Source organism: Alphaproteobacteria bacterium (assembly GCA_030740435.1).
In the GTDB taxonomy this organism is placed as follows: domain Bacteria; phylum Pseudomonadota; class Alphaproteobacteria; order UBA2966; family UBA2966.
Genome location: JASLXG010000079.1, coordinates 1 through 41,237, shown reverse-complemented (window position 1 = coordinate 41,237; position 41,237 = coordinate 1). Strand labels below are relative to the sequence as shown.

The 41,237-nt window shown below is 65.4% G+C and carries 34 protein-coding genes and 2 pseudogenes; 19 read left to right on the top strand and 17 right to left on the bottom strand.

The genetic code is table 11. The annotated features are described in order from the left end of the window. Positions 1-244 precede the first annotated feature (244 nt). Positions 245-1,409, top strand: a pseudogene (locus tag QGG75_09450) (acyl-CoA dehydrogenase family protein). Positions 1,410-1,557: 148 nt separating this feature from the next. On the opposite strand, the gene QGG75_09445 reads toward QGG75_09450, so the two are convergent. Genes QGG75_09445 through QGG75_09435 form a run of 3 tightly spaced genes read right to left on the bottom strand, consistent with a single transcriptional unit; the run spans position 1,558 to position 5,573 of the window. Further along, positions 1,558-3,126, bottom strand: coding sequence for a carboxyl transferase domain-containing protein (locus tag QGG75_09445; protein MDP6067461.1), 1,569 nt, complete (start codon positions 3,124-3,126; stop codon positions 1,558-1,560). Between the two features lie 16 nt (positions 3,127-3,142). Continuing rightward, entirely contained in the window at positions 3,143-4,744 is a 1,602-nt protein-coding gene (locus tag QGG75_09440; GenBank protein ID MDP6067460.1) for an AMP-binding protein, read from the bottom strand. Between the two features lie 34 nt (positions 4,745-4,778). Further along, positions 4,779-5,573 carry an enoyl-CoA hydratase gene (locus tag QGG75_09435; protein MDP6067459.1) on the bottom strand — a complete coding sequence of 265 codons (795 nt, stop codon included), beginning with the start codon at positions 5,571-5,573 and terminating at the stop codon, positions 4,779-4,781. Between the two features lie 74 nt (positions 5,574-5,647). On the opposite strand from QGG75_09435, the gene QGG75_09430 reads away from it, so the two are divergent. Next, a complete protein-coding gene (locus QGG75_09430; protein ID MDP6067458.1) occupies positions 5,648-6,856 on the top strand; it encodes a tetratricopeptide repeat protein in 1,209 nt (402 codons plus the stop codon). A gap of 1 nt (position 6,857) precedes the next feature. Here the strand turns inward: QGG75_09430 and QGG75_09425 are convergent, their stop codons facing one another. The 3 genes from QGG75_09425 to QGG75_09415 all read right to left on the bottom strand — a co-directional run bounded on the left by QGG75_09425 (position 6,858) and on the right by QGG75_09415 (position 10,088). After that, positions 6,858-7,781 carry a hypothetical protein gene (locus tag QGG75_09425; GenBank protein MDP6067457.1) on the bottom strand — a complete coding sequence of 308 codons (924 nt, stop codon included), beginning with the start codon at positions 7,779-7,781 and terminating at the stop codon, positions 6,858-6,860. A 554-nt stretch (positions 7,782-8,335) separates the two neighbouring features. Beyond that, positions 8,336-9,631: a tetratricopeptide repeat protein gene (locus QGG75_09420; protein MDP6067456.1), complete on the bottom strand. Its 1,296-nt coding sequence runs from the start codon at positions 9,629-9,631 to the stop codon at positions 8,336-8,338. Next, entirely contained in the window at positions 9,528-10,088 is a 561-nt protein-coding gene (locus QGG75_09415) for a tetratricopeptide repeat protein (protein MDP6067455.1), read from the bottom strand. Before QGG75_09415 ends, QGG75_09420 begins: the two co-directional genes overlap by 104 nt. Before the next feature lie 92 nt (positions 10,089-10,180). On the opposite strand from QGG75_09415, the gene QGG75_09410 reads away from it, so the two are divergent. The 3 genes from QGG75_09410 to QGG75_09400 are packed head-to-tail and all read left to right on the top strand — an operon-like array spanning position 10,181 to position 12,933. Further along, the gene (locus QGG75_09410) at positions 10,181-11,062 is read left to right on the top strand and encodes an SDR family oxidoreductase (protein ID MDP6067454.1); all 882 of its coding nucleotides are present in this window, start codon (positions 10,181-10,183) and stop codon (positions 11,060-11,062) included. Beyond that, on the top strand, positions 11,059-11,916 hold the full coding sequence (locus QGG75_09405) for an SDR family oxidoreductase (GenBank protein MDP6067453.1): 858 nt from the start codon (positions 11,059-11,061) through the stop codon (positions 11,914-11,916). Before QGG75_09410 ends, QGG75_09405 begins: the two co-directional genes overlap by 4 nt. A 15-nt stretch (positions 11,917-11,931) precedes the next feature. Continuing rightward, entirely contained in the window at positions 11,932-12,933 is a 1,002-nt protein-coding gene (locus QGG75_09400) for a methyltransferase (GenBank protein ID MDP6067452.1), read from the top strand. 94 nt (positions 12,934-13,027) lie between these two features. Here QGG75_09400 and QGG75_09395 read toward each other — a convergent pair whose 3' ends face one another. Further along, positions 13,028-14,413 carry an FAD-binding oxidoreductase gene (locus tag QGG75_09395; GenBank protein ID MDP6067451.1) on the bottom strand — a complete coding sequence of 462 codons (1,386 nt, stop codon included), beginning with the start codon at positions 14,411-14,413 and terminating at the stop codon, positions 13,028-13,030. Between the two features lie 117 nt (positions 14,414-14,530). On the opposite strand from QGG75_09395, the gene QGG75_09390 reads away from it, so the two are divergent. Continuing rightward, positions 14,531-15,433 (top strand): M23 family metallopeptidase, encoded by a 903-nt coding sequence (locus tag QGG75_09390; protein ID MDP6067450.1) that lies wholly within the window; start codon positions 14,531-14,533, stop codon positions 15,431-15,433. A gap of 57 nt (positions 15,434-15,490) precedes the next feature. Here QGG75_09390 and QGG75_09385 read toward each other — a convergent pair whose 3' ends face one another. The 4 genes from QGG75_09385 to QGG75_09370 form a co-directional block, all read right to left on the bottom strand. Beyond that, the gene (locus tag QGG75_09385; protein MDP6067449.1) at positions 15,491-15,730 is read right to left on the bottom strand and encodes a hypothetical protein; all 240 of its coding nucleotides are present in this window, start codon (positions 15,728-15,730) and stop codon (positions 15,491-15,493) included. 176 nt (positions 15,731-15,906) lie between these two features. After that, positions 15,907-16,458, bottom strand: a complete 552-nt coding sequence (locus QGG75_09380) for a polymer-forming cytoskeletal protein (protein ID MDP6067448.1) — start codon at positions 16,456-16,458, stop codon at positions 15,907-15,909. Next, entirely contained in the window at positions 16,442-17,773 is a 1,332-nt protein-coding gene (locus tag QGG75_09375) for a peptidoglycan DD-metalloendopeptidase family protein (GenBank protein ID MDP6067447.1), read from the bottom strand. Before QGG75_09375 ends, QGG75_09380 begins: the two co-directional genes overlap by 17 nt. 71 nt (positions 17,774-17,844) lie before the next feature. Further along, positions 17,845-20,811 carry a bifunctional [glutamine synthetase] adenylyltransferase/[glutamine synthetase]-adenylyl-L-tyrosine phosphorylase gene (locus QGG75_09370; GenBank protein ID MDP6067446.1) on the bottom strand — a complete coding sequence of 989 codons (2,967 nt, stop codon included), beginning with the start codon at positions 20,809-20,811 and terminating at the stop codon, positions 17,845-17,847. Positions 20,812-20,953: 142 nt separating this feature from the next. On the opposite strand from QGG75_09370, the gene QGG75_09365 reads away from it, so the two are divergent. Next, a complete protein-coding gene (locus QGG75_09365) occupies positions 20,954-24,076 on the top strand; it encodes an AsmA-like C-terminal domain-containing protein (protein MDP6067445.1) in 3,123 nt (1,040 codons plus the stop codon). Between the two features lies 1 nt (position 24,077). Here the strand turns inward: QGG75_09365 and tyrS are convergent, their stop codons facing one another. Next, positions 24,078-25,331, bottom strand: coding sequence for a tyrosine--tRNA ligase (tyrS, locus tag QGG75_09360; protein ID MDP6067444.1), 1,254 nt, complete (start codon positions 25,329-25,331; stop codon positions 24,078-24,080). Between the two features lie 90 nt (positions 25,332-25,421). On the opposite strand from tyrS, the gene QGG75_09355 reads away from it, so the two are divergent. After that, on the top strand, positions 25,422-26,510 hold the full coding sequence (locus tag QGG75_09355) for an anhydro-N-acetylmuramic acid kinase (GenBank protein ID MDP6067443.1): 1,089 nt from the start codon (positions 25,422-25,424) through the stop codon (positions 26,508-26,510). Between the two features lie 99 nt (positions 26,511-26,609). On the opposite strand, the pseudogene ugpC reads toward QGG75_09355, so the two are convergent. The 4 genes and pseudogenes from ugpC to QGG75_09335 all read right to left on the bottom strand — a co-directional run bounded on the left by ugpC (position 26,610) and on the right by QGG75_09335 (position 31,332). After that, positions 26,610-27,626, bottom strand: a pseudogene (gene ugpC, locus QGG75_09350) (sn-glycerol-3-phosphate ABC transporter ATP-binding protein UgpC). Positions 27,627-27,644: 18 nt separating this feature from the next. Next, complete coding sequence (locus QGG75_09345; GenBank protein ID MDP6067442.1) at positions 27,645-29,276, bottom strand: glycosyltransferase family 39 protein; 1,632 nt, start codon at positions 29,274-29,276, stop codon at positions 27,645-27,647. A 134-nt stretch (positions 29,277-29,410) separates the two neighbouring features. Next, positions 29,411-30,346, bottom strand: coding sequence for a sulfotransferase (locus tag QGG75_09340; protein ID MDP6067441.1), 936 nt, complete (start codon positions 30,344-30,346; stop codon positions 29,411-29,413). 158 nt (positions 30,347-30,504) lie between these two features. Continuing rightward, complete coding sequence (locus QGG75_09335; GenBank protein ID MDP6067440.1) at positions 30,505-31,332, bottom strand: substrate-binding domain-containing protein; 828 nt, start codon at positions 31,330-31,332, stop codon at positions 30,505-30,507. 210 nt (positions 31,333-31,542) lie between these two features. On the opposite strand from QGG75_09335, the gene QGG75_09330 reads away from it, so the two are divergent. Next, positions 31,543-32,268 carry a carbohydrate ABC transporter permease gene (locus QGG75_09330; protein ID MDP6067439.1) on the top strand — a complete coding sequence of 242 codons (726 nt, stop codon included), beginning with the start codon at positions 31,543-31,545 and terminating at the stop codon, positions 32,266-32,268. On the opposite strand, the gene QGG75_09325 is transcribed toward QGG75_09330, so the two are convergent. Next, entirely contained in the window at positions 32,265-32,936 is a 672-nt protein-coding gene (locus QGG75_09325; protein MDP6067438.1) for an alpha/beta hydrolase, read from the bottom strand. The genes QGG75_09330 and QGG75_09325 overlap by 4 nt on opposite strands. 276 nt (positions 32,937-33,212) lie before the next feature. Between QGG75_09325 and cysE the strand changes: the two genes are divergently transcribed. The 10 genes from cysE (at position 33,213) to iscX (ending at position 40,845) form a co-directional block, all read left to right on the top strand. Then, complete coding sequence (gene cysE, locus QGG75_09320) at positions 33,213-33,956, top strand: serine O-acetyltransferase (GenBank protein MDP6067437.1); 744 nt, start codon at positions 33,213-33,215, stop codon at positions 33,954-33,956. Between the two features lie 14 nt (positions 33,957-33,970). After that, positions 33,971-34,447: an Rrf2 family transcriptional regulator gene (locus tag QGG75_09315; GenBank protein MDP6067436.1), complete on the top strand. Its 477-nt coding sequence runs from the start codon at positions 33,971-33,973 to the stop codon at positions 34,445-34,447. Positions 34,448-34,462: 15 nt separating this feature from the next. Further along, a complete protein-coding gene (locus QGG75_09310; protein MDP6067435.1) occupies positions 34,463-35,599 on the top strand; it encodes a cysteine desulfurase family protein in 1,137 nt (378 codons plus the stop codon). Between the two features lie 19 nt (positions 35,600-35,618). Then, positions 35,619-36,860 (top strand): IscS subfamily cysteine desulfurase, encoded by a 1,242-nt coding sequence (locus QGG75_09305; protein ID MDP6067434.1) that lies wholly within the window; start codon positions 35,619-35,621, stop codon positions 36,858-36,860. A gap of 28 nt (positions 36,861-36,888) precedes the next feature. Further along, the gene (gene iscU, locus QGG75_09300; GenBank protein ID MDP6067433.1) at positions 36,889-37,311 is read left to right on the top strand and encodes a Fe-S cluster assembly scaffold IscU; all 423 of its coding nucleotides are present in this window, start codon (positions 36,889-36,891) and stop codon (positions 37,309-37,311) included. 35 nt (positions 37,312-37,346) lie between these two features. Then, positions 37,347-37,679, top strand: coding sequence for an iron-sulfur cluster assembly accessory protein (locus tag QGG75_09295; GenBank protein ID MDP6067432.1), 333 nt, complete (start codon positions 37,347-37,349; stop codon positions 37,677-37,679). 68 nt (positions 37,680-37,747) lie between these two features. Further along, the gene (gene hscB / locus QGG75_09290; protein ID MDP6067431.1) at positions 37,748-38,377 is read left to right on the top strand and encodes a Fe-S protein assembly co-chaperone HscB; all 630 of its coding nucleotides are present in this window, start codon (positions 37,748-37,750) and stop codon (positions 38,375-38,377) included. 10 nt (positions 38,378-38,387) lie between these two features. Continuing rightward, entirely contained in the window at positions 38,388-40,268 is a 1,881-nt protein-coding gene (gene hscA / locus QGG75_09285) for a Fe-S protein assembly chaperone HscA (protein MDP6067430.1), read from the top strand. Between the two features lie 32 nt (positions 40,269-40,300). Further along, positions 40,301-40,639, top strand: a complete 339-nt coding sequence (locus tag QGG75_09280) for a ferredoxin family 2Fe-2S iron-sulfur cluster binding protein (GenBank protein MDP6067429.1) — start codon at positions 40,301-40,303, stop codon at positions 40,637-40,639. Between the two features lie 8 nt (positions 40,640-40,647). Then, the gene (gene iscX, locus QGG75_09275) at positions 40,648-40,845 is read left to right on the top strand and encodes a Fe-S cluster assembly protein IscX (GenBank protein MDP6067428.1); all 198 of its coding nucleotides are present in this window, start codon (positions 40,648-40,650) and stop codon (positions 40,843-40,845) included. Positions 40,846-41,237 lie beyond the last annotated feature (392 nt).

The following is a 41,237-nucleotide window of genomic DNA, read 5'->3' as shown; positions in this document are numbered from 1 at the left end:
ATTTTGCCCTCCTTCAAGCCAACCCAATCCTAACATCCGGGCTGGACCAGTTTTCGGGGGGCAGGCCACACCAGGCTCGGCCCGAAATGCCGGCTGGCGCTGGTCGGCGAGGAAATCGTGAAGGACGAAGAGAGGGAGTGAGCGGGGCCTTTCGTCCGGCCCTATGTGCTACTAACTCACCTGTGTTGCATGTCGCCCGAATATTTGACCCCTTTCCCCCCAGCCAAACGAAAGCTTGCCTGCCATGAGTGCCATTCAGTCCTTTGATCCCGAATTCATCAGCATTGAGCACCGTCTGTTGCGCGACCAGGTGCGCCGCTTCGTGGATACCGAGGTGGTACCCGAAGGTGCGGCCTGGGAAGAAGCGGGCAAGGTACCGCGCGAAGTCTTCGTCAAGATGGGCGAGCTTGGCCTTCTTGGCATGCGTCATGCGGAGGAACACGGCGGCGCCGGGCTGGGAACGCTGAGTAGCATGGTGCTGGCCGAAGAGTTGGGACGTTCCACTTTCGGCGGCTTTTCGGCCGCCGTAACCGTGCACACGGACTGCTCGGCCACCCACATCAGCCGCCGCGGCACGGAGGCGCAAAAACAGAAATACCTGCCTGACCTCTGTGCCGGGCGAAAAGTCTGCGCCATCGCCGTGACCGAACCCGGCGCTGGCTCGGACGTGGCCGGGCTCAAGACGAAGGCCGTTCGCGAGGGTGACGAGTGGGTGCTCAATGGGGCAAAAATGTTCATCACCAACGGCGTCTACGGCGACATCATCATCGTCGCCGCCCGCACCGACGCGTCCGCCAAGGGCAGTCGCGGTATTTCGCTCTTTATCGTCGAGGCGGGAACGCCGGGCCTCAAGGTCAGCCGCAAGCTCGACAAGACCGGCTGGCTCTGTTCCGACACGGCCGAGCTTTCCTTCGATGATTGCCGCATCCCGGCCGAGAACCTGTTGGGCGAGGAAAACCGGGGCTTCTACGCCATCATGGACAACTTCCAGAACGAGCGCCTGGTCATGGGCGCCACCTGGCGCCGGGCAGTCGGCCAAGGCGCTGGAGTTGACGCTGGAGTGGGTCAAGCAGCGCCAGGCTTTCGGCGGCACGCTCTGGGACCAGCAGGTGGTGCGCCACAAGATTTCGCTGCTGGCGGCGGAGTTGGAAGCCGTGCGGCAGTTGATGTATCACGCCGCCTGGCTGGACGAACAGGGCATCGATTGCGTCAAGGAAACCTCGATGGTCAAGGTGCTGGCGGCCGAGCTCAACAATCGCGTCATGTACGACTGCGTGCAGCTCCACGGCGGCATGGGCTACATGCGCGAAAGCCCCATCGAACGCCTCTCGCGCGACGCCCGCATCATGTCCATCGGCGGCGGTGCCAGCGAGGTCATGATCGAGGAAATCGCCAAGCGGCTGGGGTAGGGGTTCGTTTGCTTGGTGTCATCCTCGCGAAAGCGGGGACCCAGGTTTGTTTGGGTTTTCCCGGTAGCGGTGGGCGGAAGATGGCAATAAACGGCACAAAACCTGGGTTCCCGCTTTCGCGAGAATGACAAAAATGGGGGCCGCGCCCCTAAATCGGCGAAATCGGCCGCACTCGCGGCGGGCCCGAGTCGCGCCGCCGCGGCGGGCACGATGCGAAGGTTTCGATCAAGATGCGGCGCGTGTCGCGGGGATCGATGACCTGGTCGATGCCGAAATCGCGGGCCGCCAGGGTGGCGCCGGTCTGGCTTTTGATGCGCTCGATCATGGCCTGGCGGGCGGCGGCGGGGTCGGCGGCGGCCTGGTAGTCGCGCTTGTAGGCCACGTCCACCGCGCCCTCTATCGACATGGCGCAGATCTCGGCCGTGGGCCAGGCGAAGGCGGCATCGGCGTCGAAGGCCCGGCCGCCGGCCATGGCGTAATAGCCGCCACCGTAGCCCTTGCGCAGCACGATCGAGACCAGCGGCACCGTGGCGATGCCCATCTCGAACATCAGCCGTCCGCTGCGCCGGCCGAGCCCGCTGAGTTCGGCCGGCGAGCCGATGGCGAAGCCCGGAATGTCGATCAGCGACACCAGCGGCAGGCCGAAGGCGTCGCATACGGCTATGAAGTGCGCCACTTTCTCCGACGCCGGTGAGTCCAAGATTCCGCCCTTGCGCAGGGGCTGGTTGGCCACGAATCCCACCGGCCGGCCGGCCAGCCGGGCGAAGCAGGTGACGATGTTGCGGGCGTATTTGGGTTTGATCTCGAAGACGCTGTCCCTGTCGGCGATGACCTCGATCACCTTGCGCACGTCGTAGACCTTGCGGCTGTCGGCCGGAACCAGGTCGAGGAGAATCTCGTCGCGGCGCTCCGCCGGGTCGTCGCAAGAGCGGATGGGCGGCGGCTGGGTGGCGTTTTGCGGCAGGTAGGAAAGAAAATTCCGGATCGCCGCGTAGCACTCCTCTTCCGTCTCGACGGCCAGATCGGCGATGCCCTGCTGGTCGGCCTGGCGCTTGGCGCCGCCGAGGTCTTCCTTGGAAATTTCCTCGCCCGTGCCGGCCTTGACCAGGGCCGGGCCGGCCATGCCCATGGTCGATTTGCCCCGGATCATGACCACGAAATCGGCCAGTGCGGCAAAGTTGGTGGGGCCGGCGAAGCCCTGGCCCATGATGGCGGCGACGTTCGGCACCCAGCCCGATAGCCGGGCCAGGTCGTTGAAGACCGGCGAGGCGGCGGCGAAATGGGCCGAGTTCATGCCGTCCTGGATGCGGTGCCCGCCGCCCTCCAGCAGCATCACCAGCGGCAGGCCGCGGTCGGCCGCCCAGTAAAGCAGCCGCCGCATCTTGCGGTCGCCGGCACCGCCGACGGAGCCGCCGTGGACGGTGTAGTCGTGGGCCACCAGGCAGGCCTCGCGGCCCTCCAGCATTCCCCTGCCGGTGATGGCGCCGTCGGCCGGGGCCACCAGGTCCCGGTTGAGCTCGTTGTCGCGGTCGGGCTCGACCAGGGAGCCGATCTCGCGAAAGCTGCCGGCATCCACCAAGCCGGCGATGCGTTCGCGGGCCGTGGCCAGGCCCTGGCTGCGGCGCTTGGCCACGGCCTCGGGCCGGGCCTCGTCCATGACCTGGGCCCTGGCCGCCTCAATTTTCTCCAGGAGATCGCGCGATGATGGCTCCGACACGGTATTTCCTCTCGCCTCAGGCGCCGATCTTTTCGCGCTTGACGGTGATCCCCGCCGCCTCGCGATCCCAGGTCTTGTTGGTCACGCCGCGCTCCTTCAAGAGGTGCTTTTGCACCTTCTGGGTCGGCGTCTTGGGCAATTCGTCGACGATGCGAACGAACCTAGGCAGCATGAAATGCGCCATGCGGGGCTCGAGGAAACGGAAGAGCTCGAGGGGATCGATTTCGCTGCCTTCGACCGGCGCCACCACCACCATGACCTCGTCCTCGCCCAATTCGCTGGGCACCGGTATGGCGGCGGCCTCGCGGACGGCGGCAAAGGCGGTGACCTCGTTCTCCACCTCGAACGACGAGATATTTTCGCCGCGGCGCCGGATGGCGTCCTTGATGCGGTCGACGAAATAGAAATACCCCTCGTCGTCGTAATAGAAGCCGTCGCCGGTGTGGAACCAGCCGTTGCGCCAGGCCCGCGCCGTGGCTTCGGGGTTCTTGTAATAGCCGTGGTTCATGGCCCAGGGGCGGTCGGTGCGCAGGATCAGCTCGCCGGTCTGGCCGGGTGCCACCTCGCAGTCGTTCTCGTCCACCACCCGGGCTTCGACGCCGGCCCGAACACGGCCGCAGGTGCCGCTTTGCGGGGGATAGGATTCCGATACCATGGAGGCCGAAATCTCCGTCATGTTGAAGGTGGTGCGCATGTCGATGCCGTGGCGTTTGCCCAGCGCCATGGCGTCCTCGTTCCAGGGCACGCAGAGCGCCTTTTTCATGGGATGGTCGAGGTCTTGGTTGCTGGGCGGCAATTTCAGTAGAAAGGGGATCATCGCCGCCACCAGGCAGCTCGCGGTGATCTCGTAGGTGCGAACCGTGTCCCAGAACTCTTCGGTCTTGAAATGGGTGTCGACGAAGCACGAGCCGCCGTTCCCAAGCGTCATCACCATGTAGATGGTGCCGCCAACGTGAAAGAGCGGCAGGTTGACCAATGAGCGGTCGCTTTCCTCGACGTAGGGGTGCGCCTCGGGCCCCATGGAATAGCCCTGAACGTAGGACGACAGCACCGCCTTCGAGGGCCCGGTCGTGCCCGACGTGAAGATGATGTACTGGGTGTCCCAGGGCTCGACCGGGTCAGGCATCTCGGCCAAGCCCTGTTTCGGCAGCAGCGCCGATTCGGGATGCACGGTGAGGTGCTCAAGTGCCGCCTCGCCGCCCGTGATGATGGCGTCGCTCAGCAGCCCCCTGCCGATGCTGTCGAGACGCGGCGCCAGATCGGCGTGAGAGACGATCAGGCTGGCGTCCGAGAGCTCCACCAGGTGCCGCAGCAGATTGCCTTTGTAGGCGGTGTTGATGGGCACGTAGACGGCGCCGAGATAGTTCAGGCCGAACCAGGTGAGAACCGCTTCGCGGTTGTTGGGCTGCCACGAGAGCACGTGTTCGCCCTTTTTCACCCCCATGTCCTGGAGGCCCTTGGCCGCCCGGCGGACCAGTTCCAGGGTCTCGCCCCAGGTCCAGGTTTCGCCGCCATGGAAGATGATGGCGGTTTGGTCTGGTTTCTCCCGGGCCCAGCGTTCCAGCTGATAGCCCAGAACACAGGCCTCGCGTTCCGGCATGCGGGGATCGAAGACCATGCTTCTTCTCCTCGCTCCCCGCTCTAAGCCGTTCTCATGAACCCTTGAATTCGGGTTTGCGTTTTTCGTTGAAGGCCGTGACGCCTTCGACCCAGTCGTCGGCCATGGCGCTGTCGGCGAAACCTTCGGCCTCGGCCTGCAGTTGGGCCTCCAGCGAGCGGTCGAAGGAATTGCGGATCAGGCGCTTGGTGTTGCCATAGGCCCGGGTCGGGCCCTGGGCCAGGCGGGCGGCCAGCTTGGCGGTCTCGTCGATCAGGTCGTCGGTGGCCACGACGCGGTTGATCAGCCCCATCTCCAGCGCCTCCTGGGCCGTGAAGCGGTCGCCCAAGAGGGCGATTTCCATGGCCTTCTTGGTGCCCACGGCACGCGGCAGGAAGTAGGTGGAGGAGCCATCGGGGCTGGTGCCGATGGCGCTGTAGGCCAGCGTGAAGAAAGCGTCCTCGCTGGCGATCACCATGTCGCACATGAGCGCGAAGGAGACGCCGGCCCCGGCCGCGGCGCCGCGCACGCTGGCGATGATGGGCTGGCTCATGCGCTGGATGGTGAACATGATGGTGTGCAGCTCATGTATCCGGGCCAGGAACATGGTGCGGCGCTCGTCGGCCGGCATGCGGGCGTAATCCATGAAGCTCTTGACGTCGCCGCCGGCCATGAAGTGCTCGCCCTCGCCGCGCATCACCACACAGCGGATGCTGGGATCGTGCTCGATGGCCATCAATTGGCGGTCGAGGTCCTGGCGCATCTCCATGCTCAAGGCGTTGCGCACCTGGGGGCGGTTCATGGTCAGGGTGGCGATGCCGTTTTCGTCGCTGCGCACTAGATCGCTCATGCTTTTGCTTCCTTTTTTCTCGGGCTGGACCACCGCCTGTGACCGGGGGCGGCGCTTTGCGATAGCATGGCGGCATGGCGGTTGTCGACAAGCGGGTGAAGAAGGCGCTGGGGCGTCATCGCCGGGGGGACGTGGCGGGAGCGGTCAAGCTGCTGGCCCGGGTGCTGGCCGACAACCCGGACGATTTCGACGGCAACAATCTTTTGGGCGCCTTCTATGCCGAGCTTGGCGAGCTGGACCAGGCGGAGCGCCACCTCGAACGGATTCGTGCCCGGGCCGCAAGTGGGGCCGTTGGGGTGGTGGCAACGGCTCAGGTGCTGACCAACCTGGGAAACGTCTGGCGTCTGCGGGGCGACATCGAGAGGGCCGCGGATTTCTTCGGCCAGGCCCTCGAAGCGTCGCCCGGCTTGCCCCAGCCGCGTTACAACCGGGTCCGGATCTGGGAGGACACGGGCCGGAACCTCGAAGCCGAGGCAGAATACCGGCGCATCCTGGCCGCCAAGGCCGACTTCCTGCCGGCCCGCCACGGTTTGGCGCGGACCCTGCAGCAGCTCGGCCGCCACGAAGAAGCGATCGCCGAGTACGATCGGCTGCTGCCGCAAGCCAAGGGCGCGCTGGCCGAGGTTGCGGTTTTCGCCCGGGCGGCACTGGCCGGTGAGACCGTGCCCCGGCCGCCGGCCAGCTACGTGGGCGAGCTTTTCGACAACTACGCCGGCTATTTCGAGGCGCACGTCGTCGAGCGCCTGGAATACAGCGCGCCGCGGCAATTGCGCGCCTCTTACCCCGACGACGCCCGCTTCGCCAATGCCCTCGACCTGGGCTGCGGCACGGGCCTGGCGGGGGCGGCTTTCGGCGATCTCTGTGGACGGCTGATCGGCATCGACCTGGCCCCCCGGATGATCGCCGAGGCCGGCCGGCGGGAGATCTACCATCACCTGGAATGTGCCGACATCGTTTCCTTTTTGCGCCGCGCCAGGGAACGTTTCGATCTTTTCTTGGCCACCGACGTGTTCACCTACGTGGGCGACCTGGAAGAGGTTTTCGCCGCCGTGGCCGGGGCCGCCGAGCCGGTGGGAGCGGAACTTGCCTTCAGCGTCGAAGAGTTCGCCGGCCCTGGCTTCGAGCTGCGCCCGAGCTGCCGTTACGGCCATTCCCAGGCCTATGTCGCCGAACTCGCCGGGCGCCACGCCATGACGATCGCGGAAAGCCGGGCCATCGACCTGCGCCACGAAAGCCAGGGCTGGATTCCCGGCCGCCTCTACCGCCTGGCCATTCCGGCGTAGCCTACCAGTCCGTTCGGAAACCGATCTTCGCTACCCCCGGCTTCATGGCCGGGCTGCTGCCGATTTTGCATTTTGAGGCATTCAAACCGCGTGCCCAGGCGGCGAAATCGAACAAGGGCTCCGGCCGCATGACGCAGGCCGGATTGCCGTAGGGGTGGGCCAACAGCAGCAGCATGTGGCCGATTTCATGGGCCAGGTATTTGCCGGCCAGGCGCACCGCCTGGGCGCGATCCGCGGTGCCGCCCATGCCTCGGGGCAAGGCTTGGTGTTCGCTGAAGGGAAAGGTGCTGAGAAAGGAAAAGGTCCGGTAGCGGCCCGATTTGTTGTAACTGGTGCCGCCCGCGCTGACGCCGCCGCGCAGTGACGAATTTATGGCGGCATCGTCATATTCGGCGCTGGCCACGAGCTGATTGGTGACGATGACGTCATAGGGCATACCGCTATAGCCGAGAAGGTCCCAGACGATCCATTCGTTGGCCCCGCTTGCGTCGATGACGCGTTCACCCGTGGCGCTACGCAAGCCGTGCCAGTGCCCCAGGCGCCGCAAATGGGTATCCACCAGGGTCTTTGCGAAAGCCGCGAAGGTCGGCTCCGTTAGCGGGGCCAAGAGATGGGGCCGGGCGTAGGCGATGCTTGCGCCGAGGTCGACAACCCTTTCCTCAAGGGTTCGCTCGAGACCTTGGATCAGGCGTGAGCGATCTCCCGTTCCCTTCTTGAAATCATAGATCTCGCCGCGGCGTGCCCGCAGGGCCTTTGCCGGAATGGCGGCCAGCAATTGCGCCACCGATACCTCCTCGGGTTCGGTGAATTTCAGATCGATGTGGAAATGCTTCCGAACCACCTGGCGCGCCTCGTCCAGCAGTGTCGCCAATTCGCTGCGCTCGAGCGCGGGCAGGCGCGGGTTGACGGCGTGGGCCAGCCGCAACTCGACGCTCCCGGACCCCAGTTGGGGAAGGGGAACCCAGGCGGATTTGGCGCTTGCCTGCGAGTTGACAATGGCTGCTGCCAGCAGAAAGCCGCCAGCCAGTGGAAGCAGTCCCTTCATTACTCAGCCTTTCGCCAGTTCACCCAGCTCAGCGGCGACGTCCTCCAGCACCCGCGGCCAGCCCTCGCCGATGGGCTTGAGGAATATGCGCACGCTGGGCAGCCAGGGAAAGCCGTCGGTGCCGAGCTGCAGCCAATCGCCGGGCTGGCTCATGACCCAGGTCGGTATGCCCTGGGCGCCAGCCAGCCAGGCGGTGGTCGAGAAGGGCGAGAGGATCAGGTCGAGGCCGGCCACCAGCGCCGTCGAATCGTCGATCTCGGCGGTCAGATCGAGGTCGGGGAAACTCTCGACCCGCGCCGCGAGGTCGGCATCGAGGCGGGCCAAGTCGGTCTCGCCGCCGCCATATTGCAGGTTGACGAAATGGATGCCGGGGAGCCGCAGAATCGGGCCCCAGTCGGCGATCTGGGAATAGTAGCGCTGGCGGTCGGCGGTGATCAGGGCGCTGCGCCACAGGATGCCAACCTTGAGGCCCGGGCCCAGCGCCGCCAGGTGCTCGAGCCAGCGAGCCCGGGCGCCGGCATCGGCCCGCAGATATTCCCGGTCCTGGGGGAAGGCCGCCAAGTCCGGGCGCAGCCAGCGCGGCAACGAGGCGATGGCGATCTGGTAATCGGTGCCACGGGCAGCCGTTTCCGGCGGATCGCTCTGCACCACCACCTCGAGGCCGGGGAAGGAGCGGGCGAACAGCGCCACCAGCCGGGGCTCGACCTCGAGCACCACGCGCCCGGCCCCCGGGCCGCCAACTCGGGCAGGCAGCAGGCGAACAGCACGACGTCGCCGAGGCCCTGTTCGCTCCATACCCGGATGCCGCGGCCGGCCAGGTCCTCGCCGGCCCATTCAGCCTGGCCCAGCGCCCGGCTTTCGATGCTGCGCCAGCGGTACTCCTGGGCGGCATAGCCGGCGGCGAAGTCCCCCAGCATGAGCAGCGGTGCCGAACGGTTGCAGAGCGCCTCGATGTCGTCGGGTGCGCCCCTCAAAATGCCGTCGTAGCTCGCCAGCGCCGCCTGGGCATCGCCCACCTGCATTTGTGCTGCCGCCAGCAGCGAGAGCAGCTGTCCGTCGCCGGGCGCCGCGGCCAGGGCTTCTTGATAACGCGCTATGGCCTGGTAGGGCCGGTCGGCACAGCGTTCTGCAATACCCAGGTTCTTGAGGATGGTGGCGTCGCCGGGCTTGAGCTCGAGCGCCCGGCCATAAGCGGCCAGCGCCTCGTCGAAACGCAGCGCTTCTTTCAGGGCATTGCCCAGGTTGTTGTGGGCGCCGGCGAAGTTCGGGTCGATCTCGATGGCGCGGTGGTAGGCAACGGTGGCGCCCTCGATGTCGCCCTCGGCCGAAAGCGCGTTGCCGAGTTCGTTGTGGGCCGGAGCGAAATCGGGGTTCTTCTCCAGCATGCGCCGGATCGAGGCGCGGGCCAATCCGGCATCGCCCCTTTCGGCCGCCAGGCGCAGCAGGTTGGCGTGGGCCTCGTCGAAGGCGGGGTCGAGTTCGACGGCACGCTGGTAGGCGGCGAGGGCGCCGTCGCCCTCGCCCGTGTCGCCCTTGAGGTTGCCCATTTCGTTGTGGGCCCGGGCCAGCCCGGGGTCGAGATCGAGGGCGCGCCCGAGTGCCGCGTGGGCGGAATCAAACTCGCCCTCAAGGCGCAGCAGCTTGCCCAAGTCGGCCTGCGCCAGGGCGTCGCCGGGTTGGATCGAGAGCAATTGTTGCAAGGTGACGATGGCGCCGGGCCCGGTCGCCACTTTCGGCCTGCACCGCAACCAGGTTGCGGTAGGCCGGCAGGTGGCCGGCCTCGGCGGCGATGGCCTGGCGGAAGCAGGCGATGGCTTCGTCCCTCCGGCCGCCGCCCTCCGACACCACCCCCAAATTCGTCAGGATCAGCGGGTTGCCGGGCATCAGCGCCAGGGCCTGGCGGAAGACCGCATCGGCCTCGCCGAGCCGGCCGGTGCTCTGCAGCACGCTGCCCAGGTTGCTCAGCGCCTCGGGAAATTCCGGACGGGCCGCGATGGCCTGGCGGTAGGCGGCTTCCGCGTCGGCCAGGCGGCCCAGCGCCCAGAGCCGGTTGCCCTCGTCGTAAAGCGCCGCGGCAGCGCTGGCGCCACCCCGTTTGGCGGCCTTCTTCTGGGCTTTGAGCTGGCGGCGGCGTTCGGCGCGGTTCACGGCGGTGGATTCCGAAAGATCCTGGGAGGCGGCCGTCATGGTAGCGGAAAACAAAGAATGCCGCTTCCTTCTGGACCGTCGGGCGCCTCCGGCCCATCATGCGGCGCGATCTGGATACGCTGAGGAAAAAAATGTCCGACGACACCCCCGACCATTACCAAGCCCTGACGGCGGCCGAACTGGCGGCGCTGCCCACCTCCTTTCACGATGATCTCTTCGCCGGCCAGGTGGTGCTGATCTCCGGCGGTGCCGGCGGCATCGGCCTGGCTACTTGCGTGCTCTTTGGGCGCTTGGGCGCGACCATCGTTTCCTGCGGCCGCACGGCCGAGAAGATGGCCGGGCTGGAGGCGGCGCTGGGCGAGTTGGGCATCGAATGCTTCACCCAGGCCATGACGATCCGCGAGGCCGATCAGGTGGACGACTTGATCGCGGCCACCTTCGAGCGCTATGGCCGTCTCGACGTGCTGATCAACAACGCCGGCGGCCAGTTCGCGGCCCCGGCGCTGGACATCAGCCCCAAGGGATGGCGGGCCGTGGTCGACACCAACCTGACCGGGGCTTGGCTGATGATGCAGGCGGCGGCGCGAGAGTGGGCCGAGCGCGACCAAGCCGCATCGATCGTCAACATGGTGACGGTGCCCGGCATGTGCAGCACCGGCATTCCCCACACCGTGGCCTCGCGGGCCGGCGAGATCGCGGTCAGCCGTTCCCTGGCCGTCGAATGGGGGCCGCTGGGCATCCGCGTCAACTGCGTCGCCATCGGCATCATCGCCAGCCCCGGCCTGGTCAATTATCCCCCGACCGCCAGGCCCAGCTTCGACCACAATCCCATGCGCCGGCTGGGCACGGTGCATGACATCGCCGAGGCCAGCGCCTATCTCTCGTCGCCCTCGGCCTCGTTCGTCAACGGCATCGTGTTGACCGTCGACGGCGGCGCCGACGTCTGGGGCGAGTACTGGCCGCTGGGCCGGCCGGACTATTTCGACGTCGATTACGGAGGCGCAAGGCCATGAGCGAGGAATTTCGCAAACCTCTATCGCCCGAGGAACTGGCGGCACTGCCCACGGTCTACCGCGACGATCTTTTCGCCGGCCAGGTGGTGCTGGTGACCGGCGGTGCCGGCGGCATCGGCCTGGCGACAAGCATCCTGTTCGGGCGCCTCGGCGCCACCATCGTTTCCTGCAGCCGTACGGCGGAGAAGATGCAGGGGCTGGAAGAAACCCTGGGTGAGCTGGGTATCGCCTGCTTCACCCGGCCCCTGTCGATCCGCGATCCGGAGGCCGTGGCCGATTTCACCCATGAGGTCTTCGAGCGCTTCGGCCGGCTCGACGTGCTGGTCAACAACGCCGGTGGCCAGTTCGCGGCGCCGGCACTCGACATCAGCCCGAACGGCTGGCAGTCGGTGGTCGACCTCAATCTCAACGGCACCTGGTACATGATGCAGGCGGCGGCCAAGGGCTGGGTCGAGCACGAAGAGGCCGGCAACATCGTCAACGTGGTCGCCATACCGCGCATGTGCATGCCCGGCATCGTGCACTCCATGGCGGCACGGGCTGGCCAAATACAGGCCACCCGGTCGCTCAGCGTCGAATGGGGACCGCACGGCATTCGCGTCAACGCCGTGGCGGTGGGTGCCGTGGCCAGTCCGGGCCTGGCCAACTATCCCGAAGAAGCGTTGCCCAGCATGGTGCACAATCCCCAGCGCCGTATCGGCTCGGTGCAGGATATTGCCGAGGCCTGCGTCTACCTGGCCGGACCTTCCGGCAACTTCGTCAACGGCGCCGTGCTCAACGTCGACGGCGGGGCCGAAAATTTCGGCGAGTTCTGGCCGCTGGGGCGGCCTGACTATTTTCGTTTCGACTATTAATCGAGGGGCGCAGACATGGCGAAAGCGGGCATCGATACGACGCGGCTGCAACGACTGGCCCGGGCCTATACCGAATCGGCGACTTTCTTCGCGGCGCTCGATTTCGAGCTTTTCACCCACGTCGAAGGCGGCGTGGGCAGCGTCGCCGAATTGGCCGGCGCCATGGACGTGCTGGAACTGGACGCCGAGCGCCTGGTCACCGCCTGCCTGGCAATGGGCCTGCTGGAATGGCGGGACGGGCGCTTGGTCAACGCGCCCGATGCCGCGCGTTTTCTGGTCAAGGGCGAGGCGCGCTACGCCGAACCCTGGATGACCTTCACCCGGCCCGGCGTGGGCGACTGGTTTCGTCTGAGCGAGATCATGGCCGCCAAACGCGAGCCCACGGTACTGGGCATGTACGCCGACTTGACCGTCGAGCAGGCCCGGGCCTACCACTCGGCCACCTATTCCATCGGCATGGGGGCAGGGCGCCTCTTTGCCCGCACCGTCGATCTCGCGGGGCGCAAGAAGCTGCTCGATCTCGGCGGCGGCTCGGGCGCCTACAGCATCAATGCCGTGCAGTCCTACCCGGGCCTCGAGGCGGTGGTCCTCGATTTGCCGCCGGTGGTCGAGGTGACCAAGGAATACCTGGCCGAGAATGGTGTCAGTGACCGCGTTTCGACACTCGCCGCCGACTTCACGGCCGACGATTTCCCCGCCGCCGACGTCGTCGTCATGGCGTCCAATCTCCCCATCTACGACGAGGCCGTGGTGGCCCAGGTGGTGGCCAAGGCCTTTGCGGCGCTGGAGCCCGGCGGCGAGATGCACCTGGTCGGCGAGATGGTCACGGACGACCGCACGGGTCCTTTGGATGCCGCCATGTGGGGCCTCGCCGAAGCCCTCAGCGGCGGCGCCGGTAAGGCGCATACGATTGGTCAGTGCCGTGGTTATTTCGAGGCGGCGGGGTTTGAAGAGGTTGGCGACGAGGTGTTCGTTGCGGGCACGCTGCAGCGGGTTTTTGGGCGCAAGGTGGGGTAGGGTGCCAACGGAAATTTTGCCAAAGAATCTTTTACCAAAATTTTTTTTGAGAAAAAATATGGTGAAAACAATATACTAGATGGAATATTTAATCTTAAATCTCAAAAATTCGCCCCGGACTGAGGATGCCCTTTGGGTCCAGGGCGGTCTTCAGGGTGCGCATCAGGGTGATGTCGGCCTCGGAGCGGCTGTAGGAAAGGTAGGGGCGTTTGAGTATGCCGATGCCGTGTTCGGCCGAGATCGAGCCCTGGTTGGCTGCCGTGAGTTTGAAGACCAGGTTGTTGACGGCATCGGACTGTTCGGGGTCCGAGGCTCCGGCGGTTGTCGTGATGTGCAGGTTGCCGTCGCCGACGTGGCCGAAGATCACGGTTTTGTTGCCCGGGTGAAGCTCGTCGATGCTGGCTGTCAAGACCTCGGCGAAGGCCACCATGCGGCTCGCAGGTATGCTGACGTCGTAGCCCAGCACCGGCGCAAGGTTTCGCGTGACCTCGGAGCTGGCATCACGGAGCTGCCAAAGCTCAACCACTTCGGCCAACGATTTGGCAACCACGGCATCGTTGATCAGGCCGCTGTCAAAGGCCGAGGCGAGGGCATATTCGAAGGCCTCACGGTCGCGTTCGGGTGAGCCGCCCAACACCTCGGTCAGGGCATAGAAGGGGTGGGGATCGGCAAACGGTGGGCGCTGCCCGGTGACTTTCAGGGCTTCGCTGAAATAGCTCTGCCACATCACTTCGAAAGCGCTGATGCCGCCGCTGAAGGCGTTCTGCATGTGGCGCAGGAAGCGGATCACCTGGGCAAAGTCGTCGAGCCCGCAAAGCGCCACGGTCTGGCTGGCCGGCTTGGGGTAGAGCCTGAGCGTCACCCGGGTGATGACGCCGAGCGTCCCTTCGGAGCCGATGAAAAGCTGGCGCAGGTCATAGCCGGTGTTGTTCTTGATCAGTTTGTTGAGGTCGCCGACGACGCTGCCGTCGGCCAGCACGGCCTCCAGCCCCAGCACCAGCTCGCGCGCCACGCCGTAGCGGATGACCCGGTTGCCGCCGGCATTGGTGGCGAGGTTGCCGCCGATGGTGCAGGAGCCGCGGGCGCCGAGATCGAGGGGAAAGCTGAAACCCTTGGCCAGGGCCGCCTCTTGGATGGTCTGCAGCACCGCTCCGGCGCCCACCGTCATGGTGCCCGATTCGCTGTCGATCTCCTCGATGGCATTCAGGCGTTCTAGCGACAGCGCCACCTCGCCTTCGGCCGGCAGGCCGGCACCCACCAGTCCGGTCATGCCGCCCTGGGGCACCAGGGGTTGGCCGGTGGCCTGGCACAGCGCCAGGATTGCCGAGACCTCGGTCGTCGAGGCGGGGCGCAGCACCAGGCTGGGGCGCGCGCCCTGGTGGCCGGCGGCGTCGCTGAAATAGCGCGGGCCGACGTCCTCGCCGGCAACGAACCCGGCCGCTCCGACGGCACCCTTGAGGCGATCGAAAAGCTCTGACACGTTAATCTCCCTGCCACTGATGCGCCGATGATCGGTGTTGAGGCGGGCCGGCGCAAGGCCGTCTTTGGCTTCCACTGGTGAAGGAGAGGCGATATCCTCGTAGCCAAGGATAGCGCCATGAACACACTGCCCTTCGCCGCCCTCTTGCTTGCCGCTCTGGCGCTGGCCCTGACGCCGCCGGCCGAGGCCCAGAAGGCAGGCAACTATATGGGTCAAAAGAAGGGCCGCAAGGGTCGCATGAAAGGCCGGCAAAGTCCGCCGCCGGCCAGCCAGGAGAAGGTTTCGGAGGATAGCAATCCCGAAGCCGTCGCCGCCTTTTCGCCCATGATGGCGAAGCTTGAGCAGATGCGCGCCCGGGGCTTCATGGCCACTGGCCTGGTGGCGGTCTATCCCGAAAATGCCGACTGCCCAAAGGGCACATCCGACTTCGCCTCGCCGACGCGAAGCGACGGCAGCCGCCGCAGCCGGCGCTTCTACCAGGGCCTGCACGGCGGCTACGACATCCCGGCGGCCGAGGGCACGCCGCTTTTGGCCATCGCCGACGGCACCGTGGTGCACATCCACGAGGGTGCCTCCATCGGCGGCCTGGCGCTGATCCTGCAGCATGCGCCCGCTGACACCGGCCTCGGGGTTTGGACCTACACCGAATACAAGCATTTGCGCGAGTTGCCGGATCTCGACATCGGCCAGCGCGTGGCCATGGGCCAAAAGATCGCGCTGGCCGGCAAGACCGGAACGCAAGGCGGGCATTACGGTGCCCAGGGCTTTTCCCACCTTCACCTGACGGCGTTTTTCAGCAAGCTGGGCGAATTCAAGATCCGCCGCATGCTGGTTCCGGTCGAGGGCCAGTGGCTCGATCCGCTGGCGCTGTTCAAGAAGTCGCCACCGCTCGATTCGCCGACACTCAGCGGCCTGCCGGCGGCCGAGAAGCGGGTTTCCATTCCCTACAAAACCAGCGACGGCCGCATCGTGCCGGCCGGCAGCCGCGTCGTCTGGCCTTTCGTCTGCCGCTCACGTTAGCGCTCTCTCGAGCGCCAGCCAGACCGCGGCAATGGCCAGGAATGCCCCGACAGGCGGCTAGGCCGCGCCAGAATCCGACCTCGCCGTGGCGCACAACGAAGCCTCCATCGCGGTCCCAGGACGTCTGTCCGTCGTCGCGCAGGCGGTTCCAGGCCAGGACCATGGCAATCTCAGGCTGACCACGGGCAGGCCGCCGCCCAGGCCCCGGAGCCAGACGGCGAAACTGCGCCTGAGGGCGCTGCCGAAGTCGATGGCGGTGCCGTCCTGGCGTTCGACGGCCATATTCACAACAGCCATTTACCCGGCGTCGTGCCCCAGGCCGCCAGCAGCAGGCCCACCACACCTTCATCTGCGATCACCCGCAAGTCATCGCCAAGACCGTGCGATTTTTGCAACAGGGCCGCTTCGGCGCCGAGCCGCAGGGGGCCGTAGGTTAGGGCAGGGTAGGGTAGGGTAGGGTAGGGTAGGGCGAACTAACTGCCGGCGGCGCGTCGGGCCGGCGGCTCCGCCGGCGCCGCGGTGGGCGTGGCCGCGGGTGCTTCCGGGCTCGCCGCGGCCTTGCCTTCGGCGCTGCTCTCGGCGACCTTCGGCTTGGGCGCCGGGCCCTTGGCCTCGGGTACGCGGCCCAATTTCTTTTCCTCGGCTTCCAGGGGTCGGTCGGAGCGCCTGAGCTGGCCTTCGATGTAGGCTCCCGATTCGATGGCCAAGACCTCGTGCCAGATGTCGCCGACCACCGTGGCGGTGCGCGCCAACTGCAGCACGCGAGCCCGGATCTTGCCACTGACCTCGCCGTGGATGTGGGCTTCCTCGGCGACGATTTCGCCCATCACCTTGGCCTTTTCGCCGACCGTCAGCGACTGGCTGGAGACGTTGCCCTCGATGGTGCCGTCGACCTGAATCTCGCCTTCGGTCTTGAGATTGCCGACGATGTGCAGGTTGGCACTGATGATGGACGGTGCGGTCTTGACGTCGTTGGCACCTTCGCTGGGCTGGCGCCCTTTGCCCTTGTCAGTCTTTGAAAACATATTTTCCAGCCTTCAGAAACTTTGCGGGATCCTGTGGTTTGTCGGCGAATAGTATCTCGTAATGAACGTGAGAGCCAGTACTTCGGCCGGTACTACCCATGAGCCCGATTTTCTGTCTGAATTCGATGGATTGCCCGCGCTTGACGACAATTCTGTGCAGATGACCATAGCGCGTCTTGAGTCCCATGCCATGATCTATTTCGATGGTCCGGCCATAGGGACCACGCCGTCCGGTGAAGGTGACGCGCCCCGGCGCCGTGGCGAAGACCGGTGTGCGGAAGACGCCGGCGAAATCCAGACCGCCGTGCATGGCCCAGCGCTTGGTGAAGGGGTCGCGGCGCTTGCCGAAGCCCGACGAGAGATAGTAGTTGTCGACGGGTGTCGACAGCGGCAGGCGCCTGAGGACTTCCTGCAGGCCTTCCCAGCGGCCGAGGTGCTGTTCCAGCCGGAAGACGCTCGATTCGAAACGGTCGCCCAGCTTCAGGCCGTCGCGATCGGGCGCCGCCAGCGTCAGCAGCGGGCCGCCAGTGCCCTGGGGCAGGGATTTGCCGCTGATCTTGAGCAAATCGTCGATTTCGAGCCCGGTCAGCGTGATCATCGTCTCCATTTCGCCGAGGCTGATCTCGGTGCGTTCCTGGATGCGTTCGACCAGATTCTGCTGCGAGATCTTGAGCCCGGCCAGGCGGCCGTTGAGGGTCTCGACCTCGGCGATCACGGTGTCGCGGGTGCGCCGCGCGGTGTCACGCTGACGGGTCAGGGTGGTCACCTGATCGACGGCGCGGCGCAGCGAGGTGTCGAGCTGGTCGTTATGGTCGACGGTGACGGCCAGGGAGCCCTCCAGGCTGGCCAGGCGCTGGCTGAGCGAGCGTTTGATGGCCAGCGCCTGGTCGCGCTGGCGCGACACCGAATCGAGTTCCTGGGTGGCGTCACCCAACTCCTGTAACAGGTGGCTCTTGAGGCTGACCAGATCGACCAGCCGTTTGTGCTTGGCTTCGAGCTCGTTCGTCAGCTTCATGAAATGGAGCTGGGTCTCCCGCAGGGTGTCGGAAAGCTGCTCGTAGGCCAGCTCCATCTCATGGATGCGGGTGTTCTTGGCGGCGATGATCTGGTCCTTGAAGACCAGATAGGTGGTGGCAAAGCCGGTCCAGCCGACGACCGCCAGAAACAGGATGCTGAGCAAAATCTGGGTGCGCCTACCGAGCGACAGATAGTGCACGATTCCACGGCTGCGATAATAGAACTGGCGTTCGGGAAAGAGCCGTTCACTCAACGCACGGGCGCGGCCGGCCCAGTCTTTTCCCTCTTCCGATGTCATCAACCCACCCCTTGCCTCCCGAGAACGCGCACCTCACCTTAGATAAAGGGCAAATGGCGCCTTGGCAACCGTCAAGCCCGCTGCCCGGTCCCAGACGGGGTCTCCGGTGGCGGCCCGGCACGGCTCGCCACCAGATCCTCGAAGTGGTTTCGCACCTGCCTCTGGGCGGCCAACAGGCGGTCGCTGAGATCATCGAAGTCGGTGGCGCCCACGGCCTTCGCCAAGGCTGCCTTGAGGCCCTCGGGAAGTTCCTCGGCGAAAGCCGCCTGGCGCAGCGAGAGGCGCAGGAAACTTTGCACGTTGTGCAAAAACTCGGCCGCCGCCAGCAACTCGTCGGCGGCCTTCTGGGCCAGGCAGCCGGCCTGGGCCAGGCGGCTGAATCCGCTGGCCGTGTTGCCCGTGACGATCTCCGGCCGCACTGCCGCGTGTTCCAGGATCAAGGCCTGGCAGATGAAGTCGAGGTCGACGATGCCGCCGCGCACGTGCTTGACGGACCAGGGGTTCTCGGTGCCGTGTTCGCGTTCGATGCGCTGGCGCATGGCGACGACTTCGGCCATCAGGCTGGCGCTTTGGCGCGGCCTGCGGATGGTTTTGGCGATGATGTCGCCGATGGCGGCGGCGATGGCCGGCGGGCCCGAGATCACCCGACCGCGGATCAGCGCCATGTGCTCCCAGGTCCAGGCGGTTTCACGCTGGTAGCGCGCGAAACCCTCGATGTGCACGGCAATCGGCCCCTTGGCACCCGACGGTCTGAGGCGCATGTCGACCTCATAAAGCCGGCCTTCGCCGGTGAGTGCCGTGAGCGCGTTGATCAGGCGCTTGCTGAGGCGGGCGTAGTATTCGGATGCGCTTAAGGGTTTGGCGCCATCGGAGCCGTCGCTGGCGGCCGGGCAATCGTAGCAGAACATCAAATCGAGGTCCGATTCCGGGGTCATCTCGCGGGCCCCCAGCTTGCCCAGGCCGAGCACGGCGAAGCTGCCGCCGGGGATGGCGCCGTGGCGGGCCTCGAATTCTTCGCTGACGCACCTCATCAGGGCGCCAATGAGTACCTCGGCCAGGTCGGAGAGCACGCTGCCGGCGCTGCCGGCGTCGATCGAGTTGCGCAGCATCTCGAGGCCGACCTGGAACATGCGGTTCTGGCCCCAGCGCCGGGCGATGTCGAGCACGTCTTCGAAGTCCCGGGCCGCCGCCAGCTGCCCGGAGAACTCATCCGAAAGTGCGGCGCGGCCGGGCCAGCTTTCCACCGGATCGCCATCGATGACGCCATCCAAGAGCGTCGGATGACGGCTCAGCCGTTCGGCCAGGCGCGGTGCGCTGCCCATGATCTCGGCCACCAGTTCCAAGAGCCCCGGGCGGGCGCGAAAAAGCGAAAAGAGCTGCACGCCGGTGGGCAGTCGGCCGAGGAACTCGTCGAAGCGGATCATCGCCGTGTCGGGAACGGCGCTGTTGGCCAGCGCCTTGAGCAGTGCCGGCATCAATTCGGTGAGAATTTCGCGAGCCCGCACGCTGCGGGTGGCGCGATAGCTGCCGTGATGCCAGCCTCGCACCAGGGCGGCCGCGGTGGCGGGCTCGCCAAAGCCCAACTGGCGAAGCGTGGCGATGGTGTCGGGATCGTCGTCTGTGCCGGTGAAGACCAGGTTGCCGACGTCGCCAAGTTCGGGTGAGTGCTCGAAAAGCTTGGCGTAATGGCCCTCGACCTGGCGCAGGTGGCCGAGCAACTCGGCCTCGAAGGCGGCGCTCTCGGCATAGCCCAGGAAGGTGGCCAGGCGGACCAGGCCGGCGGCCTCGGCCGGCACCGCCTGTGTCTGTTCGTCAGCCACCATTTGCATGCGGTGCTCCAGGCGGCGCAGGAATTCGTAGGCCGCGATCATCTCCTCGGCCACGGCGCTGGCCAGGCTGCCGTTGGCCGCCAGGGCGCGGAGCGCGGAGCGGGTGTCGGCCACCCTGAGGCTCTGGTCGCGGCCCCCGGCGATCAATTGCTGGGTTTGGGCGAAAAACTCGATCTCGCGGATGCCGCCGCGGCCTAGCTTGATGTTGTGCCCGGCCACGGCGACCTGGCTGTGGCCGCGGCGGCTGTTTATCTGGCGCTTGATCGAGTGGATGTCCTCAATGGCCGCGAAGTCCAGGTGCTTGCGCCAGATGAAGGGCGCTATGCGCTCGAGAAAACCCTGGCCCGCAGCGATATCGCCGGCCACCGGCCGGGCCTTGATCAGGGCCGCCCGCTCCCAGTTCTGGCCGACGCTTTCGTAATAACTCTCGGCCGCCGCCATCGAAATGGCGGGCGGTGTCGAGCCGGTGTCGGGACGCAATCTCAAATCGGTGCGGAAGACGTAACCGTCGCCGGTGCGTTCCTGCATGATGCGCACCAGGCCGCGGGTCAGGCGCACAAAGCAATCGAGCGGCGTCGCCGGGCCGGTGTAGTCGATCAGATCTTGATCGAAGAGCACGATCAGATCGATGTCGCTGGAATAGTTGAGCTCCGACGCGCCCAGCTTGCCCATGGCAATGATCGAGAGGCCAGAGCCCTGGGACGGCTGGTCCCAGTCGGCAAGGCGCAACTCGCCGGCCGCGGCGGCCGCCTGCAAGAGGTGGTCGACGGCCAGACTGAGCGCCAGTTCGGCAAAGGCGCTGAGCCGGCCGACGATCTCGGACAAAGGCCAGTAACCGCCGATATCGGCCACGGCAACCAGCAGGGCAACGCGTTCCTTGGCCCGGCGCAGGCAGGTCATGAGGCCAGCTATGTCGTCTGCCGCCGCCGCTTGCCGGCTTAACTGCTCGAGACAGGCATCCAAGAGCTCGGCCGGCGTCTCAACGGCCAATCGGCCGCTGAAGGCTGGATCGCGCAGCAGCACCCGGCTGAGGAAGGGGCTGTTGCCGAAGATGGCGGCCAGCAACTCCCGGCCCTGCCCCGGTGCGGCCAGCACCTCCGCCTGCCGAGTCGCTTCGAGGTCGTCCAGGGCGGCGGCGCGGCGGTGCCAATCGGCCAGGCCGTTGGCTGCCGCGTCGGCATCAAAAGCTTGGGGAATTTGGCTGGCCATGGCGTACCGAAAAGAGTTCCGGCCAAAGAAAGCCCCCGCGTTTGGCCGCACCGTGCTATAGGGCACACTGCGCGAAGCGGTGACACCGGTCAAGGGCCCCGCGAGGCGACAGAGTCAGACAGGAAAAGGATCACGGCGGGCGGTGATCATCAGGACCGGCAAGCTGTTTCTCAGGCTGGTGGCGGGCTTGGCCGCCGGGCTGGCGATGGTGCTGGCGGTGGCGGCTTGGCTGGTTTCGGCCGGGCCCATCTCGCTGGCCTTTCTGACGCCCTATATCCAGAGGGCACTGAACCCGGAGGCGGGCGAATACTCAGTCGACTTGGCCGACACCATCCTGACCTGGGCCGGTTGGGAGCGCGCCCTCGACATCCGTGTCGTCGAGGTCAAGGTGCTCGATTCCCGCGGCCGCGTCCTGGCCCGGGTTCCCGAAATTTCGCTGGGCCTCAGCGGCGCCGCCCTGTTGCGGGGCGAGGTGGCGCCCACGCGGCTCGACGTTCTGGGCCCCGAGGTGCGCCTGGTGCGCCGCCCCGAGGGCCGCGTCGAATTGGGCTTCGGGGCCGATCCGGCGGTCGCCGAGCAGGGATTGCAAGGACCGCAAAGCGGAATACTACGGGCGCTGGCGGCGCGGTTGCTGTCGGCCGACAACAGCGGCGGCAGTGCTCGCTACCTCAAGCGGATCAGTGTGCTCGGCGCCGACCTGGTGGTCGACGACAGGCCCAGCGGCACGCTCTGGCATGCCCCCCGGATCGACCTCATCCTCAAGCGCGAGCCGGACGGGGTGGTTGCCGATCTCGATGCCGACCTCGAAATCGGCGGTCAAAGCAACCATCTCACGGCCGATGCCGCCTACCGCGCCGAGAGCCAGCGCCTGCAGGTCAAGCTCGGCCTGAACGGCTTCGAGCCGGCCTGGCTGGCGCCCCTGGGCGCGGCCTGGTCGGCGCTGGCGACGGTCGATCTGCCGCTTACCGGCAGCCTGACCTTTTCGTTGGGTCTGGGCGGCAAATTTTCGGACCTTGACTTCGATCTCAGTGCCGGTGCCGGCAGTCTGGAGCTGCCGGGCACCTACAAGCGCCGGCTCACACTTGCCGGAGCGGCGCTACGGGGCCGCCTGACTGACAACTTCACTGCCCTTCGCCTCGACGAGATATTTCTCGATACCGGCGGACCGGTGGTCAATGCCAGCGCCTTGGTCAGTTTCGACAAGGGTAGCGATCCGGCGGCACTGGGCCTCATTCTCGATGGTCAGTTCAGCGACCTGCCGGTCGACCAGCTCGACCGTTTTTGGCCGCCCCAACTGGCGCCCGCGGCACGCCACTGGGTGACCACCAACGTGCGCGGCGGCAAGGTTCCCGCCGCCACCATCAAGGTCCATTTGAAACCTGGCGATTTGGCGGCGGGCAGCTTGCCGGACGAGGCGGTGGATCTGCGCTTTTCCTTCGCGGGTGTTGGGGCGCGCTACCTCCGCACCATGCCTGAACTGGCCCAGGCCACAGGCTCGGCACGGCTGACGGCCGGCGGCATCGATCTGGTCGTGCGATCGGCCCGGGTCGGCGCCTTGGCGCTGAGCGAAGGAACGGTGCACATCACGGGTTTCGACCAGCCGCTGCAGCGGGCCGAGATCGGCTTTGTCGCCAGTGGCCCGGTAGCCGAGGCCTTACGCGTGCTCGGCCATCCGCCCCTCGGCTTCGGTGCCGCCGTCGACCTCGATGCCAAGGCAGCCAGCGGCCAGATGTCGGCGCGGGCGCATTTTGCCTTTCCCCTCAAGGGCGATCTCGAGGTGGCCGACGTGAGCTTTGTCGCGGCTGCCAATCTGGTCGAATTCGGCCTGCCCGAAGTGGTTGGCGGCTTCCCTCTCAGGGCCGGTCAGATGGCCCTCAAGGTGGATGCCGCGGGGCTCACGGTGACGGGCACGGGAGAGCTTAACGGCGTGCCGGTGGGATTGACCTGGCGGCGCCTTTTTAGAAGTCAGGGCTCGGTCACCGGCGCTGTCGACATTCGTGCCCGCCTCGACGATGCCGGGCGCCAAGCCTTGGCGCTGCCTGGTGCACCCTACCTGCGGGGTCCGGTCGCGGCCCGGGCGCGCATTAACCTGAAGGGCTGGCAGGTGCTCGAGGGCGATATCGAGCTCGATCTGGCCGGCACCGAAGTGACAATTCCCGAGTTGGTCTGGTCGAAGCCGGCAGCCCAACCGGGAGAGGCAACGATCGCCCTGCGTTTGGAGTCCGACGGCACCATCCAGATAAACTCCTTCGCGCTCTCCGCGGCCGGCCTGATGGCCACGGGACAGGCCGAGTTGGGCCCCGATCTTTCCTTCCGGCGGCTCGATTTCTCGCGCCTCGCCTTTGGTCAAACAGACGTCTCGGCCTCGCTCAGACCGCTGGCGCCGAAAGGCTACATCGCCGCCCTCGAAGGGGCTTCGTTCGACATGCGGCCCTATCTGGCCCGCGTGCTGGGCTCGGGCCAGGCCGCCGAGCTGCCGCCGCTGCGACTCTCGGCCCGCCTGGGACGCATGATTCTGGGCGACCAGCACGAGCTCAGCAAGATGTCGGGCCGGGCGGTTCACGAGGCCGGTCAGTGGCGTACCCTCGAGGCTTCCGGCGTACTCAGCGGCCAGGCGCCGATCAGCCTCCATCTCGAGAGCAAAGCGAGCGAGCGCCAGCTTTCCATCACCTCGCCCGATGCCGGCGCCTTCGCGCGCTCGATCGGGGTTTTCGACAACGCCCTGGGCGGCCGTCTCGACATCACCGCCGTGATCGATGAAAACCGGCCCGATCGGCCGCTGATGGGCCGCGTGCGCATCAAGGATTACCGCGTCGTCAACGCACCGCTGCTGGCCCGCATTCTGACCATCGGCTCACTCACCGGGGTGGCCGAGTTGCTCAACGGCGAGGGCATTTCCTTTGCCCTTTTCGATGCCCCGTTCTGCCTGCGCGAGGGCCGCCTGACGGTCGATCGGGCGCGCACCTTCGGGCCGGCCTTGGGCGTCACGTTGACCGGCGTCTTCGATCGCCGGCGCCAGATCATCGACATGAACGGCACGCTGGTGCCGGCCTATACGTTCAATTCGGTGCTGGGCAAGATACCGCTCCTGGGCACCCTGCTGGTCGGCCGCCAGGGCGAAGGCGTTTTTGCCGCCACCTTCTCCGTCAAGGGCCCGGCCAGCGGCCCCCGGGTCACCGTCAACCCGCTGTCGGCCCTGGCGCCGGGCTTCTTGCGCGGCATCGTTTCGGGCCAGATTGCCGAGGCGGCCACGGGTTGCAACTGAATCAAACCGGTTTGATTAAGGCGTGTCGCTTCTTGCCGGCCGAGAGCTTGATGACGCCGTCGGGCCGCAGGTCGTCGAGGTTTACGGTCGCTACTTCCGAGGCGATGACGCTGTCGTTGAGGCGGCCACCGCCGCCCTTGATCAGGCGCCTAGCTTCCCCGCCGCTGGCGGCTAGGCCGGCGAGCTGAAATAGCTCGAAGGCGCCGATGCCGGCGGCCAGGGCGGCACGCTCCACCTCCACCGTGGCCAGCCCGGCGCCCACATCGCCGGCCTCGAAGGTGCGCTGGGCGGTTTCCCCGGCCTCGGTTGCCGCCTCGTCGCCCCGACACAACCGGGTCGCCTGGTGGGCCAGGATCTTCTTGGCTTCGTTGAGCTCCTGGCCCTCCAGCGCCTCCAGGCGTTCAACCTCGGCCAGCGGCAACTCGGTGAACAATCTCAAGAAACGGCCGACGTCGCCGTCTTCGGTGTTGCGCCAGTACTGCCAGTAATCAAAGGCCGAGAGCTGGTCCTCATTGAGCCAGACCGCACCCTTGGCGGTCTTGCCCATCTTGGCGCCCGAGGCCGTGGTGATGAGCGGCGTGGTAAGGCCATAGAGGCCGCGCTCGTCGACCCGGCGGCCGAGCTCGACACCGTTGACGATGTTACCCCATTGGTCCGAGCCGCCCATCTGCAAGAGGCAGTCGTGGCGGCGCGACAATTCCAGGAAATCGTAGGCCTGCAGCACCATGTAGTTGAATTCGAGGAAGGTCAGGTGGTGCTCGCGCTCCAGCCTCAGGCGCACGCTGTCGAAGGTCAGCATGCGGTTGATCGAGAAATGGCGGCCGAAATCCCTGAGAAAGGGGATGTATTGCAGCTCGTCCAGCCAGTCGGCGTTGTTCGGCATGATGGCGTCGGTGGGGCCGTCGCCGAAGCTGAGGAAACGGGAGAACACCTGCTTGATGCTCTCCATGTTGCGGTTGATGTCTTCGGCAGTCAGCAATTGGCGCGTCTGGTCCTTGCCCGAAGGGTCGCCAACCTTGGTCGTGCCACCACCCATCAAAACGATGGGCTTGTGGCCCGTTTGCTGCAGCACGCGCAGCAGCATGATCGGTACCAGGCTGCCGACGTGCAGGCTGGGCGCGGTGCAATCGAAACCGATGTAGGCCGGCACGATCTGCTTGGCGGCCAGCGCGTCCAGCTCTTCCAGGTCGGTGCACTGGTGCAGGTACTGCCGTTCGCTGACGGTGCGCAGGAAATCGGAGCGGAGCTTGGTCATGACTTGGGCCAATGACTGAAGTTTGGCGGTGGCCGGGGCGGCGCTCGTGTAACATATACGCCGCTGATCGACAACAAAGGGCAGAAGTTCGTGCCGAAAGCCAGGAACAGGATTTGCACCGCGCTGGGATTGATGAGCGGCACCTCCATGGACGGCATGGATGCGGCGCTGGTGCGCAGCGATGGCGAGGTTGCCGAGGCTTTTGGACCGCTGCTGACGCGGCCCTATTCGGCGGGCCAGCGAGATCTGCTGGCATCGGTGCTGGGCGGTGTCGGTGACTTGGATGCGGCTGGCGCGATGATTACCGAAGCGGCCGTAGATATTGTTGATGAATTACTTGAGAAAACAGGTTTAACATCCAGTGGTATAACAATTATTGGCTTTCACGGACATACTGTTAGTCATCGTCCCGCTGAGCGCATCACATGCCAGATCGGCGACGGCGCGGAACTGGCCCGACAGAGCGGCATCGACGTGGTCGGTGATTTTCGCGGTGCCGACGTGGCGGCAGGCGGCGAGGGCGCGCCGCTGGCGCCGCTTTACCACGCGGCCTTGGCCCGCGACTTGGCGAAACCACTGGCGGTGCTGAATATCGGCGGCGTGGCCAACGTCACCTGGCTGGGCGAAGGCGACACCATCCTGGCCTTCGACAGCGGTCCCGGCAACGCCCTCATCGACGACTGGGTTTACCAGCACAGCGGTCATTCCCTGGATAGCGACGGTCGCCTGGCCGCTGCCGGGCGCCCGGACGAGGCCCTCTTGGAGCGCCTGCTGGATCACGAATATTTCTTGAGAAAACCACCCAAGTCATTGGATAGAAACGATTTTTTGTCTGATTCTCTGGCCGGCCTGAATCTCGCCGACGGCGCCGCCACGCTGACCGCCTTCAGCGCCCGGGCGGTGGCCCTGGCGGCCCGGCATTTTGCCGCTCCGGCGCGGCGCTGGCTATGTTGCGGCGGCGGCCGCCACAATCCGCAGCTCATGAAGGCGCTGGGCCAAGCGCTGGGGGTCCCGGTCGAGCCGGTCGAGGTGGTGGGCTGGCGCGGTGACGCCTTGGAGGCAGAAGCCTTCGCTTACCTGGCGCTCCGCTCGCTGGCCGGCCTGCCGTTGAGCCTGCCGACGACAACCGGCGTGCCCCGGCCGCTCAAGGGCGGCGTGGTGTTTCGCGCGGCGGGCTAGCCGCGCTAAAAAAGGGGGACAGGGATGGACCGCACCCCTAATGTGAGACAGGGAAATTAGGGAACTGTGCCTCTCCCGTTTCCAGATCGGACAGGGGATCTACCGGATGGCCTGCTCTGTCTCCGCGTCGAAGAGATGTGCTCTTTCCAGGGAAAAAAAGAGCTCGATATCGTCGTAGACCTTGGCCCTGGTATCGGGCCCCACGCGAGCGCGGAGGGTTTGGCCCTCCAGGGAGAGCCCCAGGATGACCTCGGGTCCCAGGGTCTCGAGAACCTCCACCGTGGCCACTATCTTTTGCGCCGTCTCGGCGGTATCGCTTGTCGGCGGAACATCCGAAATATCCTCCGGCCGGACACCCATGACGATCTCTTTGCCGGCGTGCTTGGCGCAGGTTGAAGACTTCTCGTCGGGCAGCTTCAGTTTCATGCCCACCAGGTCCAACCAGAAGCCGGAATCCTCGGCAATCAGCTTCCCGGGAAAGAAGTTCATCGCCGGACTACCGACAAAGCCGGCCACGAACCTGGTGGCCGGATGGTAATAGACCTCCCGGGGGCTCCCCACCTGCTGCACCTGCCCATCCTTCATCACCACCAGCCGGTCTCCCAGGGTCATGGCTTCCACCTGGTCGTGGGTGACGTAGATGATGGTGGCGTCGAGTCTGCGATGCAGCTTGGCCAACTCTTCGCGCATGTCGACACGAAGCTTGGCGTCCAGGTTGCTCAAGGGCTCGTCGAAGAGAAAAACGTCCGGCTGGCGGACCACCGCCCGGCCCAGCGCCACGCGCTGCTTTTGTCCCCCGGAGAGCTGTTTTGGCGTCCGCCCGAGAAGTTCCTCGAGCCCCAGGATCTGGGCCACTTCGTCCACCCTCTGGTCGATCTCCACCCTTGGCATGCGACGCAGCTTCAAACCGAAGGCCATGTTCTGGTGCACCGTCATGTGGGGATAAAGGGCATAGTTCTGAAAGACCATGGCGATGTTTCGATCCTTGGGATCCAGGTCGTTGACCAGATTGTCGCCGATGTATATCTCCCCCTCCGTGCTCTCCTCCAGGCCCGCCACCATCCGCAATGTGGTTGTCTTGCCGCACCCCGATGGCCCGACCAGGACCAGGAACTCCGCCATCCCCGAAATGACTTACAACGGTCGGTAAACCCGTACCATCGTCTTGTACCTGAACACCCGGTCCGTTTCGCCGAATTCCCGGGCCAGGCGGTAATCGGCGATCCGCCGCGCCAGGGCCTCGGGCAGGGTAGGGTTTTGCTCGCCTGTAATCACCACCACCGCGCCCGGTGGCGGCCCTGTACCGGCGGCGGGATAGGTTGAAAGGTCGATTTCCCAGGTGAACCTGACCGGCGACGTCTCTGTCGCCTGGCGACGCGGCGCAAGCGTCATGTCATGGTGATAGGCGATCCTCTGGCGCGTGAAAATATCGAGAATCGGAACAGCAACCGAGGGGTTCACCCGGGAGCGTGGCTGCGGCAGCGTGACCACTTCGACCATTTCCGTATCGATTGAATCGAGATAGGCGCCCGCCCGCTGAATATTGACCGCGCTGGTCCCTTGCAGGAATGGAAGGTAGACGAAGATCGCGGTCACCAGCATCGAGGCGACGGTGCACGAAACAACATGTTTGCTTATTCTCGCGTTCCTCATCCCTGCCAGCCCGTAGCCAGCCATCAGGGCGAGCATGGGGAACGCCACGAGGACATAGCGGCTCCGCTCTACCTCCAGAACCACCACCAGCAGCAGCAACATCCAGCCCACGATCACATACCTGAGGTCCCTTTTCCGGACGGCGACGAGAACGGAATACAGCGCCGCCGCGGCGATGAACGGGTGGGTCTGGAATAGAAACGTCGAGGCGTGGCTTTCCCCCCATCGCCTTAGACCCGGCAGCTGATAGCTCTGGAGCATCCGCAACTGCTCCGCGACGACATCGAACTTCATGAACACCACGGCCCCGGCCAGGAGCGCGGCGCCCAGCGCCAGGAGGCCGGCGCGCCGCAAGACCGCGGTCCTGCCGTGGCCGAGGTGGCAAAGGACAATGACGGGAAGAACGCTGAGCATCAACCAAGTCGAGTACTTGGCCAGCGCCGCCAGCGCGATGGCCAGCGAAGCCAGGGCAAGTCGTCCGGCGCCACCGCGCCGCACGGCACCGATAGTCGCGAAGACGGCAAGCGTAAGGAAAAACATGCTCGGCACGTCGACCAGCATCAGCGGCACCTGCGTGAGCAGGTACGGCATGGCGGCGAGCAGCGCCGCCCCGTAGCCCCCGACCTTCTCGTCCCATAGCGCCTTGCCGATCAGGTAGGTGAGGACCACGGTTCCGGAGAACAGCAGCGTCGTAAACACCTGGATGGCCGCCCTCGTCTCACCGACGACGCTGAAAATCAAGCCATGCAGAAAAGGCACCAGGGGGAGGACCGTCCAGGCCGTGATTTCCCGCCCCCACTGGCGCAGGAAGCTGCCGACCCCGTGCAGTTCGAGATGCTTGGCCTGGGCGAAATACTTCGCGGCGTCGACGTTCACCTCGGGCACCCGCCAAAAGATCGCGGCGATGACGAACGAGGCGACGAAGAGCAGCGCCGCGTGGCTGCGCACCGGGAGGGAGAGCCGGGAGACCGGGTAGGCCAGGGAAACGGCGGTCAACAGGATGAGAAAGACCGTGCCCACGTCGACGCCGGCAAAGGCCCACTGCCAACTCGTCAGCCAGTTGTCGTCGAAGGCACGGAAGACGAACAGTGCGAGGAACGCCGTCAGCGTCATCAAGGAAACCAAGAACGCGAGAAAGGCGTCGCTCTCGGCGCCCGAGCGCCCCCGGGAAGGGTCGTCGACGCCGCGCCGGCTCGAGTTGGTGCGGCCATGGTCATGCGGGCTGGGCACGGGGTAAGATTTCGTGCCTATGCGCCCGGTGACGGTCGCCGATACCAGGCATCGTCAAGTTCGTAGCCGAGCGCGATGAGGTAGTCGCCGATAATCTCGCCAACCAGCGCCTTCTCCGCCGCAGCAAAGCCGGCGTGCCAGCGGCCGACGCTCTGGCCACTGACGTCCGCGGCCAGTCCAGGCACCGGGTCGAGGCCGATGAGATCGAAGATGCGTCGCAGCTCGGTTTCGCAATCCCTCGTGAAGTCTTCGTATCGAACCTCGACTTGTCGATCGCTGGGGATGCTCGCCAATCCCTCGCGCGCCGCCTCGACCGTGTGTCGCCACTGCAGGGCATTGAACTCCAGGACCGAGACCTTATCGATCGTCTTCTCCCATCCCGGAAACCGTGCCCCCCAGGCGGCGCGCCCTTTCCACTGGGCCTTGTTCATGTAGCGACGCGGGCGCAGCGACAGGTTGTTCGTCAATTCGAAGCGCAGCGCTTGAAACCGGTTGCGCCAGAAGGGATAGCGTCGAAGCATGCTGCAAGCGAGCCGTGCCATGCGCCGCGGGTCGCCGCTTTCGACCACCTCGCGACGCCGCTCCCAGGCGTGACGCATGGATAAAGTGGCATCCCGCCCGTCGCGCAGCAGATGGATCCAGCGGGCCTCAGGAAACATTCGGTTGATGAACGGAATCCGGTAACTGTTGATCGGCGTTTTTTCGACCAATACAGCGGCGCCCGATTTCCTCAGGAAGCGGTTGAATTCCGCGGTGACGTATCTTTGCACTCTTGGCGTTGCCTGAGCTTCAATACGCGCGTCGTCCTCGCCCGGGCCGAAATAGCGATCCCACACGAAATAGGGTTCATGGAATTGGGCAATCCGCGGGTGTCGGCCGAGAACCTCGGCCAAAAACGTTGTCCCCGAGCGATAAGACCCAACGATAAAACAAACCGCCTTGGAAGAGACCATCGCTATGGATTTCCATGCCACTCCAAAACGGGGATGTGGGAAGCGGATAACCTTGTCGAAGAGTTGCCTCAAGGTATGGCGCTGGCAAGGGCCTGTCAAACGTGGGCGAGGTGGGTTTCCTGGGTCCCGGGACTGGAGTGTCGGCCCTCGATTTCGACCTATGTGCTATCACGCTGGACGATCTCGATATCCAGTTCCACCGCCGCCCTCCCGACCTCCTCTCCCCGCAGCCTTTGGACCAGCATCTCGGCCGCCTTGCGTCCGATTTCCAGGCGTGGCACGCGCACCGTGGTCAGCATCGGTACCACTTGCGATGCTATCTCGTAGTCGCCCCAGCCGGCGATTGCTATGCCGTCCGGCACTGGCAGGTCGCGCCGCCGGCACTCGAAGAGGGCGCCGGCGGCCGGGAAGTCGCTGAGAAAGAAAACCGCATCGACATCCGGGTGACGTTCGACGACCACAGCCAACGCCCTGGCCCCCGCGGACATGCCCAGAGGCCCCTCGTCAGATCTCAGGATCAGCGGCTCCCCGAGGCCGAATTTCCGAACCGCATCGCGGTAGCCATGCTCGCGGTCGCGGATTCTGGCCCGTGCCCCGTCGCTGTGGGTGAAGACACCGCAGACCAGAGCGACCCGCCGATAGCCACGCTCGGCAAGGTGGCGCGTCATCTCCCAGCCAATACGATATTGGGAGTAGCTGACGACCATATCCAGCGGCCGACCGACATAGTCCCAGAGTTCCACCGTCGGCACGCTGGCCCGGGAAATCATCGCGGCGATGGTCGCAGAACATTCGACGCCGGCCAGGATGAGGCCGGCCGGCCGCCAGCTGAGAAGAGTTCGCACCAGGCTCTCTTCCTCCTCGCCATCGTAGTGGGTATTGCCGATCAGCATCTGGTATCCCGCCTCTGCCAAGACTTCGGATACGCCCTGCACGGTTTCGGCAAACAGCGAATTAGCGACGCTTGGTATGATGGTGACGACCACCCGAGTGCGTTTCGACGACAGGCTTCCCGCCATCGCGTTGGGAATGGAGCCGTGCTCATGGAACCCAGGCATTCGACGTTCAGGCAGGCAAAGTGGACAGCCAAGGACTGGCAGAGGTCGATATTGTGGATATCCCTGACCCTCTTCGCGGTCTTTTTCTTCCTTCTGCCGGTGGTCTGGATGGTCTCCTCCTCTCTTACCCCGAACAGCGTGGTACTCGAGTATCCGCCCCGCTGGCTGCCGGCCGAGGTCACCCTGGAGAATTATGTCGAGGTTTTCATGACCCAGCGGACCGCCGGGGTGGGCAGCGCCCTGGTCAACAGCGCCATTGTCGCGATCGCCACCGTGATCTTGACGCTGCTGGTCGATTCGTTGGCCGCCTATCCCCTGGCGAGGATGGAGTTCAGGGGCAAGAAGGGCATATTTCTGCTGGTCCTGGTTGGGCTCATGGTTCCCACCGAGGTGACCTTCGTAACCCTGTTTTTGATGTTTCACTCGGTCGGTTGGCTGGGCACCTATCAGGCGCTGATTCTGCCCGCCGCCGCCAGTCCGTTCGGGGTTTTTCTGTTGCGCCAGTTTTTCCTGGCCATCCCCAGAGACCTCGAGGACGCCGCCCGGATCGACGGCTGCAGCCGGCTGAGGATCCTGTTCACCATCATCCTGCCGCTGTCGAAGCCCGGCCTGGCCACCCTGGCCATTTTCACCTTCCTGCTAAGCTGGAACAACTTCCTGTGGCCGCTGATCGTGATGACCGACCCGGAGAAGATGACGGTTCCGGTGATCCTCACCTACTATGTTGCCTCGTTCCGGGAATCGATGGAGTGGGGCACCCTGATGGCGGCCGCCGTCGCGGCCAGCGTGCCGCCGGTCGTGATCTTCCTGCTTTTCCAGCGACACTTCGTGCGCGGCATCGCGACCACGGGACTGAAGGGCTAACGGCCGGCGATCTTCTTCTTGGTTTTTTTCTTCACGGCCTTGCCCAGGTAGCCGTCGATGATCTTGTTGAGCTCGGTTATGTGGTCGTCGAAGAAGTGGTTGGCGCCGCCGATGGTCTGGTAGTCGATGGTGATGGCCTTTTGGCTTTGCAGCCGGCCCACAAGTTTGCTGGCCTCTTCCTCGGGCACGATGTCATCGGCCGCGCCCTGGACTACCAGGCCGGACGAGGGGCAGGGCGCCAGGAAGGCGAAATCATAGACGTTGGCCGGCGGCGCGATGGTGATGAAACCGTCTATTTCGGGCCGGCGCATGAGCAGCTGCATGGAAATCCAGGCGCCGAAGGAAAAGCCGCCGATCCAGCAGGCCGGGGCGTTGGGATGATAGCTTTGCATCCAGTCCAGTGCCGAAGCGGCATCGCTGAGCTCGCCCAGGCCGTCGTCGTAATTGCCCTGGCTGCGGCCGACGCCGCGGAAATTGAAGCGCAGCACCGAAAAACCCAAGCGGACGAAGCAGTGGTAGACGTTGTAGACCACCTTGTTGTTCATGGTGCCGCCGTGCTGCGGATGGGGGTGCAGCACAAGCGCGATGGGCGAGGTATCGCGGTCGGCATTCTGGTGATAGCGGCCCTCGAGCCGGCCGTCGGGCCCTATGATCGTAACTTCCGGCATGTTTCCTCTGTATTCCTCTCTGTATTCCACTCACCAGCCTTGTGCACCGAAGAGAAGCGGCGTGGCGTTGGTTATCTTCGGCAAAACCCACCCCATCCTATGGTTATGGACGCACTGGGGGCGCCGAATTTCAGAGAAAAACTTGACTGAAATAGTCGGATTACCTATATGGTCTCTTGAGTGCCATGTGACGCCGGTCATGGGGCGGCATCGCGCGGCGGACGGCGGAACATATCATATGGCGGACGCCGCAACATATCATAAACGAGGGCGCCAATGTTCAAGATCATACGCAGCGACATGGATGCTGCCTTCGGTCGCGATCCGGCGGTGCGCTCGCGGCTCGAAATCGCGCTCTGCTATCCCGGCTTTCACGCCGTGGTCATACACCGCCTGGCCCACGCGCTGTGGCGTCGGCGCTGGTATCTGCTGGGCCGCTTCGTTTCGGCTCTGGGCCGCTTTCTCACCGGTATCGAAATTCATCCCGGCGCCGTCATCGGCAGCGGTTTCTTCATCGACCACGGCATGGGCGTGGTGATCGGCGAGACCTCGGTGGTGGGCGACGGTGTGACGCTCTATCACGACGTCACGCTGGGCGGCATCTCGCCGGCCGAGGATTCCACCAGCCAGGTTGATCTCAAGCGCCACCCGACGCTCGAGGACGACGTCATCGTCGGTTCCGGCACCCAGATCCTGGGGCCCATCACGGTGGGCCAGGGCGCCCGGGTGGGCGCCAACTCGGTGGTGCTGAAGGATGTGGCGAAGGGCGCCACCATGGTCGGCATTCCGGCCAAGCCGGTGGGTCTGCCGGCGCCGGCCCAGCAGCCCAACCACTTCGATGCCTACGGCACGCCCACGGACGAGATTCCCGACCCGGTGGCACGCTATGTCGAAAGCCTGGTCGACCAGGTCAAGGCGCTCAGCAACCGCGTCGAGGAATTGGAAAACCGGCTCGAGCATCAGGCCGAGCCTCTGCCGGCGCCCAAGGGGCGGCGGCCGGGACCGAGAACCAACGCTTAACGAGGGGGGTGAACGTGAAGCTCAGCACCAAAGGACGCTATGCCGTCATGGCCATGGCCGATCTCGCCATTCACAGCGCCGGCAAGCCGGTGTCATTGGCGGAAATCGCCCTGCGCCAGGAAATCTCGCTCAGCTACCTCGAGCAGCTCTTCGGCAAGCTCAGGCGCTGTGGCCTGGTGCAAAGCGTACGCGGGCCCGGCGGCGGCTACCGGCTGGGCCGCGAGCCCGAAGAGGTCAGGGTCTCCGACATCGTCGTCGCGGTCGACGAGCCGCTGACCGCGACGCGCTGCATGCCGGGTGCCGCCACCGGCTGCCAGAGCCGCAAGAACCGATGTCTTACCCACGATTTGTGGAATGAGCTGGGTAACCAGATCCAGCTTTACCTCTCATCGGTCAGCCTCGACGATGTCATTCACCGCCGGGTGCTGGGCTCCAGCCGGCTGCAGCCGCTAGGTGATCAGACGCTGTCGCTGCACGAAGCCGCACAATAGAATCCTGTTACCGTCATGTCCGCCACCGCTTACCTCGACTACAACGCCAGCACGCCGATCAAGCCGGCGGTGGCCCAGGCCGTGACGCAGGCGCTGAGGCTGGCTGGCAATCCCTCGTCGCTGCACCGCCCTGGCCAGGCGGCGCGGCGGGCCGTCGAACAGGCGCGGGCCCAGGTTGCCGGCCTGATCGGCGCCGGCGCCGACGAAATCGTCTTCACCAGCGGTGGCAGCGAGGCCAACAACCTGGCGCTGGGCGCCGCCCGGGCGGCCGGGCGCCGGCTCTTGGTATCGGCCGTCGAACATGATTCGGTAAGGCTGGCGGCCGGCCCCGAGGCTGCCGTCATCGGCGTCGACGGGAACGGCGTGATCGACCTCGAGGCACTGGCGGCGGAGTTGTCTCGTGACGAGGGCCCGGCGCTCTTGTCGCTGATGCTGGCCAACAACGAGACTGGCGTCATCCAGCCCGTGGCCGAGGCCGCCGCGATGGCCCATGGCCATGGGGCGCTGGTGCATTGCGACGCCATTCAGGCACCGGGCCGACTGGCGTTCGACGTGACCGAGCTTGGCGTCGACATGCTCAGTCTGTCGGCCCACAAACTGGGCGGCCCGATGGGTTCGGGCGCCCTGATGGTGCGCCGGGGCCTTGCCTTGGCGCCGCAAATCGTCGGCGGCGGGCAGGAACTGGGGCGCCGCGCCGGTAGCGAAAATCTTCCCGGTATCGTCGGCTTCGGGGCGGCGGCCGAATTGGCGGCCGATGACTTGGCGGCAGCCGGCGCCCTGGCCGCTCTGCGCGATCACCTCGAAGAGCGCCTGCGGGCGATCAGCCCCGATATTCGCATCCATGGCGGCGCCGCCGCGCGTCTTGGCAACACCAGTTGTTTCGGTCTGGCCGGCCTGACCAGCGAGGTCCAGGTCATGGCGCTCGATCTCGAGGGCATCTGCGTCAGCGCCGGTGCCGCCTGTTCCTCGGGCAAGCTGGCGCCTAGCCAAGTGCTGGCGGCCATGGGCGTAAAGCCCACCGATGCTGCCGCGGCGATCCGCGTCAGCCTGGGCTGGCAAACCCGGGAAGCGGACATAGATCGTCTGCTCGAGGCCTGGAGTGCCTTGCGCCTGCGGGTCATGGAAGGGGCGGCGCAACGCAGCGCCGCCTGATGGTGGAGGAAAGTCGAGTATGGTTGAAGCAGAGAGCGGCGCCAATATCGAGCTGCCGATTTATATGGATTACCAGGCCACCACACCCCTGGATCCGCGGGTGCTGGAAGCCATGATGCCCTATCTCGGCGCCAAATTCGGCAACCCGCATTCGCGCAGCCATTCCTTCGGCTGGGAAGCCGAGGAAGCCGTCGAAGCAGCCCGGGCCCAGGTCGCCAGCCTGATCGGTGCCACTGCCAAGGAGATCGTCTTCACCTCGGGCGCCACCGAATCGAACAATCTGGCATTGCAGGGCGTGGCACGTTTCTACCGTGACCGGCGCGACCACATTGTCACCGTGGTTACCGAACACAAATGCGTGCTCGACACCTGCCGCCACCTGGAGCAGGACGACGGCATCTCGGTCACCTACCTGCCGGTGGCCGAGAACGGCCTGGTCGACCTGGACGAATTGGCCGCCGCCATCACCGAGCGCACGGTGCTGGTTTCGGTGATGGCCGTGAACAACGAGATCGGCGTCATCCAGCCGTTGGCCGAGATTGGACGCCTGTGCCGCGAAAAGGGCGCCTTCTTCCACACCGACGCGGCCCAGGGGGTGGGCAAGATCCCGCTCGACGTGGATGCCATGAACATCGACCTGATGAGCATCTCGGGCCACAAGATCTACGGTCCCAAGGGTATCGGCGTGCTTTATGTCAGGCGCAAGCCCCGGGTACGCTTGCGTCCCCTGATCAACGGCGGTGGCCAGGAACGCGGCATGCGGTCCGGCACCTTGGCGCCAATGCTTTGCGTCGGCCTGGGTGAGGCGGCAAGTATCGCCGAGCGTGAGATGGCGGCCGAAGCCGAGCGCATCCGTTATCTTTCCGACCGCTTCTACCGGGGCATTGCGGACAGCTTGCCCGATACCTTCCTCAACGGTGACCGCGAACAGCGCTTCCCCGGCAATATCAACCTGAGCTTCGCCTACGTCGAGGGCGAATCGCTGATGATGGGCATGCCTGATCTCGCGGTTTCCTCGGGTTCGGCCTGCACCTCGGCCTCGCTCGAGCCGAGCTACGTGCTGCGCGCGCTCGGTGTCGAGGACGAATTGGCCCACACCTCGATCCGCTTCGGCATCGGCCGCTTCACCAACGAGGCCGAGATCGACTATGCCGTGACCACGGTGATCAACCGGGTCAAGAAACTGCGGGACATGAGCCCGCTCTGGGAAATGGCCCAGCAGGGTATCGACCTCAAGAGCATCGAATGGTCGGGACATTAGGATTTAGAGAATCTGGAGGACGCTACCAATGGCGTACAGCGACGAACTCATCGACCACTACGAAAACCCGCGCAACATCGGCACGCTCGACAAGGACGAGGCCGAGATCGGTACCGGCCTGGTGGGCGCGCCGGCCTGTGGCGATGTCATGCGCCTGCAGATCAAGGTGGCCGAGGACGGCATCATCGAGGATGCCAAGTTCAAGACCTTCGGCTGCGGCTCGGCCATTGCGTCATCGAGCCTGGTCACCGAGTGGGTCAAGGGCAAGACCCTGGACGAGGCGGCGGCCATCAAGAACACCGATATCGCCTCGCACCTGGCCCTGCCGCCGGTCAAGATCCACTGTTCGGTGCTGGCCGAGGATGCCATAAAGGCGGCCGTCCAGGATTACCGCCAGAAGCGCGGTATTGACGTGGACGACGACAATGATGACATTAGAGACAGTGCTTGAGTGCGGCCGGCGGGGGTCGGGTTGGAGATGATGCCATGCCACAGGTGATGACGATCACGGATGCCGCCGCCGAGCAGGTCAAGGCGCTGCTCAGCAAACGCGCCAAGGCAACCGGCAACGTGCGCATCGGCGTGCGCACGGCTGGCTGTTCGGGACTTTCCTACACCCTCGAATATGCCGACGAGCAAGGCGAGTTCGACGAGGTGGTCGAGGACAACGGCGTTACCGTCTTCGTCGATCCCAAGGCGGTGATGTTCGTCGTCGGCACCGAGATGGATTTCGTCAGCGAAAAGCTGCAATCGGGCTTCGTATTCAACAATCCCAACGAAAAAGGCCGCTGCGGCTGCGGCGAATCCTTCCACGTCTAGATTTCTTTCATAGTGATGCCCGTTCGGAGGGCTTCTTCCACCGGGCTTCGTCCAGGAAAACCGCCCCAGTGACAGAAGAGCAACAAACAAGCGGCCAAGCCGCTCTGGCGCCCTGTTGGTCGTGCCATGGCTCGGTCGACCAGCGTGCCTCGTTCTGCCACGGCTGCGGCACCATTCAGCCGCCCCGGCCGGTCGATCATTTTTCCCGACTCGGCCTGGCCCAGTCCTTCGACCTCGACACCGACCAGGTCGAGCGCAACTATTTTTCCTTTCAGCGCCACTTCCACCCTGACCGCTTCGCCACCCGGCCGGCCCGCGAAAAGCAGCTATCCTTGCAGCACGCCACCGACCTCAACGAAGCCTACGGCGTGCTCATGGCGCCGCTCAGCCGGGCCGAGTCGTTGCTCGCCCTGAAGGGCGCGGCGCTGGAAGACGAGGGTGCCGCCAACCGCGATCCGGAGCTTCTGATGGAGGCCATGACGGCCCGCGAGGCCCTGGCCGGGGCAGCCAGCCGCGAGGAAGTCGAGGCCATCGAGAGCGAGAGCCGCGAAGCCAACGCCGGTTGCGTCGAAAAGATCTCAGAGGCCTTCGCCGGCGACGACCTCGAGGCGGCCCAACGGCACTGCCTGCGGCTGCGCTTCCTGGTCAAGCTGGACGAGGAAATCCGGCGACGCAAGGGCGAGCTGGCCCGGGCTTAATGGTTCCCTGATGGTCAAGCTGCTGCAAATCCACGAGCCCGGCGAGACGCCGCTGCCCCATGCCGAAAGTAGCGCCGCGGTCGGCATTGATCTCGGCACCACCAACTCCCTGGTCGCCATGGCCGCCGATAACCGGCCCGAGATCATCACCGATCCCAACGGTGCCGGTCTGGTGCCTTCGGTGGTGGCCTATGAAGGAACGACAGAGGCGACAGTCGGCGAGGCGGCGCGCCGCGCCTTGCTGGACAGACCCGAATCCGTCGTCACCTCGATCAAGCGGCTGATGGGCCGGGGCGTCGCCGACATCAAATCGGTGGCCGGCACGCTGCCCTACGACATCGATGACGAGGCCGCCGAGGGCGGCATGGCGCGGCTGCGCATCGGCCAGCGCCGGCTGACGCCGGTGGAGATCTCGGCCGATATTTTGCGCGCCCTCAAGTCGCGGGCCGAAGGGGCCCTGGGCGCGGCGGTCGACAAGGCGGTGATCACGGTGCCGGCCTACTTCGACGATGCCGCCCGCGCCGCCACCAAGGACGCCGCCCGGCTGGCCGGGCTGGAGGTGCTGCGCCTGATCAACGAACCCACGGCGGCGGCGCTGGCCTACGGCCTCGACAAGGGTGTCGAGGGGCTCTACGCCATTTACGACCTGGGCGGCGGGACCTTCGATATTTCGCTGTTGCGTCTCGAGATGGGGGTCTTCCAGGTCTTGGCTACGGGCGGTGACGCCCAGCTCGGCGGTGACGATTTCGACCACGCCATCGTCGATCACTTCCTCAGCCAGCGCCCCGCCGGCGCCGCACCCCGCGATGCCGCCGAGGCGCGCCTGGCGCTGGCCACGGCACGCCTGGCCAAGGAATGCCTGAGCCGGGCGGAAAGCGGCTCCTGGCGCCTCGATGTGGCCGGCAGCACCACCGAGCACAGCCTCGATGTGGCTTCTCTCGAGGGCCTGATCGGCGATCTCGTCGAACGCACCGTGCGGATCTGCGCAGACGTCCTGGCCGATGCCGGGGTGGCGGCCGAGGCGGTCAAGGGCGTGGTGCTGGTCGGTGGCTCGACGCGGCTTGCACTGGTGCGCCGGCGCGTCGGCGAGTTCTTCGGCCGCCGGCCGCTGAGCGATATCAACCCCGACGAGGTGGTGGCACTGGGCGCGGCGCTGCAGGCCGAAGCCCTGACCCAAGGCTCCGAGACGCTGCTGCTCGACGTAACCCCGCTCAGTTTGGGCATCGAGACCATGGGCGATCTGGTGGAAAAGGTGATCCCGCGCAACACTCTCATCCCGGTGGCCCGAGCCCAGGACTTCACCACCTATCAGGACGGCCAGACGGCCATGATGGTGCATGTGGTGCAGGGTGAGCGCGAACTGGTCGATCAGTGCCGCTCGCTGGCGCGCTTCGAGCTGCACGGCATTCCCGCCCTGACCGCGGGCGCCGCCCGCATCCGCGTCACCTTCGCCGTCGATGCCGACGGCCTGCTTACCGTCAGCGCCCAGGAGGAGACCACGGGCGTGGTCCAGGAAGTGGCGGTCAAACCGAGCTACGGCCTCGACGAAGACGAGATGGCGCGCATGCTGCGGGAAAGCATGGAATTTGCCCAGGAAGACATGCTGGCGCGGCTCTTGCGCGAGGCCCGGGTCGAGGGCGATCGCATGCTGATCTCGTTGAAGTCGGCTTTGGAATCAGATGGCGACCTCTTGGCCGCGGCTGAGCGGGCCGAGGTCGAGCACCACGCCGAGGCGCTCAGCGAGGCCATGACGGGTGACGATCGCGACCGCATTCACGCTGCCATCGCCGCTCTCAACAGGGTCAGCGAGGCCTTTGCCGAACGTCGCATGGACCGCGGCATCCGTGGCGCCCTGCAGGGCGTGGCGGTGGAATCGCTGGATGGGGGCTAGGCCCCTATTTTGTAATAGGAAAAAATTTCACGATGCCCAAAATGACCTTTGTCAAACCCGACGGCAGCCGTCTCGAGGTCGAGGCGCCGGAAGGGCTCAGCGTGATGGAATTGGCGCACAAGAACGACATCGATCTCGAAGGTGCCTGCGAGGGTGCGCTGGCCTGCTCGACCTGCCACGTCATCGTCGATGACAAGTATTTCGACCTGCTGCCCGAGGCCAGCGAGGACGAAGAGGACATGCTGGATCTGGCCTTCGGCCTGACCCATACCTCGCGCCTGGGCTGCCAGATCATCATCAGCCCGGAGCTCGACGGCCTGGTCGTCAAGCTGCCCGCCGCCACCCGCAACATGATGGTCGACAGCGACTGATGCCTGCCATGAAATGGGCCGATGTGCGCGATATCGCCATCGCGCTCGAAGACACCTATCCCGAGGTCGAGATCCTGGGCGTTCGTTTCACCGACCTGCACCGCTGGGTCTGCGAACTGCCGGACTTCGCCGACGACCCCGAAGCGTCGAGCGAAAAAACCCTCGAAGCCATCCAGATGACTTGGCTGGATGAGCGCGACGATTAGAGAATCGCAACCCAGGAAAAGGCCCGAACCGAGCCGGAACGCAAGCAGGACTTGGTAGCGGAAACCGTCATGCTCACTGTGCGGCAAGTGCGGGAATACAATGACCTGGGACTTGAAGATTTTCCCCAGCGCCTGAGTGCTCAGGCCGAAGCCAAGGGTTTGAACGAAACCGAAGCCCGGAAAAATACCTGGGGGAGCGGGTGGCCGGGCGATTCCAACAAAACTTGAAACGCTCTAGGACCCGTTGACATTTAACCCCCATTTCCCAGATGAACTCGTTAATCGATGCCCTGAGATGGAGATTATGCTATAAGAATCAATATGTTGAGGAGTTGATGGAGTGGTTGGCATGGCACACCCGATGGGTGAATCGAAACGGGACGGACTTCGGG

Bases quoted from the DNA above. Each gene is read 5' to 3' on its own strand.
- QGG75_09440 (MDP6067460.1), bottom strand. From the start codon at position 4,744: ATGGTCTTCGATCCCCGCATGCCGGAACGCGAGGCCTGTGTTCTGGGC.
- QGG75_09435 (MDP6067459.1), bottom strand. From the start codon at position 5,573: ATGAGCGATCTAGTGCGCAGCGACGAAAACGGCATCGCCACCCTGACC.
- QGG75_09430 (MDP6067458.1), top strand. From the start codon at position 5,648: ATGGCGGTTGTCGACAAGCGGGTGAAGAAGGCGCTGGGGCGTCATCGC.
- QGG75_09415 (MDP6067455.1), bottom strand. From the start codon at position 10,088: ATGACGGCCGCCTCCCAGGATCTTTCGGAATCCACCGCCGTGAACCGC.
- QGG75_09410 (MDP6067454.1), top strand. From the start codon at position 10,181: ATGTCCGACGACACCCCCGACCATTACCAAGCCCTGACGGCGGCCGAA.
- QGG75_09405 (MDP6067453.1), top strand. From the start codon at position 11,059: ATGAGCGAGGAATTTCGCAAACCTCTATCGCCCGAGGAACTGGCGGCA.
- QGG75_09400 (MDP6067452.1), top strand. From the start codon at position 11,932: ATGGCGAAAGCGGGCATCGATACGACGCGGCTGCAACGACTGGCCCGG.
- QGG75_09390 (MDP6067450.1), top strand. From the start codon at position 14,531: ATGAACACACTGCCCTTCGCCGCCCTCTTGCTTGCCGCTCTGGCGCTG.
- QGG75_09385 (MDP6067449.1), bottom strand. From the start codon at position 15,730: ATGGCTGTTGTGAATATGGCCGTCGAACGCCAGGACGGCACCGCCATC.
- QGG75_09380 (MDP6067448.1), bottom strand. From the start codon at position 16,458: ATGTTTTCAAAGACTGACAAGGGCAAAGGGCGCCAGCCCAGCGAAGGT.
- QGG75_09375 (MDP6067447.1), bottom strand. From the start codon at position 17,773: ATGACATCGGAAGAGGGAAAAGACTGGGCCGGCCGCGCCCGTGCGTTG.
- QGG75_09370 (MDP6067446.1), bottom strand. From the start codon at position 20,811: ATGGCCAGCCAAATTCCCCAAGCTTTTGATGCCGACGCGGCAGCCAAC.
- tyrS (MDP6067444.1), bottom strand. From the start codon at position 25,331: ATGACCAAGCTCCGCTCCGATTTCCTGCGCACCGTCAGCGAACGGCAG.
- QGG75_09345 (MDP6067442.1), bottom strand. From the start codon at position 29,276: ATGACGCTGACGGCGTTCCTCGCACTGTTCGTCTTCCGTGCCTTCGAC.
- QGG75_09340 (MDP6067441.1), bottom strand. From the start codon at position 30,346: ATGGTCTCTTCCAAGGCGGTTTGTTTTATCGTTGGGTCTTATCGCTCG.
- QGG75_09325 (MDP6067438.1), bottom strand. From the start codon at position 32,936: ATGCCGGAAGTTACGATCATAGGGCCCGACGGCCGGCTCGAGGGCCGC.
- cysE (MDP6067437.1), top strand. From the start codon at position 33,213: ATGTTCAAGATCATACGCAGCGACATGGATGCTGCCTTCGGTCGCGAT.
- QGG75_09310 (MDP6067435.1), top strand. From the start codon at position 34,463: ATGTCCGCCACCGCTTACCTCGACTACAACGCCAGCACGCCGATCAAG.
- QGG75_09305 (MDP6067434.1), top strand. From the start codon at position 35,619: ATGGTTGAAGCAGAGAGCGGCGCCAATATCGAGCTGCCGATTTATATG.
- iscU (MDP6067433.1), top strand. From the start codon at position 36,889: ATGGCGTACAGCGACGAACTCATCGACCACTACGAAAACCCGCGCAAC.
- QGG75_09295 (MDP6067432.1), top strand. From the start codon at position 37,347: ATGCCACAGGTGATGACGATCACGGATGCCGCCGCCGAGCAGGTCAAG.
- hscA (MDP6067430.1), top strand. From the start codon at position 38,388: ATGGTCAAGCTGCTGCAAATCCACGAGCCCGGCGAGACGCCGCTGCCC.
- QGG75_09280 (MDP6067429.1), top strand. From the start codon at position 40,301: ATGCCCAAAATGACCTTTGTCAAACCCGACGGCAGCCGTCTCGAGGTC.
- iscX (MDP6067428.1), top strand. From the start codon at position 40,648: ATGAAATGGGCCGATGTGCGCGATATCGCCATCGCGCTCGAAGACACC.